This is a genomic window from Tenacibaculum sp. SDUM215027 (assembly GCF_050566205.1).
Taxonomy (GTDB): Bacteria; Bacteroidota; Bacteroidia; order Flavobacteriales; family Flavobacteriaceae; genus Polaribacter.
The window spans coordinates 1139088-1196758 of record NZ_JBNXUE010000001.1 but is presented as its reverse complement, the minus strand read 5'-3'; the positions used below and the strand labels follow the sequence as shown (position 1 = coordinate 1196758).

At 31.3% G+C, this 57671-nt stretch carries 53 protein-coding genes, 2 tRNA genes and 1 riboswitch (1 of these 56 only partly in view); of the genes, 30 read left to right on the top strand and 25 right to left on the bottom strand.

Features of this window, described 5'->3' with window-relative positions; genetic code table 11:
* Nucleotides 1–74: 74 nt before the first annotated feature.
* The 7 genes from ACQYZ7_RS05660 to ACQYZ7_RS05630 all read right to left on the bottom strand — a co-directional run bounded on the left by ACQYZ7_RS05660 (nt 75) and on the right by ACQYZ7_RS05630 (nt 6766).
* Nucleotides 75–824 carry a cyclase family protein gene (locus tag ACQYZ7_RS05660; RefSeq protein ID WP_430728791.1) on the bottom strand — a complete coding sequence of 250 codons (750 nt, stop codon included), beginning with the start codon at nt 822–824 and terminating at the stop codon, nt 75–77.
* 12 nt (nt 825–836) lie between these two features.
* Complete coding sequence (gene hemW / locus ACQYZ7_RS05655) at nt 837–1988, bottom strand: radical SAM family heme chaperone HemW (RefSeq protein ID WP_430728790.1); 1152 nt, start codon at nt 1986–1988, stop codon at nt 837–839.
* 58 nt (nt 1989–2046) lie between these two features.
* Nucleotides 2047–2307 carry a four helix bundle protein gene (locus ACQYZ7_RS05650; protein ID WP_430728789.1) on the bottom strand — a complete coding sequence of 87 codons (261 nt, stop codon included), beginning with the start codon at nt 2305–2307 and terminating at the stop codon, nt 2047–2049.
* Between the two features lie 122 nt (nt 2308–2429).
* Nucleotides 2430–2984, bottom strand: a complete 555-nt coding sequence (gene ruvC / locus ACQYZ7_RS05645; protein ID WP_430728788.1) for a crossover junction endodeoxyribonuclease RuvC — start codon at nt 2982–2984, stop codon at nt 2430–2432.
* 8 nt (nt 2985–2992) lie between these two features.
* Entirely contained in the window at nt 2993–4615 is a 1623-nt protein-coding gene (gene ade, locus ACQYZ7_RS05640) for an adenine deaminase (RefSeq protein ID WP_430728787.1), read from the bottom strand.
* Between the two features lie 91 nt (nt 4616–4706).
* Nucleotides 4707–6299 carry a phosphoenolpyruvate carboxykinase (ATP) gene (pckA, locus tag ACQYZ7_RS05635; RefSeq protein ID WP_430728786.1) on the bottom strand — a complete coding sequence of 531 codons (1593 nt, stop codon included), beginning with the start codon at nt 6297–6299 and terminating at the stop codon, nt 4707–4709.
* Nucleotides 6300–6385: 86 nt separating this feature from the next.
* A complete protein-coding gene (locus ACQYZ7_RS05630) occupies nt 6386–6766 on the bottom strand; it encodes a DUF423 domain-containing protein (RefSeq protein ID WP_430728785.1) in 381 nt (126 codons plus the stop codon).
* A gap of 80 nt (nt 6767–6846) precedes the next feature.
* Here ACQYZ7_RS05630 and ACQYZ7_RS05625 point away from each other — a divergent pair, with 80 nt between their 5' ends.
* The 6 genes from ACQYZ7_RS05625 (at nt 6847) to ACQYZ7_RS05600 (ending at nt 14333) form a co-directional block, all read left to right on the top strand.
* On the top strand, nt 6847–8217 hold the full coding sequence (locus tag ACQYZ7_RS05625) for a saccharopine dehydrogenase family protein (RefSeq protein WP_430728784.1): 1371 nt from the start codon (nt 6847–6849) through the stop codon (nt 8215–8217).
* Nucleotides 8218–8329: 112 nt separating this feature from the next.
* A complete protein-coding gene (locus ACQYZ7_RS05620) occupies nt 8330–8899 on the top strand; it encodes a Crp/Fnr family transcriptional regulator (protein WP_430728783.1) in 570 nt (189 codons plus the stop codon).
* A gap of 82 nt (nt 8900–8981) precedes the next feature.
* Nucleotides 8982–10256: an NAD(P)/FAD-dependent oxidoreductase gene (locus ACQYZ7_RS05615; RefSeq protein ID WP_430728782.1), complete on the top strand. Its 1275-nt coding sequence runs from the start codon at nt 8982–8984 to the stop codon at nt 10254–10256.
* A 6-nt stretch (nt 10257–10262) separates the two neighbouring features.
* Entirely contained in the window at nt 10263–11018 is a 756-nt protein-coding gene (locus tag ACQYZ7_RS05610; protein WP_430728781.1) for a DJ-1/PfpI family protein, read from the top strand.
* A gap of 109 nt (nt 11019–11127) precedes the next feature.
* Nucleotides 11128–11314, top strand: a riboswitch (cobalamin riboswitch).
* A gap of 189 nt (nt 11315–11503) precedes the next feature.
* Nucleotides 11504–13828: a 5-methyltetrahydropteroyltriglutamate--homocysteine S-methyltransferase gene (gene metE / locus ACQYZ7_RS05605; protein WP_430728780.1), complete on the top strand. Its 2325-nt coding sequence runs from the start codon at nt 11504–11506 to the stop codon at nt 13826–13828.
* 76 nt (nt 13829–13904) lie between these two features.
* Nucleotides 13905–14333, top strand: coding sequence for an acyl-CoA thioesterase (locus ACQYZ7_RS05600; RefSeq protein WP_430728779.1), 429 nt, complete (start codon nt 13905–13907; stop codon nt 14331–14333).
* Nucleotides 14334–14373: 40 nt separating this feature from the next.
* Here ACQYZ7_RS05600 and ACQYZ7_RS05595 read toward each other — a convergent pair whose 3' ends face one another.
* The 4 genes from ACQYZ7_RS05595 to ACQYZ7_RS05580 form a co-directional block, all read right to left on the bottom strand.
* Entirely contained in the window at nt 14374–15093 is a 720-nt protein-coding gene (locus ACQYZ7_RS05595; RefSeq protein WP_430728778.1) for a tRNA1(Val) (adenine(37)-N6)-methyltransferase, read from the bottom strand.
* A 188-nt stretch (nt 15094–15281) separates the two neighbouring features.
* Complete coding sequence (gene mnmD, locus ACQYZ7_RS05590; RefSeq protein ID WP_430728878.1) at nt 15282–15944, bottom strand: tRNA (5-methylaminomethyl-2-thiouridine)(34)-methyltransferase MnmD; 663 nt, start codon at nt 15942–15944, stop codon at nt 15282–15284.
* 7 nt (nt 15945–15951) lie between these two features.
* On the bottom strand, nt 15952–16371 hold the full coding sequence (locus ACQYZ7_RS05585) for a hypothetical protein (RefSeq protein ID WP_430728777.1): 420 nt from the start codon (nt 16369–16371) through the stop codon (nt 15952–15954).
* Nucleotides 16371–16883: a DUF4920 domain-containing protein gene (locus ACQYZ7_RS05580; protein ID WP_430728776.1), complete on the bottom strand. Its 513-nt coding sequence runs from the start codon at nt 16881–16883 to the stop codon at nt 16371–16373. Before ACQYZ7_RS05580 ends, ACQYZ7_RS05585 begins: the two co-directional genes overlap by 1 nt.
* Before the next feature lie 120 nt (nt 16884–17003).
* Between ACQYZ7_RS05580 and ACQYZ7_RS05575 the strand changes: the two genes are divergently transcribed.
* Both ACQYZ7_RS05575 and ACQYZ7_RS05570 read left to right on the top strand, forming a co-directional pair.
* Complete coding sequence (locus ACQYZ7_RS05575) at nt 17004–18053, top strand: branched-chain amino acid aminotransferase (RefSeq protein ID WP_430728775.1); 1050 nt, start codon at nt 17004–17006, stop codon at nt 18051–18053.
* 68 nt (nt 18054–18121) lie between these two features.
* Nucleotides 18122–19027 carry a TlpA family protein disulfide reductase gene (locus ACQYZ7_RS05570; protein ID WP_430728774.1) on the top strand — a complete coding sequence of 302 codons (906 nt, stop codon included), beginning with the start codon at nt 18122–18124 and terminating at the stop codon, nt 19025–19027.
* A gap of 40 nt (nt 19028–19067) precedes the next feature.
* Here the strand turns inward: ACQYZ7_RS05570 and ACQYZ7_RS05565 are convergent, their stop codons facing one another.
* The 3 genes from ACQYZ7_RS05565 to ACQYZ7_RS05555 are packed head-to-tail and all read right to left on the bottom strand — an operon-like array spanning nt 19068 to nt 20877.
* The gene (locus tag ACQYZ7_RS05565) at nt 19068–19454 is read right to left on the bottom strand and encodes a hypothetical protein (protein WP_430728773.1); all 387 of its coding nucleotides are present in this window, start codon (nt 19452–19454) and stop codon (nt 19068–19070) included.
* Between the two features lie 10 nt (nt 19455–19464).
* Entirely contained in the window at nt 19465–20145 is a 681-nt protein-coding gene (locus ACQYZ7_RS05560; protein ID WP_430728772.1) for an HAD family hydrolase, read from the bottom strand.
* Complete coding sequence (locus ACQYZ7_RS05555) at nt 20146–20877, bottom strand: SDR family NAD(P)-dependent oxidoreductase (RefSeq protein ID WP_430728771.1); 732 nt, start codon at nt 20875–20877, stop codon at nt 20146–20148.
* 39 nt (nt 20878–20916) lie between these two features.
* Between ACQYZ7_RS05555 and ACQYZ7_RS05550 the strand changes: the two genes are divergently transcribed.
* Nucleotides 20917–21129, top strand: a complete 213-nt coding sequence (locus ACQYZ7_RS05550; protein ID WP_430728770.1) for a hypothetical protein — start codon at nt 20917–20919, stop codon at nt 21127–21129.
* Nucleotides 21130–21131: 2 nt separating this feature from the next.
* Here the strand turns inward: ACQYZ7_RS05550 and ACQYZ7_RS05545 are convergent, their stop codons facing one another.
* The 3 genes from ACQYZ7_RS05545 to ACQYZ7_RS05535 all read right to left on the bottom strand — a co-directional run bounded on the left by ACQYZ7_RS05545 (nt 21132) and on the right by ACQYZ7_RS05535 (nt 24781).
* On the bottom strand, nt 21132–22052 hold the full coding sequence (locus ACQYZ7_RS05545) for an ion channel (RefSeq protein WP_430728769.1): 921 nt from the start codon (nt 22050–22052) through the stop codon (nt 21132–21134).
* 88 nt (nt 22053–22140) lie between these two features.
* Nucleotides 22141–24174, bottom strand: a complete 2034-nt coding sequence (locus tag ACQYZ7_RS05540; protein ID WP_430728768.1) for a dipeptidyl-peptidase 3 family protein — start codon at nt 24172–24174, stop codon at nt 22141–22143.
* Between the two features lie 46 nt (nt 24175–24220).
* On the bottom strand, nt 24221–24781 hold the full coding sequence (locus tag ACQYZ7_RS05535) for a DNA-3-methyladenine glycosylase I (protein WP_430728767.1): 561 nt from the start codon (nt 24779–24781) through the stop codon (nt 24221–24223).
* A 99-nt stretch (nt 24782–24880) separates the two neighbouring features.
* Here ACQYZ7_RS05535 and ACQYZ7_RS05530 point away from each other — a divergent pair, with 99 nt between their 5' ends.
* Both ACQYZ7_RS05530 and sppA read left to right on the top strand, forming a co-directional pair.
* On the top strand, nt 24881–25312 hold the full coding sequence (locus ACQYZ7_RS05530; protein ID WP_430728766.1) for a DUF6146 family protein: 432 nt from the start codon (nt 24881–24883) through the stop codon (nt 25310–25312).
* Nucleotides 25313–25380: 68 nt separating this feature from the next.
* Nucleotides 25381–27126, top strand: coding sequence for a signal peptide peptidase SppA (gene sppA, locus ACQYZ7_RS05525; RefSeq protein ID WP_430728765.1), 1746 nt, complete (start codon nt 25381–25383; stop codon nt 27124–27126).
* Between the two features lie 82 nt (nt 27127–27208).
* On the opposite strand, the gene ACQYZ7_RS05520 is transcribed toward sppA, so the two are convergent.
* The 3 genes from ACQYZ7_RS05520 to ACQYZ7_RS05510 form a co-directional block, all read right to left on the bottom strand.
* Nucleotides 27209–27787, bottom strand: coding sequence for a hypothetical protein (locus ACQYZ7_RS05520; RefSeq protein WP_430728764.1), 579 nt, complete (start codon nt 27785–27787; stop codon nt 27209–27211).
* 91 nt (nt 27788–27878) lie between these two features.
* Nucleotides 27879–28565, bottom strand: a complete 687-nt coding sequence (locus ACQYZ7_RS05515) for a response regulator transcription factor (protein ID WP_430728763.1) — start codon at nt 28563–28565, stop codon at nt 27879–27881.
* A gap of 2 nt (nt 28566–28567) precedes the next feature.
* Complete coding sequence (locus tag ACQYZ7_RS05510) at nt 28568–29947, bottom strand: sensor histidine kinase (RefSeq protein WP_430728762.1); 1380 nt, start codon at nt 29945–29947, stop codon at nt 28568–28570.
* A 223-nt stretch (nt 29948–30170) separates the two neighbouring features.
* On the opposite strand from ACQYZ7_RS05510, the gene ACQYZ7_RS05505 reads away from it, so the two are divergent.
* Nucleotides 30171–32570 (top strand): TonB-dependent receptor domain-containing protein, encoded by a 2400-nt coding sequence (locus ACQYZ7_RS05505; RefSeq protein WP_430728761.1) that lies wholly within the window; start codon nt 30171–30173, stop codon nt 32568–32570.
* An 83-nt stretch (nt 32571–32653) separates the two neighbouring features.
* Here the strand turns inward: ACQYZ7_RS05505 and metK are convergent, their stop codons facing one another.
* Nucleotides 32654–33907, bottom strand: a complete 1254-nt coding sequence (gene metK / locus ACQYZ7_RS05500) for a methionine adenosyltransferase (protein ID WP_430728760.1) — start codon at nt 33905–33907, stop codon at nt 32654–32656.
* Between the two features lie 321 nt (nt 33908–34228).
* Between metK and trxA the strand changes: the two genes are divergently transcribed.
* The 11 genes from trxA to ACQYZ7_RS05445 all read left to right on the top strand — a co-directional run bounded on the left by trxA (nt 34229) and on the right by ACQYZ7_RS05445 (nt 42209).
* On the top strand, nt 34229–34546 hold the full coding sequence (trxA, locus tag ACQYZ7_RS05495) for a thioredoxin (RefSeq protein ID WP_028892415.1): 318 nt from the start codon (nt 34229–34231) through the stop codon (nt 34544–34546).
* Nucleotides 34547–34624: 78 nt separating this feature from the next.
* Entirely contained in the window at nt 34625–35545 is a 921-nt protein-coding gene (locus ACQYZ7_RS05490) for a DUF58 domain-containing protein (protein WP_430728759.1), read from the top strand.
* Nucleotides 35546–35600: 55 nt separating this feature from the next.
* Nucleotides 35601–35674: transfer RNA gene (locus ACQYZ7_RS05485), tRNA-Asp, on the top strand.
* A gap of 42 nt (nt 35675–35716) precedes the next feature.
* Nucleotides 35717–35790 (top strand) — tRNA-Asp (locus ACQYZ7_RS05480).
* 266 nt (nt 35791–36056) lie between these two features.
* Nucleotides 36057–36881 carry a prephenate dehydratase gene (locus tag ACQYZ7_RS05475; protein WP_430728758.1) on the top strand — a complete coding sequence of 275 codons (825 nt, stop codon included), beginning with the start codon at nt 36057–36059 and terminating at the stop codon, nt 36879–36881.
* A complete protein-coding gene (locus tag ACQYZ7_RS05470; RefSeq protein ID WP_430728757.1) occupies nt 36878–38020 on the top strand; it encodes a pyridoxal phosphate-dependent aminotransferase in 1143 nt (380 codons plus the stop codon). Before ACQYZ7_RS05475 ends, ACQYZ7_RS05470 begins: the two co-directional genes overlap by 4 nt.
* The gene (locus ACQYZ7_RS05465; protein ID WP_430728756.1) at nt 38020–38883 is read left to right on the top strand and encodes a prephenate dehydrogenase; all 864 of its coding nucleotides are present in this window, start codon (nt 38020–38022) and stop codon (nt 38881–38883) included. The genes ACQYZ7_RS05470 and ACQYZ7_RS05465 overlap by 1 nt, the downstream gene beginning before the upstream one ends.
* 12 nt (nt 38884–38895) lie before the next feature.
* Nucleotides 38896–39978, top strand: coding sequence for a chorismate mutase (locus ACQYZ7_RS05460; RefSeq protein WP_430728755.1), 1083 nt, complete (start codon nt 38896–38898; stop codon nt 39976–39978).
* Nucleotides 39979–40042: 64 nt separating this feature from the next.
* Nucleotides 40043–40984 carry a ribosome small subunit-dependent GTPase A gene (gene rsgA, locus ACQYZ7_RS05455; protein ID WP_430728754.1) on the top strand — a complete coding sequence of 314 codons (942 nt, stop codon included), beginning with the start codon at nt 40043–40045 and terminating at the stop codon, nt 40982–40984.
* A 62-nt stretch (nt 40985–41046) separates the two neighbouring features.
* The gene (gene dtd, locus ACQYZ7_RS05450) at nt 41047–41499 is read left to right on the top strand and encodes a D-aminoacyl-tRNA deacylase (protein ID WP_430728753.1); all 453 of its coding nucleotides are present in this window, start codon (nt 41047–41049) and stop codon (nt 41497–41499) included.
* Nucleotides 41500–41564: 65 nt separating this feature from the next.
* Nucleotides 41565–42209, top strand: coding sequence for a YceI family protein (locus ACQYZ7_RS05445; RefSeq protein ID WP_430728752.1), 645 nt, complete (start codon nt 41565–41567; stop codon nt 42207–42209).
* Between the two features lie 49 nt (nt 42210–42258).
* Here the strand turns inward: ACQYZ7_RS05445 and lipB are convergent, their stop codons facing one another.
* Nucleotides 42259–42963: a lipoyl(octanoyl) transferase LipB gene (lipB, locus tag ACQYZ7_RS05440; protein ID WP_430728751.1), complete on the bottom strand. Its 705-nt coding sequence runs from the start codon at nt 42961–42963 to the stop codon at nt 42259–42261.
* Nucleotides 42964–43050: 87 nt separating this feature from the next.
* On the opposite strand from lipB, the gene ACQYZ7_RS05435 reads away from it, so the two are divergent.
* Nucleotides 43051–45993 (top strand): reprolysin-like metallopeptidase, encoded by a 2943-nt coding sequence (locus ACQYZ7_RS05435; RefSeq protein ID WP_430728750.1) that lies wholly within the window; start codon nt 43051–43053, stop codon nt 45991–45993.
* 56 nt (nt 45994–46049) lie between these two features.
* Here ACQYZ7_RS05435 and ACQYZ7_RS05430 read toward each other — a convergent pair whose 3' ends face one another.
* Both ACQYZ7_RS05430 and ACQYZ7_RS05425 read right to left on the bottom strand, forming a co-directional pair.
* Nucleotides 46050–48836, bottom strand: a complete 2787-nt coding sequence (locus tag ACQYZ7_RS05430; RefSeq protein WP_430728749.1) for a carboxypeptidase regulatory-like domain-containing protein — start codon at nt 48834–48836, stop codon at nt 46050–46052.
* A gap of 94 nt (nt 48837–48930) precedes the next feature.
* A complete protein-coding gene (locus ACQYZ7_RS05425) occupies nt 48931–49764 on the bottom strand; it encodes a GLPGLI family protein (RefSeq protein WP_430728748.1) in 834 nt (277 codons plus the stop codon).
* Between the two features lie 122 nt (nt 49765–49886).
* Here ACQYZ7_RS05425 and ACQYZ7_RS05420 point away from each other — a divergent pair, with 122 nt between their 5' ends.
* The 5 genes from ACQYZ7_RS05420 to ACQYZ7_RS05400 all read left to right on the top strand — a co-directional run bounded on the left by ACQYZ7_RS05420 (nt 49887) and on the right by ACQYZ7_RS05400 (nt 54786).
* The gene (locus tag ACQYZ7_RS05420; protein WP_430728747.1) at nt 49887–51473 is read left to right on the top strand and encodes a sensor histidine kinase; all 1587 of its coding nucleotides are present in this window, start codon (nt 49887–49889) and stop codon (nt 51471–51473) included.
* Nucleotides 51466–52146 carry a response regulator transcription factor gene (locus ACQYZ7_RS05415; protein WP_430728746.1) on the top strand — a complete coding sequence of 227 codons (681 nt, stop codon included), beginning with the start codon at nt 51466–51468 and terminating at the stop codon, nt 52144–52146. The genes ACQYZ7_RS05420 and ACQYZ7_RS05415 overlap by 8 nt, the downstream gene beginning before the upstream one ends.
* Nucleotides 52147–52237: 91 nt before the next feature.
* Nucleotides 52238–52852 (top strand): deoxynucleoside kinase, encoded by a 615-nt coding sequence (locus tag ACQYZ7_RS05410; protein ID WP_115900140.1) that lies wholly within the window; start codon nt 52238–52240, stop codon nt 52850–52852.
* A 394-nt stretch (nt 52853–53246) separates the two neighbouring features.
* Nucleotides 53247–53474 (top strand): hypothetical protein, encoded by a 228-nt coding sequence (locus tag ACQYZ7_RS05405; protein WP_430728745.1) that lies wholly within the window; start codon nt 53247–53249, stop codon nt 53472–53474.
* 76 nt (nt 53475–53550) lie between these two features.
* The gene (locus tag ACQYZ7_RS05400; protein WP_430728744.1) at nt 53551–54786 is read left to right on the top strand and encodes a radical SAM protein; all 1236 of its coding nucleotides are present in this window, start codon (nt 53551–53553) and stop codon (nt 54784–54786) included.
* Nucleotides 54787–54794: 8 nt separating this feature from the next.
* Here ACQYZ7_RS05400 and ACQYZ7_RS05395 read toward each other — a convergent pair whose 3' ends face one another.
* Nucleotides 54795–55529 (bottom strand): TrmH family RNA methyltransferase, encoded by a 735-nt coding sequence (locus ACQYZ7_RS05395; protein ID WP_430728743.1) that lies wholly within the window; start codon nt 55527–55529, stop codon nt 54795–54797.
* Between the two features lie 71 nt (nt 55530–55600).
* Between ACQYZ7_RS05395 and ACQYZ7_RS05390 the strand changes: the two genes are divergently transcribed.
* A protein-coding gene (locus tag ACQYZ7_RS05390; RefSeq protein ID WP_430728742.1) for a BamA/TamA family outer membrane protein crosses the window boundary here: on the top strand, nt 55601–57671 show its 5' portion. Its footprint extends 383 nt past the window's final position; only the first 2071 of its 2454 coding nucleotides appear in the window; the start codon lies at nt 55601–55603; the stop codon falls past the right edge of the window.

The following is a 57671-nucleotide window of genomic DNA, read 5'->3' as shown; positions in this document are numbered from 1 at the left end:
TAAAAATTGTCATTATTATTTCTAGATTGAGGTGTAAAACTAGTAAAAAAACAAATACACTAACATAAAAAGTTTTAAATAATTTCGTAAAGTGTAGGTTTACTAGGTGTTGCATCGTTTTCAAATGGCGCTACCATTAGATTTAAAAAGTAAGTTCCATCTTTTATTTTATTGGGCACATATATAAATTCGGTGATGGTTGCCTGCATTCTAATTCTTCCTTGCGTATTCCAAAAAGCATTATGTGCTAACAATTTTCCTTCGTCTTTTTCCTTATCTACCGATGGCAAATCTATTAACAAGTGCTCAATTCCTTTTTCTTTTAAATATATAGCTGCCTCTTCTAACAAATAGGTTGGATTCGTATTTGAATAACGCATCGATTTTTTGTCTGATAGATTTGGTAAGGTTCTGATTATAATAGCATCCCGTTTTTTGTTCCCTAAAGTACTTTGCAATTGTTTTTTTGAAATCACAAAATCCTTATTTTTCAACTGTTCTGGAGCAATAGTTACTACCTCTGCTAAAAAGAAAAATTTTGATAATTCTTTATTAACTGAGTAAATTTCTTTGGTTATATGCCCAACACATTCAGTATGAGTTATATGTGAATGTGGATTGAACTGTATATTATTAAAATTCACATCTGCTCCTTCTTGTACACTTCCCGTCCAATTACCTTCTGAGACAGGAACTATTTTTGGATCATCTAAATACCATGCATTCACATTCTCTTTAGAAGCTCTTATTGCAATGGAAATATCATGCGGTTTAGATAAATCTATTTTATATTTTTTTGAATTGTACTCTATTGTTGCTTGCATACTCAAATATAACTAAATAATAAATAATTCTGAAGCCACCCCGTCTGCCAAGAACTTTCCTTTTGATGTAGTCTTCAAAACATTTTTATTAGAATCTGATTGCTCTATTTCATTCACAATGACTAATAGACCTTGATTGATAAACTTCTCAGCGTTTTTAAGTAATTCTATTTTAAACTCTTCTCCAAAATCTTGAGAGATTGTTTCTAACGACACTCCCCAAATGGTTCTCAATCCTGTCATTAAACATTCATTAAACCGATCTTTCTTTGTTAGTTTTTCTTGCTCTAAAGGAAGCTTTCCTTCTTGAAGAATTTTGATATACTTTGCATTGTTGGCTACATTCCAACTACGATGTGTTTTATTGAACGAATGTGCTGATGGGCCAATTCCTATATATTTTTTCCCTAACCAGTAACTAGTATTATGTTTTGAAAAATAATCTGGTTTTCCAAAGTTAGAAATCTCGTAATGTACAAATCCGTTTTTAGCGGTTTCCTCTACCAAGATATCGAAGTGTTCTTTGGCTACAGCTTCATCAACATCCGGATATTTCCCTTGCTTGATAAACGAATCTAAAGCTGTTTTAGGTTCTACCGTTAAGGCATACGATGAAATATGATTGATCCCGAAATCAAAAGCGGTTTGTAGGTTCTCCCTCCAACGCTCATTACTCATATTCGGAACTCCATAAATCAAATCAATCGTAATATTATCAAAACTGCCAGTGGCAGCTGACAGGCATTCTTTTGCTTCTTGAGCATTATGAGCACGATTCATTAATTGTAAGTCTTCTTCAAAAAAAGATTGAATACCGATACTTAGTCGGTTAATCGGCGTATTCGTTAACTCAATTATTTTTTCATCCGATAAATCATCTGGATTTGCTTCTAAAGTAATTTCCGGATTTTCTGAAACGGTATAATTTTGATAAATTGTACCAATCAACAATTGTAACTCGTCAATCGACAATAAACTCGGTGTTCCTCCTCCAAAATAGATAGTTTCTATCGTTTCATTTAGAAGTTCTTCTTTTCGTAATTCCAATTCTTTTACCAAGCAAGATACCAGCTCTTCTTTCTTTTTTAAAGAGGTAGAAAAGTGAAAATCGCAATAGTAACACGCTTGCTTACAAAATGGGATATGTAGATAAATTCCTGCCAAATCAGTTATCAGTTATCAGTTATCAGTTATCAAGATTACTTATAAATCCTTGTCGTTTTTAATATTGAAAAAAAAATTTTGCTTTTTCATCGGCTTTTTCAAACAACTCCTCATACTCCTCTACTCTTATTTCTTCACTATTTTTTAACAAAGACAACCAATATTTAGTTTCTAAACATTCTTTATAAGCTATTGAAATTTTTGCTAAGAAATCTGCCTTAGAAATAGCTCCATTAGCCTCTACTATATTTGCTCCTACCGATGTACCACTTCTTACTATTTGTTTAGATAAAATAAACTCCTTGTTTTCTTTTATCAATTTTTACTTAGTTTAATAATCAAGAGAGCAAAATCGTATGATTTATTTTGAAGTGGGTTCTTTTCTAGTTTCATAGCTATAATATTTGACTATTGTTTACTGTTCATTGAGCATTGAAAAAATCAGTTTTTGATTTTTTTCGGATTTTGCTTTACAAACGCTGCCCAACCTGTATAGTTTTTACCCCCTACTTTCGTTCCTGAGTTATAAAAATGACACACAGCCGCAGCTAAGCCGTCTGTTGCATCTAAGTTTTTAGGGAGCTCTTTTAAGTTCAACAACGACTTTAACATTAAAGCTACTTGCTCTTTACTTGAAGTCCCTTTTCCTGTGATTGCCATTTTTATCTTCTTGGGTGCATATTCCGTTACAGGAATTTGACGTGATAATCCTGCTGCCATAGCTACTCCTTGTGCTCTACCTAATTTCAACATTGACTGCACATTCTTACCAAAAAAAGGAGCTTCTAATGCAATTTCATCTGGATGATAGGTATCAATCAACTCAATAGTTCGTTCAAAAATGATTTTTAGCTTTAAGTAATGGTCATCGTACTTTTTTAAAAGTAGTTCATTCATCTGGATAAACTCCATTTTCTTCCCTACTACCTTTATAATTCCAAACCCCATAATACTTGTCCCTGGGTCAATACCTAATATGATTTTTTCTGTCTTCAAACTTCTGGTTATTTAACTTCCAAAGAAGTAAATTTAAATGTATTTCCATCAAACAATCCTTTATCTGATAATTTTAAGGATGGAATCACCAATAATGCCATAAAAGACAAGGTCATGTATGGAGCTCGTAATTTGCTTCCTAGTTGTTTTGCCATAGCATCTAGTTCTGCATAAGCCTTTCCTATTTCAACTGCTGATTTATCCGACATGATTCCAGCTACCGGCAGCGGAACTACTTTTTCTTCAGAAGTAGTTACCGCACAAACACCTCCTTTATTTTCAATCAGTAAGTTTACTGCCTTACAAATGAGTTCATCTGATACTCCAACTGCAATAATATTATGAGAATCATGACCAACAGAACTCGCTATCGCTCCTTCTTTTAGTCCGAAATTTTTAATAAATGCTATAGAAGATTCAGCGTTTTGATAACGATTTACTACCGCCATTTTCAATATATCATTCTCTACATCTGAAACTAAACTTCCATCTTTTATTAAAGAATCTGCTTCTATTTCATTCGTCACCAACTCCCCATCCAAGGCTTCTATAACTCGAATCTTTTCTGATGCTGAATAAAATTCAAAATCTGAAACATCCTTTTTATCAGTATCAAAATTATTCAGTACTTCAAAATCTACATACTGCACGAATGACTCTCCTTTTTCTGCAACCAACTCACCATTGATATAGGTTTGTACTACTTCAAACTTTTTTAAGTCTTTTACCACAATAAAATCAGCATCATCTCCTTTTTGTAATACACCAACGTCTAAATTATAATGCTTCACTGGATTGATACAAGCAGCTTGCAATACTTTATACACATCTACTCCTTTGGCAACAGCTCGCTCACATAACTGATTGATATGTCCTAATAACAAATCATCTGGATGCTTATCATCCGAACAGAACATCATGTTCTCATAATATTCAGGAAGTAAATCAATTAGCGCTTCAAAGTTTTTCGCTGCGCTTCCTTCTCTAATGATGACTTTCATTCCTTTTTGAAGCTTTTCTAAACCTTCTTCATAGGTAAAGCATTCATGGTCGGTGTATATTCCAGCAGCGATATACTTATCTAAATCTTCTCCTCTCAGCCCCGGTGCATGCCCGTCTACTGGTTTATTATATTGTTTTGCCCAAGCTATTTTTTTTAGTACTTCTTCATTCTGATAAATCACTCCTGGGTAATTCATCATTTCAGCCAAATATTTGATATCCGGATTCTGCATCATTTTTTTGATATCCTCTGAATCAATTACTGCTCCTGCACTTTCAAAAGAAGTTGCAGGCACACATGACGGTGCTCCAAAATTGAATTTTAACGGAACCTTCTTTCCGTTTTCAATCATAAAACCCACTCCTTTTACACCTAATACATTGGCAATTTCATGCGGATCAGATACCGTTGCAACAGTACCATGAGTTACCGCTATTTTAGCAAATTCCGATGGTACTAACATTGAGCTTTCAATATGAATATGAGCATCAATAAATCCTGGTAAAATATAGTTTTCTTCAGTATGGTCTGCTTCTCTTAGTTGTATAATCTTTCCTTCTTTAACCTCAACTTCTCCTTTAAAGATTCTTTTATTCTGTATGTCGACTATATTTCCCTGTACAATCATGCTAAAATTTATTTACTGCTAAAATACTGAGTATTTTTCATAAAAAAAGCATCCGTAACGGATGCTTTCTTAGTATTTATGTTTTTAAAGGTTACGCTATTGGCCCTCCTTTAATAATTTCCTCGCTTGCCATTTCTTCAAACTGAGCAAAATTCTTTCTAAATGAATTCGCTAACTCCATAGCTTTTGCATCATAAGCATCTTTGTCTGCCCATGTTTGCTTTGGATTTAACACTTCATCAGGAACATTCTCACAAGTAGTTGGCATTGATAATCCAAAAATTGGATGTTGTACAAACTCAACATTTTCTAAATTACCTTGTAAAGCTTCAGTAATCATAGCACGAGTGTACTTTAATTTCATTCTGCTACCAGTACCATAAGCACCACCTGTCCATCCTGTGTTAATTAACCAAACATTCACTCCTGCTTCTTGCATTTTCTTACTCAACATTTCAGCATAACGTGTTGGGTGCAATGGCATAAATGGAGCTCCAAAACAAGCTGAAAAACTTGGTAATGGCTCGTTTATTCCTGCCTCTGTACCTGCTACTTTTGCCGTATATCCAGAGATAAAGTGATACGCTGCTTGACCTGGTGTTAATTTAGATATTGGAGGCAATACACCAAAAGCATCTGCTGTTAAGAAGAAGATATTCTTTGGGTTTGCACCTTTAGATGGTTTTTGAATATTTTCAATGTGATAAATTGGGTAACTTACACGTGTGTTTTGTGTAATTGATGTATCGTGAAAATCTACATTCTTTTTATCATCCATCACAATATTTTCAAGGATAGCTCCTTTTTTAATTGCTCCGTAAATTTCTGGTTCTTTTTCTTGAGATAAGTCGATTACTTTTGCATAACACCCTCCTTCAAAATTAAAAATTGTGTTTTCACCAGTCCAACCATGCTCATCATCACCAATTAAACTACGATTAGGATCAGTAGATAAGGTAGTTTTACCTGTACCTGATAACCCGAAGAAAATAGCAGTATCTCCATCTTTACCAACATTTGCAGAACAGTGCATTGGTAAGGTGTTCTTAAATACTGGTAAAATAAAGTTTAACGCAGAGAAAATTCCTTTTTTAATTTCTCCGGTATACCCTGTACCACCAATTAATGCTACTTTTCTAGTAAAGTTTAAGATAGCAAAGTTATGTTGACGTGTTCCATCCACTTCTGGATCAGCCATAAAACCAGGAGCATTTACTACAGTCCATTCTGGAGAAAAGCTTTTTAATTCCTCTGCTGTTGGACGTAAAAACATGTTATGTGCAAACATGTTACTCCAAGGATATTCGTTTACAACACGAATATTTAACTTGTAATCTTCATCTGCACATGCATAACTGTCACGTACAAATACCTCTTTGTTTGATAAATAGTTTGTTACTTTATCGTATAGCTTGTCAAATTTTTCTGAATCGAAAGGAATGTTGATATCTCCCCACCAAACTTGGTCTTTAGTTATATCGTCTTTAACGATAAAACGATCCATTGGAGAACGACCTGTGAACTCACCTGTTTCAACAGCCAAAGCTCCAAAACTGGTTTCTACTCCTTGTTCTTTTTCAATAGTGATGTCGTGTAACTCGTCTGAAGTTAATTGATAACGAACCGTAGCGTCTTTTATGCCTAAGTTATCTAACGATATCGTTTTCGTATCAAGATTTGTCATCTTAAAAGATTTTAGTTGTGTTTAATTTTGGACAAAAATAGTTCTTTTTGATTAAACTGATGAATCATACAAAAATTTTATCAACTTTAATTTTTAACAACTTTTTTTAAAAAGCTATATGTTAACAGGCTCCACCCTACTATTAATAATGTTCCTCCTAATGGTGTTACAAACCAGATTGCTTTTGCAGGAACGTTTACTAAATAGATAAGATATATTGATCCAGAAAACAATAAAATCCCAGCTATCAAGAAATAACTAATCCTGTTCTTTTCTTTATTTGTAAACTCAGTAAACATGTTTACAAAAAGTAATAATAACACATGAAAAAACTGATAGCGCACTGCTGTTTGAAAGCTCTCTATAGCTTCTGGTGTTAGTTTTGTTTTTAAGGCATGTGCTCCAAAAGCTCCTAAAACAACAGCAATTACTCCTAAAACCGCTGCTATTGTTAAATTTTTATACATTATGACTGTTTTTGTTTAAATTTAAACTTTTTTAGCGATATTGTCGCCTCTAAACTTATTGATAACAAAAATACATTATAATGAGAAATATATTGATAATTGGTGCTGGTAGATCAAGCTCTTCACTTATAAAATATTTATTAGATAAATCTTCACAAGAAAACCTACATATAACTATTGGTGATGTTTCATTAGATAGTGCTCAATCTAAAGTTAATAATCATTCAAATGCTACCGCTATTCAGTTAGATGTTTTTAATGCTGAAGAACGCTCAAACGCAATCCAAAAAGCAGATATCGTTATTTCTATGTTACCTGCTCGTTTTCATATTGAAGTAGCTAAGGATTGTATTACTCACGGAAAACACATGGTTACTGCCTCGTATATTTCTGATGAAATGAAAGCATTAGATGAAGAAGCTAAAGCAAAAGGTTTGGTATTTATGAATGAAATTGGTCTGGATCCAGGAATCGATCATATGAGTGCAATGCAAGTTATAGATCGTATTAAAGAACAAGGCGGAAAAATGTTATTATTTGAGTCTTTTTGCGGTGGATTAGTTGCTCCTGAAAGTGATACTAATTTATGGAACTATAAGTTTACTTGGAACCCAAGAAATGTTGTATTGGCAGGTCAAGGTGGTGCTTCAATGTTTATTCAAGAAGGAACCTATAAGTATATTCCATACCAAAAGTTATTTAGAAGAACTGAATTTTTAACAATTAACGGTAGTGGAAAATTTGAAGCGTATGCAAACCGTGATTCTTTGAAGTATAGAAGTATTTATGGTTTAGAAGATATTAAAACCATGTATCGTGGAACCATTCGTAAAGTTGGTTTTTCTCGTGCTTGGAATGTATTTGTTCAATTAGGAATGACTGATGATACGTATACTATTGAAGATTCTGAAAACATGAGTTATCGTGATTTCACAAACCTTTTCTTAGCGTATTCTCCTTCTGATTCTGTTGAGTTAAAGTTCCGTTCGTATACAAAGATTGATCAAGATGATTTAATGTGGGATAAATTTGTAGAGTTAGACATTTTCAACCCAAATAAAAAAGTAGGATTGAAAAACGCGACTCCAGCTGAAGTTTTACAAAAAATATTGATGGACTCTTGGACTCTTGAAGCCGAAGATAAAGATATGATTGTAATGCATCATATTTTTGGATACCAATACAAAGAAGATAAGTTCCAAATAGAAAGTAGTATGGCTATTAAAGGTAATGATCAAACTTACACTGCAATGGCAAAAACTGTTGGTTTACCTGTAGCCATGGCTACCGTACGTATTTTAAATGGTGATATTACGACTCCTGGTGTACAACTACCAATCAACAAAGAAGTGTACGAACCAATTTTAAAAGAGCTAGAAGATTACGGAATTAATTTTGTTGAAAAAGAAGTGCCTTATTTAGGATATAATCCCGAGAGCATAAAAGGGTAAAATCTTCCAGAACTAATAAAAAAGGCACCAATACATTGGTGTCTTTTCCTTTTAAAACTAAAGAGCGTCTTTATAAAGTTAGTATTTTTACACTTCAATACTACACTAGCATATGGCTGAAAGCATTTTAAAAAATCACATCAAAAGTTACACAGATCTTTCAGAAGAAGAATTAACTGAAGTACTTTCTTTTTTTGACTGTCAGTCCTTCAAGAAAAAAGAAACTTTATTACCTACAAGTAACCGTTGTGATAAACTGTTTTTTGTTGTTAAAGGCTGTTTACAATTATATTTTATTGATGATTTAGGCTATCAAAAAACTACACAATTTGCTTTAGAAAATTGGTGGTTAACTGATTTTTTAGCTTTTCAAAATCAAAAACGCTCTAACTTTACTATAGAGACAGTTGAAAATTCTGTAGTTTTTTCAATCTCTTCTTCAAAATATAATAAGTTATTAAATCAATTCCCTCTGCTAGAAAAGTACTTCCGAAATATTTACGAAACAGCTTATGGAGCTGCTTTAATGCGTTTAAAATACATAAACAGTTACTCTAAAGAAGAAATGTATTTTAGGTTTAAAGAAGATTTCCCTGAATTTGTACAGCGAGTTCCTCAATATTTACTAGCTAGTTTTTTAGGGTTAACTCCTGAATACTTAAGTGAAATTAAAAGAAAATAACTTTTCTTAAGCCAGTTTATTTTTTACTAAAACCTACTTAACTACCTTTGTACTTATATTAATTTAAGGGCATAATAGCATTATGAAAAATATAAAAAAACTTGTCGTTGTTGGCGGCGGGTTTGCTGGATTAGAACTTATAAAAGGATTAGGAAATTCAGAAGATTATCAGATTATTTTAGTAGATAGTAACAACTACAATTTCTTCCCCCCTTTAATCTACCAAGTATCCACAGGTTTTATGGAGCCATCTGCAATTAGCTATCCATTCAGAAAAATTTTAAGAAAATTTAAAAACGCCCGTTTTCGACTCGGTACTCTTGAAAAAGTTGTTCCAGAAGAAAACAAAATAGTGGTAAGTAATGGAGAAATAGAGTATGACATCTTAGTAATGGCTACTGGTACAGAAACTAACTTTTTTGGAAACAAAAGCATTGAAAAGTACAGTTTACCAATGAAAACTATTAGCGATGCCTTGTCTCTTAGAAATGTTATTTTAACTCGATTTGACCGTGCTACTAGAATCCACAATCCAGAAGAAAGGAAAAAGTGTTTAACTTTTGTTATTGCAGGAGCTGGACCTACTGGAGTTGAACTCTCAGGAATTTTAGCTGAAATTAAAACTTCAATTATAATAAAAGATTACCCTGAGCTAGATGAAAATGATTTTGGTGAAATACACCTAATTGATGGTCAAGATTCTGTTTTAGCACCAATGTCTAAAAGAGCACAAGAATACACTTCTAAAAAATTAAGTGAACTAGGGGTTAAGCTAACGATGAATACAATGGTTAATGACTTTGATGGCGAAACCGTGTATTTGTCAAACGGAGAAGAAATACATACTAAAAACCTTATATGGGCAGCTGGTGTATCTGCTAAAACATTTGATGGTTTTTCAAAGGAGGGTTTTGGTGCTGGTAGAAGGTTAAAAACAAATCAGTTCAACCTAGTACATTCATATGATAACATTTATGCTTTAGGGGACTGTGCTTTGATTTTAGGAGACGAAGACTATCCTAAAGGACATCCACAATTGGCGCAACCTGCCTTACAACAAGCAAAAAACTTAGCTAAAAATCTTAATAAGAAAAATAATAAATGGAAAGCTTTTCAATACACTGATAAAGGTTCTCTGGCTATTATTGGAAGAAACAAAGCTGTACTTGACTTCCCTGGACAGAAACAATCTTTAAAAGGTTTTATTGCTTGGCTAATTTGGATTTTTGTACACATTATGGGGCTTGTAAACTTTAAAAACAAAGTAAGAACTCTATACAACTGGTTGGGATACTACATATATAAAGACCAATATTTTAGAATGATTATTAAACCTACAGAAAGAAATAAAAAATAAAAAAACATGAAAAAAGTTAGCTTTATAACAATGCTGGTATTTGTAATTATTGCTATCAGCTGTAATTCTAAGAAATCGAAATCCAACGAAAAAACTGAAAAAGTTGAACAAGTTATATCTCCATCTGATACACTTACTAAACATCTAAAACCTTTTAATCCTGAATTACCAACTATAGGACTTTTAATGTTTAATGGTGTTTTACAAGGAGAAGTTATTGCAACGTCAGATGTATTTGGAAAAGTAGACAAAGATGGTAAACAACTTTTTAATGTAGTAGCTATCGCTGAAACAACAAAACCAATTACCACCGAAGAAGGAATGCATTTTGTTCCTGACTATACTTTTGATAATTGCCCTAAATTAACAGCTTTATTTGTACCAAGTGCTTATGATATGTATGCACAAGTACATAATGATAAAATTGTAGATTTTATAAAAACAAAAAACCAAGAAACTCAATACACTGTTAGTAATTGTGCTGGTGCCAATTTAATTGGTAAATCAGGTATCGCTGATGGTCATAAAATTGTAACATGGATTGGTGGTGGTGTGCAATTGCAAAAGGATTATCCTAATTTAAAAGTGCAAAATGACAGCTTGGTAACTTTTGTTAAAGATGGTAAGTTTTTATCTTCAAACGGAAATTTAGCTAGTTATATCTCAGCTTTAGAACTACTCGAAATCATGACAAATACTGAACATAGAAAATTTGTTGAAAGCTACTTATATCTAGATCAACTTAAAAACTGGGAAAAATAACAAAATTTAAAATCTTGTTAAAACTCAAGAAGCATCAGTATACTGATGCTTTTTTTATTACCTGTTCTAAAAAAATAATACATACATTTACCCCGATAAGTTCTTTACATACTTCATCAACCGGAAAGGTTTTACTTAGCTGTAGATTAATAGGGAATCGTGTGCAAATCACGAGCTGTCGCGCAACTGTAAGTAACACACCAAAGGTTTTTATCCTAGAGTATCCACTGCCAAAAGCGGGAAGGATGATAAAAACTGTTATAAGTCAGGAGACCTGCCTATTCGGATATTGACAATGCTTTCGCGATTTGAAGCTTTTGGGTCATACCGATGATATATTTTTAACGCACACTTTCTCTTATGAAATGCTGTGCTTTTTTGGTATGTCATTATTTTTTTCCTCAACCATCACATTGTTTTTTAGCATTGCGAAGCATCTAAAAGAACTTTTAAAATTAATGTTTAATTATAAAAGTTAAAAAGAAATGCAAACGCACATTCTTGGCTATCCGCGTATTGGTAGCAACAGAGAACTCAAAAAAGCCTGCGAGCAATATTGGTCGGGCAAAACTAGTTTACAGGAACTTCTTGAAACAGGAAGAAACATCTGTCAACAAAACTGGAAAACACAACAAGAAGCAGGAATAGACCTTATTCCTTGTAATGATTTTTCTTATTACGATCAGGTGTTAGATATGACACTTAGTGTTGGTGCTATTCCTAAACGTTACAACGAAGTAGCTTTAAAAACTTCAAACTCTGAGCTTGATCTTTATTTTGCCATGGCAAGAGGATATCAAAAAGATGAACTTGATATTACTGCTATGGAAATGACTAAGTGGTTTGATACTAATTACCATTACATTGTTCCTGAGTTTCATAAAAATCAGGAGTTTAAACTATTCTCTAATAAAATTGTTAATGAATTTGTTGGAGCTAAACAATTAGGAATTAATGCTAAACCTGTAATTATTGGTCTGGTTAGCTACCTTCTTTTAGGTAAAGAAAAAGAAGAAGGTTTTGATAAGTTAGATTTAGCCTCAAAGTTACTTCCTGTTTATATTGAAATACTTCAAGAACTTCAAGCCCAGGGTGCAGAATGTATTCAATTTGATGAACCATTTTTAGCATTAGATTTAAGCGAAAAAGCCAAAGAGACCTATCAATTTATCTATAATGAGATTAGAAAAAAGTTTCCAAAACTAAAGTTTATGGTAGCTACATATTTTGAAGGTCTAAAAGACAATATTTCATTAGCTAACACACTACCTATCGACACATTACACATCGACTTAGTTCGTTGTGAAGACCAACTAGACGATGTATTAGACACTCTTCCTGAGAATAAATCTCTATCATTAGGTATTGTAGATGGAAGAAACATTTGGAAGAATGACTTTGAAAAATCGTTACAACTTATTCAAAAAGCGACCAATAAATTAGGTTCTGATAGAATCTTTATTGCTTCTTCTTGTTCCTTGTTACACTCTCCTTGCGATTTAGAGTTAGAAACATCTCTAGATAATGATATAAAACAATGGCTTGCTTTCGCTAAGCAAAAACTTACAGAAGTAAGTTTATTAAAAAAACTATCTGAAAACACCACTAACAAAACTGTTTTAAATGCTTTTGAAGAAAACAAAAAAGCTATTGCTAGCAGAAAATCTTCTTCTTTAATTCACCACAATGATGTAAAACAACGTGTTGATGCCATTACTGAAGTAGATTCTCAAAGAAAAAATGCCTTTTCTATTCGTAAAAAAGCACAAGAAAAAGTATTGAGTTTACCATTATTTCCTACTACAACCATTGGTTCATTCCCTCAAACTAAAGAAGTAAGAAGCTGGAGAGCTCAATTTAAAAAAGGCACCTTAAATAGTGAGGAATATAAATATTTGCTAAAAAAAGAAACTCAAAAAACCATTCAATGGCAAGAAAAAATAGGGCTAGATGTTTTGGTTCATGGTGAATATGAGCGAAATGATATGGTAGAGTATTTTGGTGAACAACTTGCTGGAGTAACTTTTACAAAAAAAGGTTGGGTTCAAAGTTATGGTAGCCGCTGTGTAAAACCTCCTATTATTTACGGTGATGTTTATCGACCTCATCCAATGACTGTTTACTGGTCACAATATGCTCAATCTTTGACTGATAATTGGGTTAAAGGAATGCTAACAGGACCTGTTACTATTTTACAATGGTCTTTTGTACGCGATGATCAACCTCGTTCAACTACCTGTAAACAAATTGCATTAGCTATTCGCGATGAAGTTACGGATTTAGAAAAAGCGGGTATTCGAATTATTCAAATTGATGAACCTGCCATAAGAGAAGGGCTTCCTCTACGAAAATCAGACTGGAAAAATTATCTAAAATGGGCTGTTGAAGCTTTTAAAATTTCATCTTGTGGTGTAGATGATGCTACACAAATACATACACACATGTGTTATTCAGAATTTAACGACATCATTCAAAACATTGCTGATATGGATGCCGATGTTATTACTATTGAATGCTCGCGTTCTCAAATGGAATTATTAAATGCTTTTGCTGATTTTAAATACCCCAATGAAATTGGTCCTGGAGTGTATGACATTCATTCACCTAGAGTTCCTTCTATTCAAGAAATGACTGAACTCTTACACAAAGCTCAAAAAGTTATTCCAGCCTCCCAACTTTGGGTAAATCCTGATTGTGGTCTTAAAACCAGACATTGGGATGAAACAGAAAAAGCTTTACTTGCTATGGTTTCGGCTGCAAAAGAAGCTACATCAAACTACACCTCTAACAGCTTAGAAACTATTAGCTAATAATAACTAATTAAAACGTGCCCAAAAATGTTAAACTTTTTGGGCACTAATTATCATATAAATTCCCACTAAAAAAATGACCACAGAAGAAAAAATAGCACAATCGGAAACACGTATTTTTAAAGCTGTATTTCCAAACACAACGAATCATTATGATACGTTATTCGGAGGAACTGCCATGCAATTAATGGATGAAGTTGCTTTTATTACTGCAACACGATTTTGCAGACAAAAAGTTGTAACCGTAAGTAGTGATAAAATTGATTTTAAAAAACCAATTCCTGCTGGAACTATTATTGAATTAGTAGGAAAAGTAAGTTATATAGGTAACAAAAGTTTAAAGGTTACCGTTAAAATCTTCACTGAACAAATGTACTCACAACATAGAGAAAAAGCTATCGAAGGTGAATTTACTTTTGTTGCTATTGATGAGAATAAAAACCCAATCGAAGTTATAAAAACTGACACTCAAAAACTCCATTCTTCACAACAAGAACTGAGTTAACATTAAATGACGTTTTTGGAAAAGGTATCCACTTAAAAAATTACATCTTCAAATAAAAATCTTTGGTTAAAGTTACATAGGCATCAGTATACTGGTGCCTTTTTGTTTCTATAATCAATTCTTCTTCTTGAATTGAAGTTTCAGTAAATGAAAATTCTAACAAACTACGCTTTATTTCTGACGTTGGATTTCCTTTTACTCTACAAACCCTGTTTAAGTATAAGTTATGTTTTTTAGCTAACTTAATAAAATCCGCTTCTTCTTTAAACGGTATAATGGTTGAGAACCTTCCGTTTTCGGACAATATTTCACTTACCCCCTGTATTAACTCTTCAAAAGACAATGAGCTTGTAAATCGTGCTTTATTTCTCGCTACATTTTCCGTTTCATAATCATCAGTATAAAATGGCGGGTTTGAAACAATTATATCGTACTCTTCTTCTTCCTCTGCCATTTCTTCTACAAACTCTACAAAAGAAGCGTTATAGCAAAAGAGTCTATCTCCCCAATCTGATTGCTCAAAATTTTCTACAGTTTGTTCATAAGCACTTTCATCAACTTCAACTGCATCAATAGTCATCGCATCACTTCGTTGTGCTAACATCAATGAAATAACACCTGTACCAGAACCAACATCTAACATTGTATCAGGATATTCTCCTAAATCACACCATGCACCCAACAATACTGCATCGGTACCAATTTTCATTGCTGTTTTATCTTGGTGTACTGTAAACTCTTTAAATTGAAATGGCTTCATTTATAAAAATCTCCCAAGAATTTTTTCTGCATTGAAAAACAAATACAATACAATGATTAATAAGATTACTAGAAATAACCCTTTTTTAGGGTTTCCTTTTTTTCGGTTACCAAAACGTCTTTTAAACTCCATTTGTTTGTTTTCTATTTACTACACTAATTGCATTAGGCTTTTAATTACGTTAAATGTTACTCACCACTTACTTTTGTTCCTCGCAACATCTCTCTTTTTCCTGGAGGCCCAGGTAAGCGCTCTACATCAAAACCTACCGTTTGCATTGCTCGTCGTACACTTCCTTTTGCTGAATAGGTTACCAAAACTCCTCCTGGTTTTAACGCAGCAAACATGATTTTAAAAATATCTTCTGTCCACAAATCAGGTTGTACTTTTGCTCCAAAAGCATCAAAATAAATCAAGTCAAAATAATTTTCATCGGTAATTTCAGCAAAAAACTGTTTACGTTTTATCAATGAAAAATCAGGAGTAATATCGTGCTTTTCTTCCCAAGAAACTTCATGAATTTTCTCAAATAGTGTTTGCTTACCCTGAGCTTCCAACTCTACTACATAATTTAGTTTTTCAACTTCTTCTTTTGCTACAGGATATGCCTCTACTCCAACATAATCAACTTTCTTTCCTGCTTCTAACAACGTGATAAAGCAATTGAGTCCTGTACCAAAACCTATTTCTAAAATAGAGATACTTTTAGCATCTACATGCTTTAGTCCATTTCTAATAAATACATGATATGCCTCTTGTATTGCACCGTGCTTAGAATGATATTGTTCATTCCAATCTGGTAAATGAATGGTTGTAGAACCATCTGACGTTATGATAATTTCCCGTTTTATAACTAAACTATTTAATCAGTAATTTTTTAATTCTCGGTATTGGCCCAGTGCAAGTTGTTTTATGACAGGCAATACAACTATTTACAGCTTGGTTAAAATTCTGTTTTAAAGAATCTTTTGATCCCGAATACACTTGCTGCATATTTTGAATATACAGTTTTGAAAAAGCTTCAAAACTTGTATTTCTATCTGCTGGATCAGTTAAAACCGCAGAATGAATATTCAGATAAGTTTCAGGAAAGTCACCTATTGATTCTCCTTCTAAAATTTTGTTCTTAATGGTCATATTTCCTTCATACATAGCGTTCATTAAGGCTGCCATTTCTGAAGATTGATACATAATAAGTTTCTCTTTTGGTTCTTTCTTTTCTTCTTTACAAGAAAAAAACACCAAAGACATCAATAAAACAACAATTAATTGTTTCATTATTTCTTCATTAATACTCCATCAGCTTCAAAAGCATAGGTGTATTTTGGTTCCGTAATTTTTGCTATTTCTTCTTCCGACTTTCCTGCATCTTTAGCATAATGTTGTAATTCATCTACAGAAATTTCAGTAACAAAAGCTTTTCCGTTTACTACTACTTCTTTGTTATCTGCGTTTAAAGGCATAAAAAAACCATAATCTTTAAAGCGCACCATTGACTCTTGTTCTTCACCTAAATCTAGCTTCATCCAACACCCCTTTTTCTTACATACTTCATTAATTGTTGAAGTAAACTTTACACTTAGGGTGTCTCCTTTTTTTAAATTTTTAAATTTAGTTCTCATTTCTTCAGCAGAAATAGCATCCACATCTGTAATATCATCACCAAAAGATGCATACTCTATCTTTTGCTCTTTTATGTTATTTGCATTAGAAGTTTCATCTTTCTTTTCAACCTTGCAAGAGATAAATACTACACTTAAAACCATAGCAAAAACTAGTAGTCTTTTCATTTTCAAAATTTTAAAATTAACATTCAACAAATATACTTATATTTCTTCAAGCGAGGAGCTAAACTCAAAATATACCACTAGATTTCGTATCTTCGTGGCACTTCTAAAAACAATCACATAATGAATATTGATATTGAGCTTATACAAGAGTCGAAAATAGATACGGTAGATTTTAACAACTTAGCATTTGGTCGCACCTTTACTGACCATATGTTAGTATGTGACTTTGCCGACGGAGAATGGAAAACACCTACAATTATGCCTTACGGACCTTTATCTTTTGAACCTTCGGCTAGAGTTTTTCATTACGGACAAGCTGTTTTTGAAGGAATGAAAGCCTATAAAGATGAAAATGATGATGTGTTTTTATTTCGTCCAGATGAAAACTTTCATAGAATTAATAAATCCGGTGCTCGTTTAGCGATGCCCCCAGTTCCTGAAAATGTATTTTTTGAGGGATTAAAAAAACTTCTTAAATTGGACAACGCTTGGATTAAAAAAGGAATAGGAAACTCGTTATATATTCGTCCGTTTATTATTGCTTCTGAAGGAGCTATAGCTGCTTCTCCTGCCGAAGAATATAAGTTTATAATTATTTGTTCTCCTGCACAATCATATTATGCTGGTGAAGTTAGAGTTCTTTTTGCTGAAAAATATAGTCGTTCTGCTGATGGTGGTGTTGGTTTTGCAAAAGCGGCTGGTAACTATGCCGCTCAATTTTACCCTACTAGTTTAGCGCATAAAGAAGGGTATCAACAAATTGTTTGGACTGATGCTAATACACACGAATACTTAGAAGAAGCAGGTACAATGAATATCTTTTTTAGAATAGGAGATAAACTTGTAACTGCACCAACAAGTGATCGTATTTTAGATGGTGTTACTCGTAAATCAATTATTCAACTAGCAAAAGACTATAACATAGATATTGAAATTAAAAGAGTATCAGTTGCTGAAATTAAAGAAGCAGCAAAGCAAGGTGAACTAAAAGAAATTTTTGGTTCTGGTACTGCTGCTGTAATCAATCCTATAAAAGGGTTTAAACACCAAAATGATACTTTTGAATTACCAGAAGTAAGTGATTCTTATGCTTCTTTCTTTAAAGAAAAACTACTTAACATACAATACAACAAACTAGAAGATAAGCACAACTGGAGGGTTAAAATTTAATCATTTCATTAAAAAAAGCTATATTAGTAAACAGAATTAAGTTTTTTTAACAAAAAATTCTAAAAGAAATGAGAAATATTGTACTGGCTTTATTATCAATAGGAGTAGGTTTTGCAATTTCATTTTTTGGGTTAGATATTTATTCTAATTCAATTTTAAATGAAGATAAAACCATAGCTCAAAGTAATGAAGTAATTACTTCCAAAGAAGAAGAAGCTCCTATTAATAAAGATAATACTCCTGAAGAAACCTTAACTACTGAAGACTCTTCGACAGATTCATTTTCTGTTGATACTGAAGATATTCAAAAAAGCTTTGATAACTGGGAAGCTTACACTAAGGGAAATATTGATTTAATGTCAACTTTCATTCCTATGGATGACAAGGGTGCTATTATGGAAAAAGGTATCTTTTTAACCTTACTTCGTACTGGTGCATACATTCCTATTAAGTCTGAAAAAGATGGTAAAGTACAATATCAGCTTACAGGTATTGATGATTCTTCGAATGAAAAAATAAAAAAATCAATCGTTAGCAAGGCTTCAATAGCACATCAATACTTTAAAATGGAAGGTAAAAAACTTCCTAATTACAATTTTGTTGATTTAAATGGTAACGCACACAATAAAGCTGACACGAAAGGAAAATTGTTAGTGCTAAAATGCTGGTTTATTACTTGTAAAGTATGTGTTGAAGAATTTCCTGAATTAAATAAGTTGGTAGATAAGTACAAGGATGAAAAAATTGAATTTGTTAGTTTGGCTTTTGATAAAAAAGATGAACTGATTAAATTTTTAGAAACCAAAGAGTTTAAATATCCAACTATCCCTGAGCAAAAGGATTACATGACTAAGAAACTAAAAGTTAAACAATATCCTACACACTTAATTATAGATTCTAATGGTATCATTATTAAAATGGTTAATAATGTTAAAACATTAACTTCGGAACTAGAAAGAATTATGGGTAAATAAAAGAACAAAATAAAAAAGACTCCTCAATGAGGAGTCTTTTTTATTTATCTAAGATTTCTTTAATGTTTGGTTTAAAGTAATTTGGTCCTTTCAGTACTTTTCCGTCTTCACGATAAATAGGTGTACCATCTTCTCCTAATTTACTCATATTACTTCGTTGTATTTCATTGAATACTTCTTCTATTTTATGTTGCATTCCGTGTTCAATTATCGTTCCACATAAAATATACAACATATCACCTAAAGCATCAGCCACCTCAACCAAATCGTTATTTTCAGCTGCTTCTAAATACTCCTCATTCTCTTCTTTCATTAAGTTGTAACGAAGTAAATTCCTTTCTCTACCAATATTAGCTGTAGGCTTATTTTTAATTCCTAATCCAAATGCGCTATGAAATTCATGTACTGCTTCAATTCTTTTTTTCATTCTATATAACTTATATAATTTGTAATTCTGTTTTTACTTTTTGAAAATCAAACCTTGTCCAATCTTCTATATGACTCTTAATTCCTTCTGCTTCAAAATCTGATAAATTTTTATTTCTAATACCTAAAAAATTCACTCCTAAGTTTTTTGCAGTTCTTAAACCCCAAATACCATCTCCTACCGAAATAATATTTTTAAACTCTTCTACTTGAAAATAGTTTTTTGCTTTTTTAATTGCAGAATTTACAATCTCCTCTCTTGTAAACAGATTATTTGAAACTTCTACTAAACTTGGAACAAAGTTTATATTTGCTTGCTCTAATTTAATCAAAGCTGGTTTGAGCAAAGAACCTGTTGCAAAACAAATAGCATAATCTGTTTCTTTCATAAAAAAATCTATTATCACTCCAGCTCCCTGTATCTCTTGAGTTTTTGACAATGTTAATAACAGTTCAGTCATTTTCTCTTCAAACCCTGAGATAAAAGACAAACTAAACTCTTTATTAAAATTGGTTTCATAGTTCCTTTTTAAAATATAACTATCAGTCATATTCTTATAGCTTTTCCAGTCTCGGTTAATCTTAGTTATACCAAAACTTTTCATAGCTTCTACATAAGCCTTTTGATGTTGATTCTCACTTTTAGTTAATGTATCGTCAATATCAAATACTATTAAGTTTTCTTTCTTCATTTAGGTCGCCATCTTTAAAATTCTTGCTGGTACAATTTTTAGCACCCAAGCAATGAGCCTCCATCGCTTTGATATATAAGCTACTCGTTTTTTACGTTTTATTGCTGAATATATTTGATTAACCGCTTTTTCTAGAGGTACCATCCAAAAGATACCGTCACCTAATGCCATTGGTGTATCAACAAATCCTGGGCGAATATCAGTAATAAAAACTTTTTTTGTTTTAATGGACTTGGTTTTTATATATAAGCTCTCTAAATACGCTTTTTGGTAAGCTTTTGATGAAAAGTAATCTGGCGCAGCTCTGTTTCCTCTGATTGACGCTATGGAAGAAATTCCTACTAAATGCCCAAAGCCTTGCTTTTTAAAAAGTTTATATGCTAAGGCATATAATTTTGTTACTCCTAAAACATTCGTATTTATAGTCTGCTCTTGCTTATCCCAGTCTAGTTTAGGGTTTACAAATCCAACTCCTGAAGACTGTATCACTAAATGAGCTTCTCCTAATTCATCCACTATCTCATTAAACACTTTTTCTACCTCCTCTACTTGTTGAATATCATTTTGCTTAATGAGTATTTGATTAGGGTGTGTGTTTTTAAGCTCCTTTAGCTTTTCAAATCTTCTTCCTGTAACCGCTACAATATAATTTTCTTCTATTAGTCTTTCTACTAGCCCTTTTCCAATACCTGAAGTACCTCCAAAAATAATTGCTGTTTTAGTTTTTTCCATTCTAAAATCATTCTTTAACTTTGCTAAAAATACAATTTTATGTTTATACTTATTGCTGCTAAAATGTTTACTACGGGCAGAATCATTTTTGCGAGTTTATTTGTGGTAGCTTTTATTGTTTTAATGTTTTTTAGCTACAAGAAGGATGCTAAGAACAATAAGAAATACTACCAAAATGCAGCTATTTACGTAGCAATAGGAATTGCAGTGGTAATTGGACTATTATTTTTATCCAAGCTATTAACTAAGTAATTCTAGTTCATTTTTGATATTTCACTTAGTTTTGAGTGATCTAATACAGTATTCCCTTCTTCATCAAAATAAAATGAAGATGTGTATTTCGCATCTACTTCAAGAGAAGAGAAGTTGTACGAGGTTATTTGGTATACCTTTTGACCAAATGATTCTTCATGATATTGCATTAAAACATAAAGTACCCCGTCTAACTTACTTATTTCTTTATTTGAGTATGAATTTAACGGACTATTATCATCTATTTCATGAACAATCGTCCAAACTGTGGGCAAGTACATTATTTTATTTCGTTCTAATTTTAATTGATAAAATTTTCTTTTGTACTCTTCCCTTTTATCTTTTTCTGATATTGACAAGGTTACTGATACTTCAGGCTCAATCATTACCGTTTTTCGACGATTCATTAACCTGAACATTAACGCTCTATCTTCTTTAAAATCTCTAAGAATTAAATTTTCACTAAAACGGATTGATGCTTTTGCTTTTGAAAAGCGCCCGTATAATAACCCTGTAATAAATGAAAAACTTAACAAACCAATCATAGCTTCAAAAGCAGCAATACAGTTCGCTGCGATTCCTTTAGGAGCTATACCTCCGTACCCTACTGTTGTAAGGGTTTGAGCACTAAAGAAAAAGCCATTCAAAAGATCAGCTATAAAATTTCCTTTTGATGGCGTTATCTGTTCTATACCTATCAACACATACACAAATGCGAAAAGAACATTTAACAATGAATAGCCTACAATTATCAATGCGAAAAATTGCCACCATGGTATTTCTATGAAAAAAGTATACAGGTCATCTGCACCAAATCTTCTATTTGCATGTACTACATTAGAGCTACCATCTGCATTAATTATTCTTTGTGCATTACTACTTGAATTATACCCTAAGCCAGGGTCTTTTACTCTTTTCGCCATTTATCTTTCGTTAATTCCTCTAAAAATACAAAACCGATTCTAATTAGAATCGGTTTTGTATTTGTGACTATTTTAAAAACTGAACTTCTTAGTTTTTAACTGGTAAGAAGTTATAGTTTTTAGCATAAAAATTCATTTGATCTTCAAAAGTTTTAGGTTGCTTGATTTTAATATCAGTAATATTTCCATCAGCATCTGTAACTGGTTCTAATACTGGATTTACGAATCCACTATAAGGAGCAGATGTAAACTGTGCATTACGATCTAAAACTTCTTTATGAATATCTTGATCTACTTTTACTCCGTAACCTTCTACTAATGCTTTTGCTGCCTCAAAATCTCCTTCAGATTTAATTCTTTGTGCTTCTTTTAATAAACGTCCAAAGATTTCATGAAGCTTCTCATAATCGTTGATATTATAAAAAGTTTTTCCTTCTCTAGTTACTTTTTCAATTACGTTATCTTTCGCTCCTTGTTCAAAAGCCCAAGCTGATACCCATTGACGGTTTACCATGTGATCTTCTTCAATATCATCACCTAAGTTAATTCTGATTAACTGCGTCATTAATCCGTTTCTGATATATCCATCATAAGCAGCTTTTCCTACTTTTTTCCAATCATCAACTAGTCCTAATTCTTGTAATTTAGGATCCATTAAGTAATATAACCCTACTAAATCTGCCCTACCTTCTTCCATTGTAGAAGCATAGTTCTTTAAAGTTTCTTTTGGTTGTCCAATTCCATCATTAATTACTCCTGAAGCATGCCCGATTACCTCATGTAATGCTGTATGTAACTTATCTGCTAACTTACCGTATTTAATCTCTAAATCGATTTCTTCTTTATCGTTTGCAAACTCTTCTAAACGACCTGTTCCACCAGCATTATTATACGAGCCTATAATGTTCCCTAACGATACAGATTTAGAACCGTGTTGTTGACGAATCCAGTTGTTGTTTGGTAAGTTAACTCCAATTGGTGTACTTGGAGATGCATCTCCAGCTTCACCTGCTACATTTACTGTTTTATATGAAACTCCTACAACGTCTTTCTTTTTGTGGGTTGGATCTAACGGAGAATTATCTTCAAACCATTGTGCATTGTCTGATAATACTTTCATTTTTTTAGACATATCAAAGTCTTTGATTTGTACTACTGTTTCGTACGAGCCTCTATACCCTTTAGGGTCATTATACACTTCAATAAAACCGTTAATCCAATCAATGTTACCTTCAGTAGATTCAACCCAAGCAATTGCATATTCATCCCAAGTATGTAAATCTCCTGTTTTATAATATTCGATTAACAGTCCTAATGTTTTTGCTTGCTTTTCGTTTTCTGCTACTTCCTTAGCTTTTTCTAACCAATAAATAATTTTATCGATTGCTTGCCCGTACATTCCGCCAGATTTCCAAACTTTTTCAACTAGTTTTCCATCTTCACGAACTAACTTAGAGTTTAAACCAACCTCAATTGGTTGGCCTTTTGGTCCTTTATCTGCTTTAGCATAAAAATCTTCTACATCTTTGCTAGTAATATCTGCTCCGTAAAAATTTACTGCTGATGCTAATACATTATCTACTCCAGCTTTTTTGTTTACTTTTTTAGCATCTTTATCATTAAAAATAACTTCTAATGCTTCCGTAGATAATTCAGTATTAGCTTCTTTTAATAAAGTTTCTAAATACTCTTTAGAAAATGTAGGTTTTAACTTATCGTTAGAATAATGGTGATGGATTCCGTTTGAAAACCACACTCTTTTTAAATAGGTAGTGAATGCTTTAAAATCTTCACTTTCTTTATCTCCTTTAAAGTTATTATTGATGTTTTCTAAAGCTGCTCTAATTTCAAGATTATGACGGTAGTTTTGATCCCACATAATATCACGTCCAGATAAACCAGCCTGAGTTAAATAGTATACTAACTTCTTTTCTTTTAGTGTTAACTCATCAAACCCTGGAATTTGATAGCGTAATACTTTTATATCAGCAAATTGCTCAACAACATACTCAAACTCTTTTGCCTTTTTTTCTACTACTTTAGGCTCTTTTTTTGCATCTACACCACAAGAAGTTAATACTCCTGCTGCTGCAAACACACAAAGCATTTGTTTTAGTTTCATTTATATAGTTTTTAATTTATTTTTTTGAACGCTAAAATTACAAAATTTAAACTTCATGGTATCTAAAACAGTCCGTTGTGTGGTCGTTTACCATTCCTGTCGCCTGCATATGTGCATAAATTACTGTGGAACCGACAAACTTAAATCCTCGCTTTTTTAAATCTTTTGAAATTTCATCAGAAAGCTCTGTAGTTGCAGGCACTTCTTCCCTTTTTTCAAATTTATTTGTTATTGGTTTACCGTTAGTAAAACTCCAAATATATTTTGAGAACGACCCAAACTCCTCTTGCACTTTTATAAACAATTGTGCATTGGTTATTGTAGCTTTTATCTTTAGCTTATTTCTTATAATTCCAGCATTTTGAAGTAATTCTTCATATTTATCTTCAGAGTATTTTGCTATTTTTTTGTAGTCGAAATTATCAAACGCCTTTCTAAAGTTTTCTCTTTTCTTTAAAATCGTAATCCAACTTAAACCTGCTTGGAACGTTTCTAATATTAAAAACTCAAACAATTTATCATCATCATATACTGGAACTCCCCATTCAGTATCATGATATTCAATATATAATGGGTCATCACTAACCCAAAAACACCTTTTCTTCATATTCTATTATTTAATGTTGAAAATTACTGTTAAACAAGTTAAAAATCAATTAAAAATGGAATAATTTTTGCATCTTTATAATTACAAATCATACTGATTATGAAAACTTTACAACATATTATATCTCTTAGTATTGTTGGGATTATGTTATGGGCTTGTAGTTCTGCACCTCTAAAAGACGCTTCAAACTCCCAAAAAGAAGAACCTGTTGTGATTGCTAACGATAGTTTGGAGTATGAAATAATTATTATAGATCCTGGTTTTACAACCTATTTAAATAGCATTGCAAAACCTGAAGGTTTTTACTCGCAACAATATCTAGAAAATAAAAATAGTTTGTATGTAACCACTTGGAACTACAGAGCACAAAATCCTTTACAGTTCAATTCAACTATTTATGAAAATGTGATTGACTATAGTCCGCATATTGATTATGGCTATGAAGTGAATTACAAACTTTTTAATTATTTTGAGTTTGCTCAACGAAAATATCGTATGAGCCTAGGTGTAGGTATAAATCGTTGGAACTAACAACTTCTTACGAAAAAAAGCATCTTTCTAAAAACTGTATATTTGCTCAAAAAAATTAACCTTACAACATGAAGTTTTTAAGAAATTTACTTGCCTCTATTCTTGGCTTTTTTATCGCCATTTTTTTACTTTTTGTATTCATTTTTGCTATTGCTGCTATTGTGGGAGGAGATGAAACAGTTGTCGTTAAATCAAATTCTGTTTTAGAGTTAGATTTATCAACACCCATTAAAGATTATGCCCCAAAAGAAAACAACCCTATTGCTGAAGCTTTAGAATTAACCGATGAGAAGTTAGCCTTAAACAAAATTATCAATGCTATTGAAAATGCAAAAGCCGACAATAAAATTAAAGGAATTAGTATAAAAACAGCTTTTGTAAATGCTGGTATTGCACAAACACAAGCTATTCGAAATAAAATTGAAGAGTTTAAAGAGAGTGGTAAGTTTGTATATGCCTATAATGACATATACACCCAAAAAAATTACTACCTAAGTTCTGTTGCAGACAGTTTATTTTTAAATCCTGTTGGAGCAATCGACTTTAAAGGTTTATCTACTGAAATTTTATATTTTAAAGACTTTGAAGATAAGTATGGTCTTAAAATGGAAGTTATTCGTCACGGAAAATATAAAAGTGCAGTTGAGCCGTTTTTAGAAAATGAAATGAGCGAAGCTAATAGAGAGCAAACCACTTCTTTTTTAAAATCTATTTGGTCAGAAATTACAGATGATATTAGTAAAAGCAGAAACATTTCTGTTGAAAAATTAAATCTTATAGCTGATAATTCTAACGGAAGAAATGTTACTGTAGCAAAAGAAAACAATTTAATTGATGCTTCTATTTATGAGGATGAATACGAAGAAAAATTAGCTATGGGTTCTAACAAAAAAGTAAACACTATATCTATTGAAGATTATATCAACTCTGGAAAAGGGAGAATTTCTTCAACCTCAAAAGATAAAATCGCTGTAATATATGCACAAGGAGACATTATATATGGTGAAGGTAATGAACAATACATTGGACAAGGAATTATTAACAAAGCTATTAGAAAGGCTAGAAAAGATGATAATGTAAAAGCTATTGTACTCCGTGTAAACTCTCCTGGAGGTAGCGCTTTAGCTTCTGAGTTAATTTGGCGTGAATTAGAACTAACTAAAAAAGAAAAGCCTTTGGTTGTTTCTATGGGTAATTTAGCTGCTTCTGGTGGTTACTATATTGCTTGTAATGCCGATAAAATTATTGCAGAACCAACAACAATTACAGGTTCAATCGGAGTTTTTGGTGCTATTCCAAATTTCAATCAATTTACTGATAATATTGGTATTAACGCTGAGCAAGTGTCTACAAATAACAGTGCTTCATACAGTGTTTTTGAACCGATGAACCAAAAATTTTACGATGTTACTAAAGAAGGTGTTGAACAAATTTACACCACTTTTGTTAACCGTGTTTCTAATGGGCGTAACATGACCTATGAACAAGTTAATGAAATAGCACAGGGTAGAGTTTGGACTGGTAAAGAAGCTATTGAAAAAGGTTTAGTTGACCAGTTAGGAGGATTAAATGATGCTATTAAAGTTGCTGCTGAATTAGCAGAGATTGAAAACTACAAAATTCGTAATTATCCAAACTACAAAACAGACTTAAAAGATGCTTTACAGTTCTCTCCTTTTATGAAAACATCAAAAGAAGAAATTCTAAAAGAAACATTAGGTGACGAGAATTACCAATTATACTACAACATTCATAAAATGAAAAATCTGAAAGGAATTCAAGCTAGAATACCCTTTGTATTTCAAGTGAAGTAAAACTGGCTTTACACCATTTCTAAAAAAAAACGAAGGGTAATACCTTCGTTTTTTTATATCTCCCTCTCAACATACTATTTCATTACCTTTCCTTTACTGAATTTAGATTCTTTATAGCTCTGTCATGAGCTTTCTTAGCATGTTCTAACCTTTTTTGAGCTGCTAAAAGTTTTCTTTCTTTAACTTCTTTTGGTATTTCTCCTGAAATCATATGCTTTAAATCCTCACCTAATTTTTCAATTTTTTGTTGAAATTCTTCTGAAGTCATGTTTTTATCTACATACATTTTCACCTGTCCTTCATGTAACTTACACTCAAATACATTTCTATTATTTTTTTCAATTTCCCAAAAATAAGCATCGTGTGATTTTAAAAATTTCTCTTCAGAAAACTCCTTAATTAACCGTTTTTTTATGCTTTCTGTTAAAGCATCATCAAAACGGGCTTTAAACCGATATATTGAATTATGGTTTTTAACTGAAATCGTATGAGAGCATCTTTCCCCTTTTTGATTACTAGTATAACTGTGTGATGTATGAGAACTTACAGATACTGTACTCGTACCTGGTGTGGTGGGTGGAACAGGTGTACTTTGTGAAAATCCCTTTTCCGAAATAAATATTAATACTATGCATGCTGTGATAAATACTATTTTTTTCATGATTACTTTTTTTAAAAATTTAGACAATAAATCTCCTAGAATGAAAGGCTCATTCTGTTCCTTTTAATAAATTATATTACTTGTTTTTTGCTTAACGAATCGTTTTAAACTCTAAACCAACACCTCTTATACTCTCAATTTTTATAGATGGATCTTCTGTAAAGTATTTACGTAATCGGCTTATAAAAACATCCATACTTCTTCCTGAAAAAAAATCGTCATTTCCCCAAACTTCTTTTAGTATTTCCTCTCGTTTTACCAACTGATTCTTATGCTTATATAAAAATTGAAGGAGTAAAGATTCTTTTTCTGTAACTCGTTGTGTCTTTTTTTTATGTGTCAACAACAAAGTTTTGGTATCAAAATTATAACTTCCTATCTCTATTATAATTTGTTGTTGTTTTATCGTTGTTTTTTGGCTTCGCTTTAGTATATTTTGTAGTCGAAGAATTAATTCATCAGCCTCAAAAGGTTTTACGATGTAGTCGTCTGCTCCTAGTTTTAATCCTTTTATTTTGTCTTCTTTTTGATTTCTTGCTGTTAGAAAAACAAATGGTATTTCTGGCTGTAACGCTATAATTTTTTCAGCAAGAGAAAATCCATCCAATTTAGGCATCATCACATCTAAAACACAAATTTCAAAATTATTTTTTTGAAATATTTCAAATGCTTCTACTCCATTTTTTGCCCAAGTAACTTGAAAACTGTGTAATTGTAAATATTGCTGCAATATGCTTCCGAAATCTAAATCATCTTCTGCTAATAAAATCTGTTTCATTTTTATATTGGAATATTAATGATAATTGTTGTTCCTTTCCCTTTAACACTATGTAAATCTACAGTTCCACCATGAGCTTTTATAATTTGATGTACGTAAAACAATCCCAACCCCAACCCTTTCACATCATGCACATTAGTATTTTCCACTCTATAAAACTTGTCAAAAACCTTTTGTCTATGTTCTTTAGCAATACCTATTCCATCATCTTCAATAGTTATTTGAAAATAATTATCTATTGTTTTGGTACTCACTCTTAATTCATTACTTCCGTATTTTACAGCATTGTCTAACACATTTAAAATAGCTGTCGCAATATGAAATTTATCAACATTTAATTGAGTATCTACCTTACTAAAACAAGTTGTTACCAAAATAGAACTTTTAGATAGCTTATAATCATTTATTAGATTCTGAAAGAACAACTTGCTAGATATATTGGTTTTATTCAACACAATCTCATTCACTCCTAAAGAATTACTAACCACTTGATCTACGATGCTTTGTAAACGTTTTCTCTGTCGATCGATAGTATTCACAGTACTCAGTACAATAGCATTATCATTAACACTTTTTTCTTCTTGCATTGTTTTTGTTGCGATACTTAATGTAGCTAAAGGTGTTTTTAACTCATGCGTTATATTATTAATAAAATCGGTTTTTACATCGGTAATTTTCTTTTGTTTTATAAATGATGATAGAGCATAAATGAACAACCCTATTACCGTTAAAATAGATAAGATTGACAATGATAATATTCCTATCATTTCTTGTAGCACAGCAGTTCTCCATTCAGGAATATCAATATAACTCATTGACTTTATTTCTAAATGAATTTTTTCTTCTGTAACCAACAAACTGTCTTTGTCTTTTCTAGATATACTTTCACTATTCCATTTCCCACTATTAAAACCAAATTTCGTTTTAGGGTTCAATACTTCTCCAAACAATAAAAAACCATCACTATTTGGAGATACGATAGTATCGTTCATTATATTTCCTAACAATATAACGCTTGTGATTTTCTCTTGATATTTTACGGGAGATTTCAGTTTAGATTTTTGTGTTTTTTGATTAAAATAATCCATAAAATCTTTGTTGATACTATCGTTAAACTGAGAAAATTGAGTAATTAACTGTTCTTTTGAAAATATTCCTTTTTTATACTGTTTGATTAATTTTTGAGTTTTTGCCAAATACGCTTCATCCCAGTCATCTTTTCTTTCATTTATTTCAATAAACCTCAATTCCTTTTTCACTTTTTTAACATAAGCGTCTTTTTGTAATTGAAATGTATTGGATATTAAGTAATACTGTATAATAGACAGTACTACAATTGCTATTACCGAAGCTACAATTAATATCTTTATTGTTCTTTTCATTACTTCAAAAATACGTGAAAAAGAAAATAATAAAGATGTTTTTTACTTACGTTAACCTTGCATTAACCATTAAGGGTCTTCTATTTCTCAAAAACAGTGCAGGCTTTAAATTCTGTTAATAAACCAAGTACTTCTTAATTTCTCCATTAACCTAGCATTAACCTATGGTTAACCAATCTTCTTACTAAGATTATTCAATTTTGCTACTTCAAAACACATAATCATGAAAATAATACAATTACTCTTTATTATATTTTGGTCAGCTCAAATAACTGCTCAATATTCTTTTTCTGGAGAGGTAATAGACAATACTAAAAACCCTATCTCATTTGCTAATGTAATACTGTTACATACTACAACAAAAACTATTTATAAAGGAAGTATTACCGATGATAATGGAAAATTCTTTTTTAATAATATTGAAGCTAACACTTACGAGCTACGCGTGAACTTTATCGGTTATAAAGAAGTTTCTAAGATTATAAAAATAGAACACAACAAAAAACTAACACCTATTACCCTAGTAGAGGATTTAGAAACATTAGACGAAATTCAAATCAACGCCAAAAAACCTACTATAAAACGCAAGGTAGATCGTTTAGTTTTTAATGTAGAAAACACTATTTTATCAACAGGAAATGCTTGGGGTATTTTAAGAAAAACTCCAGGAGTATTAGAAAGAAACGGTAATTTAACTATACGAAACTCTAGTAATATTATTATTTTAATTAACGATAAACGAGTGTATTTATCAAGTAATGATTTAAAAGATTTACTAGAAGGCACTTCAGCTCAAGATATTACTGCCATTGAAGTCATCACGAATCCACCTGCTAAATACGAAGCTGAGGGGAATGCTGTATTAAATATTAAAATGAAAAAAAATGCTATAAGTGGTTACAAAGGGAAAATAGGTGCTTCATACAGAAAAGCTCGTTTTTCTTCAGGAAATATAAATACCTCTCATTATTTTAAAAACAACAATGTAAATCTATATGCAAGTTACTCACATAGTAAAGGTAGAGGGAATCGCTTGGAAGAAGAAGTCATTAGCTTTGACCAAAAAAATACAGGTGAAAAGTATCATTCTTTTTTAGATAGAAACTCGTGGTACAGCACACATAATCTTCGATTAAATTCAGAGTTTTACATCAATAAAAGAAGTAGTGTAACCTTAAGTAGTCAGCTATATTATAGTCCAAAATGGAAAGGACGTAATACTACAGAGTCTAATATTTTAAATAATACTAACAACAGTATTCAATCTTCATTTTCCACATTTAATCAATCAGAAAAACTCACAAAGAATCTAGGGCTAGATATTACATATGAATGGTTACTTTCTGACAAAGAGAAATTAAATATAAGTGGACATTTTACAGATTATAAAAGAACAGGAAATCAAGAAGTAAAAACTGATTTTTTTGATATTGACAAAAACTTCACTAACAATACAACTTTTGAAACACTTACCGGACAGACCACCAGAATTTACAATTCTCAATTAGATTATGAATATAAAAATAACGATAAAACCAAATTAGAAACTGGAATAAAACATGCAACAATTAACTCTGAAAGTGATTTAAAACACTACAACCTTTCAAACAATCAATTTGTAATAGACAATAGTAAATCTAACATGTTTTCATATACTGAAAACAACATATCTGGCTATGTAAGCTATGAAACTGCTTTTAATAAAATTAATTTTAAAGCTGGTTTACGTGGAGAACACACCTCTCTAACAGGAAACTCTGTTACCTTGAATCAAATAACCAATAACCATTATTTTAAACTATTTCCAACTCTTTATTTACAGTATACCCCTAATGAAACACATCAGTTAAGCACGACTTATGGAAAACGAATTACGAGACCTAACTACTCTTCTTTAAATCCTTTTAAATTCTATTATAGTGGTTATTCTTTTTATCAAGGAAATCCAAAATTACAACCTGCAATTACACATAATTTAGAATTACAATACAGCCTTCATAAGAAATATAATTTTGACATCTATTATAGTTATGTCTCTGACTATATCACTGAAATCAACTTTCAAAACAATAACACAAATACTTTACGATATTCATTTGTGAACATTCCAAAAAACATAAATTATGGAATAAACTTTAATACTAATGTTAGTATTTCTGACCGATGGAGTTTCTATACACAACATAGTTTGTATTACAATGAAGATCAATTTACAGCTATAGAAAATAACAACCAATTAGTAAAAAATAGTATTTGGGGGTATTATGGGTATGTAGCCACAAACTACCAGTTTTTAAAAGACAAAAGTTTAACTGCTGAATTAAGCTTTTATAAAGTTACTAATGGCATTCAAGGCTCTTTAACAATAGAAGGAAGTGAAGATTTATCTTTTGGACTTACTAAAGAATTATTCAATAAAAAAGCGAAACTATCTGTACAATTATCAGATATTTTAAAATCTCAAGTAGTAAAAGTTTCTACTAATTACTTAAATCAAAACAATTATTTTATAGATAATATGGAAACGCAATATGTTCGGGTAGGATTTACTTATAATTTCGGAAACCAATCTTTAAAAAAGAAAAAGAAGGGAAATAAAATCGATGAAAAAAACAGACTATAGTACTATTAAATCAAAAAAAACTCCATTTTTAGTTTAAAAATGGAGTTTTTTACTAGAAAGTTTCTTATTACATGTATATAATTTTACAAACCAAAGCTCTCTTTTACTTTAGAAACATAATCTAATTTTTCCCAAGTAAACAATTCAACTTCTACTGTTTTACTTTCACCATTCGGCTGCGTAAACGTTTTAGAAACTACTTCGTTTGTTCTTCCCATATGCCCATAAGCTGCAGTTTCACTATATATTGGGTTACGTAATTTTAACCGATCTTCAATAGCATGCGGACGCATATCAAAAATTTCAGAAACTTTTTGAGCTATCTCTCCATCATTTAAATTAACTTTTGATGTTCCATAGGTATCTACAAAAATTCCCATTGGCTCCACCACTCCAATTGCATAGGACACTTGTACCAATACCTCATCTGCAACTCCAGCAGCTACTAAATTTTTAGCAATATGACGTGTTGCATACGCTGCAGAACGATCTACTTTACTAGGGTCTTTTCCTGAAAATGCTCCACCACCGTGTGCTCCTTTTCCTCCGTAGGTATCAACAATAATTTTACGGCCTGTTAAACCTGTATCTCCGTGAGGTCCACCAATTACAAATTTTCCTGTTGGATTAATATGATATTTAATATCATCATTAAACAATGCTTGAATCTCTGGAGTTAACTGTGCTTTAACTCTTGGAATTAAAATATCAACAATATCTTTTCTAATTTTCGCTAACATTGCTTCGTCAGCAGCAAAATCATCATGTTGTGTAGAAACTACAATTGCTTCAATACGTTGTGGCACATTATCATCAGAATACTCAATTGTTACCTGACTCTTAGCATCTGGACGTAAATAAGTAATCTCATTATTTTCTCTACGTATTACTGCTAACTCTTTTAAAATTATATGAGACAAGTCTAACGCTAACGGCATATAGTGCTCCGTTTCGTTTGTAGCATAACCAAACATCATTCCTTGGTCTCCTGCGCCCTGCTCTTCTCTTGAAGCTCTATCTACTCCACGGTTAATATCATCTGATTGTTCATGAATTGCTGACAATACTCCACAAGAGTTTCCGTCAAACATGTATTCTCCTTTGGTATATCCGATTTTGTTAATTACCTCACGAGCAATTTTTTGAACATCTAAGTAGGTAGAAGACTTCACTTCTCCTGCTAACACTACTTGACCAGTTGTTACCAATGTTTCACATGCTACTTTCGATTCAGAATCAAAAGCTAAAAAATTATCTATTAAAGCATCAGAAATTTGATCTGCTACTTTGTCTGGATGTCCTTCAGAAACACTTTCCGAAGTGAAAAAATATGACATAAATACTTCTTTTTTTAAAAAATTTAACTAAAAGAAAAAACTTGGATTGCTGAGTCGCTAAAAGGAGTAGAAAATTACTGCTTTAGCATTTTTATTTTGAACTATTGTTCAATGAGGTTGCAATCAGTCAAATTTTTCCTCAAAATATATTTGGCAAAGTTATAGATTATTTTACACACTTAAAAACAAACTTGTAAGTAAATAGAAAGTATTGATATTATGATAATAAAAAGTAATTTTCATAGAATTGTATTGGTAAAATATTTGTTTACATTTGTAGTGAATAAATAAGAAAATAACTTAGATAAAAACATAAATAAAATGGCATTAGAAATTACAGATGCTTCTTTTGAAGAAGTAGTATTAAAATCTGACAAACCAGTATTAGTAGATTTTTGGGCAGCTTGGTGTGGACCTTGTAGAATGGTATCTCCTATCGTTGATGAAATTAGTAATGAATACGACGGAAAAGCTGTAGTTGGTAAAGTAGATGTAGATGCAAATCAAGAATTTGCTGCTAAATATGGTGTAAGAAACATTCCTACCGTATTAATCTTTAAGAATGGTGAAGTTGTTGACAAACAAGTAGGTGCCGCTCCTAAAAAAGCATATACTGATAAAATTGATGCTGCTTTATAATATATAAATAGTATTTTAATTTGATATTATAGAAAAGGTTTGGCAATTGCCAAACCTTTTTTTTATCTTCGGAACTATATGATTGATCTTAAAAACACAACTTCTGAACTAAAAAACCTCGAACTACTCGCTAAACAGGTTGTTGAAGGTTTTATAACAGGCATGCATAAAAGTCCGTTTCATGGCTTTTCAGTGGAGTTTTCTGAACATAAGCTTTATAACAAAGGTGAAAGCACGCGTCATATTGATTGGAAGTTATTTGCTAAGACCGAAAAGTTGTACACAAAAAAATACGAAGAAGAAACCAATCTTCGATGTCATTTAGTTATAGATAATTCTGCTTCCATGCACTATCCTGTTAGTAAAAATCAATCAATAAACAGCTTAAATAAAATTGGTTTTTCGGCATTAGCAGCAGCTTCTTTAATGGATATATTAAAACGACAAAGAGATGCTGTAGGATTAAGTATTTATTCTGATTCTTATGAATATTATGCTCCAGAAAAAGGAAGTGAACGTCATCGTAAAATGTTACTACATCAATTAGAGCGTTTGTTAGCATCTAACTCAACAACTAATACAGAAACCTATCAGTATTTACACGAAATAGCAGAGAAAATTCATAGAAGATCTTTGATTTTCTTATTTACTGATATGTTTCAAACCTCAAAAAATGAAGATGAACTTTTTGATGCATTACGACACTTAAAATTTAATAAACACGAAGTTGTATTATTTCATACCCATGATAAAAAAACAGAATTTTTGTTTGATTTCGACAATAGCCCTAAAAAATTTATAGATGTTGAAACTGGTGAAGAAATAAATTTATACGCCGAAAATATACAGCAAAAATACCAGGAATTGAGCACTGATTTTTTCAATAACCTAAAAAACAAATGCTTACAATATAAGATAGATTACATTCCTGTTGACATTAATGAAGGGTATGATAGAGTACTTACCTCGTACCTTATCAGTAGACAGAATTTTTTATGAAATAACTCTTTTTTATTTAAAAAAAGGTTATATATTTGCATCCGCTTAGAGCAACGGTCTGGTAGTTCAGCTGGTTAGAATACATGCCTGTCACGCATGGGGTCGCGGGTTCGAGTCCCGTCCAGACCGCAAAAGTTTCTCTAAAATATATAATACATTGCTTCAAGCAACGGTCTGGTAGTTCAGCTGGTTAGAATACATGCCTGTCACGCATGGGGTCGCGGGTTCGAGTCCCGTCCAGACCGCAAAAAGCTTCTCTTTTTTAGAGGAGCTTTTTTCTTTTTTTACATTTTTTTCAAAAAAAGTTTGGTTTAGTTAAATTTATTTCTAAGATTTGTCCCATACAAAGAACACAAATACAATGATGTTACAAAACGTATGGCAAGGTTTCTATTTTTACTTTTACTTTTTTAGTAAGAGACGAGACTTTGTACAATATTGTTAGCCTAACAAAAAATAATATAACCCAATCAAAGTCTCGAATTTATCGAGGCTTTTTTTTTGATGTAAAATGAAGAAAATAGCCATTCAAGGAATACAAGGAAGCAACCACCATATCGTTGCGAATAATTACTACGGAAAAAACATTAAATTAAACGAATGTTTGTCTTTTGACGTACTGGTTGACAGCCTCTTGAACTTAGAAAGTGAACAAGCTGTTATGGCGTTAGAGAACACTATTGCAGGATCTATTATCCCTAATTATGCACTAATTGATAAATACAATTTACATATTTCTGGTGAACACTACCTGCCGATACACCATCATTTAATGGCATTACCAAACCAAACAATTGAAGACATTACTGAAGTTTGTTCACACCCAATGGCTTTGTTACAATGTAAAGAGTTTTTCAAACAACACAAACACATTAAACTGATTGAAGATGTTGACACTTCTGCAGTAGCTAAGAGAATAACTGAACAGCAACTAAAAGGAGTTGCGGCAATTGCTCCTAAAATAGCTGCAGAAATTTTTGATTTATCAATTATTGAAGATGAAATCCAAACCATTAAAAATAACGCTACACGCTTTGTTTTTCTTCAAACAACTCTTCCTGAAAACGGAAAAAGCGAAATCAACAAAGCGTCATTAAAATTTGAATTAGACCATAAAAGAGGGAGTTTAGCCGCAATGTTAAACGTAATGAGCGATTGCAAGTTAAACCTTACCAAGATACAATCATTACCAAAAATTGAAACCCCTTGGAAATATGCCTTTTTTGTGGATGTAACTTTTGAAGTATACAAAGATTACGAAAAAGCAAAAGCTATAATTCAGATTATGGCAGAAGATTTTAAAATATTAGGGGAATATAAAAACGGAAGATTATGATACAGTTTGCTAACCGATTACAAACCGTACAAGAGTACTACTTCTCTAAAAAATTACAGGAAGTACGTCAATTAATTGCAGAAGGAAAACCAATTATAAATATTGGTATTGGTAGTCCTGATTTACAACCACCATCATCAGTACTAAAAGCTATTCAAGATAGTTTATTAGACACTGGTGCGCATAGTTATCAGAGTTATCAAGGACTTCCAGAGTTTAGACAAGCGGTTGCTAATTTTTATCAGAACAACTATAACGTTACTATAAATCCTACCAACGAAGTACTTCCTTTAATGGGAAGTAAAGAAGGAATTATGCATATTTCGTTGGCCTTTTTAAATGAAGGAGACCAGGTATTAATTCCTAATCCGGGATACCCAACTTACAGTTCTGTTACCAATTTATTAGGAGGAAAACCATTTTTTTACGATTTAGAAGAAGCTACTAACTGGCAACCCAATTTTGAGGCTTTAGAAAAGCTAGACACTTCAAAAATAAAGTTAATGTGGGTAAATTATCCACACATGCCAACTGGTGCTAACGCAACCAAAGAAACTTTTCAAAAGCTGATTGACTTTGGAAAGAAGCACAACATTGTTATTGTAAATGACAATCCATATAGCTTTATATTAAATGAACACCCTCAAAGTATTTTACATATTAAAGGAGCTAAAGACATTGCTATCGAATTAAATTCGGTTAGTAAATCATTCAACATGGCTGGTTGGCGTGTTGGAATGTTACTTGGAAAACCTGAGTTCTTAACTGAAATTTTAAAAGTAAAAACTCAAATGGATTCAGGAATGTTTTACGGAATCCAAAAAGGAGCAACAAAAGCTTTAGAGTTAGACAAGGAGTGGTTTACCCAACTAAACAACACCTATAAAAAGAGACAAAAACTAGTATTTGAATTAGCAGAAAAACTAGGGTGTACCTACGATAAAAACACCTCAGGAATGTTTGTTTGGTGTAAACTTCCCGAAGGGAAAACAGCTGAAGAAATGATTGATGATTTACTATGCAACAAGCACATTTTTGCCGCTCCTGGAACCATTTTTGGCAACCAAGGTGAAGGGTATATTCGTTTTTCACTATGCGTACCTGAAGAAAAAATTAACGAAGCAATTAACAGAATATAATGAACGTATTTATCATAGGACTTGGATTAATTGGCGGAAGCTTCGCCTTAGATATTCAGCTAGCATTTAAAAATGCTACTATCTACGGAATTGATTCCAATGAAGAGCATAGAAACCTTGCTTTAGAGCGAGGAATCATCCATCAAAAAGCTACGTTTTCAGAACTACATAATGCAGATATTGTCATTATTGCTATTCCTGTAGATGTTTCTAAAAATTTAATCATCAAAACATTAAATAACATCTCTGATAACTGTTTAGTTTTCGATGTTGGTTCAACTAAGGACTTAATTTGTAATGCAATTAAGGACCATCCAAAAAGAAGAAATTTTTTAGCAACACACCCAATAGCTGGAACCGAGTTTTCTGGACCAAATGCTGCATTGACAAATTTATTTAAAGGTAAGACTAATATTATTTGTGAAGTTGAAAAAACAGCATTCAAATTACAAGAAAAAGCGTTGAATATTTTTTCAAAACTAGGAATGCGTATTCGATATATGGATCCAAAATCACACGATAAACATATTGCATATGTATCACATTTATCACATATCAGTTCTTTTATGTTAGGTAAAACTGTCATCGAAAAAGAGAAAAACGAACGTGATATTTTTGATATGGCTGGTAGTGGTTTTGCTTCTACAGTACGATTAGCTAAAAGTTCACCCGCAATGTGGACCCCTATTTTTGAGCAAAACAAAGAAAATGTTATTGAGTCTTTAAGTGAATATATTCATAACTTACAACAATTCAAAACCTTATTAGAACACAATAATTTTCCAGAAATCTATACAGAAATGGAAAATACAAATTATATAAAACAGATTTTAAACGGAATTCAAGAGGTTACACCTCAGTAATAAAAACTAAAAATGGAGAATACAAAAGAATTAAAAACATGGTTAGATGCCTTCGGGTTAGGGCATCCATTAGTAATTGCAGGACCTTGCAGCGCTGAAACTGAAGAACAAGTACTACAAATTGCACACGAATTAAAAGATACTGACGCTACTGTTTTAAGAGCTGGAATCTGGAAACCTCGTACCCGACCTGGTAATTTTGAAGGTGTAGGTGCTCTAGGGTTAAAGTGGTTGCAAAAAGCCAAACAAGAAACAGGAATGTTAATTGCTACAGAGGTAGCTAACAAAGATCATGTAAAGCTTGCTATTGAACACGACGTAGATATTTTATGGATTGGTGCTCGTACTACTGTAAGTCCGTTCATTGTTCAAGAAATTGCAGATGCGTTAGAAGGAACAGATAAAATTGTTTTAGTTAAAAACCCTGTAAATCCTGACTTACCTTTATGGTTAGGTGCTATAGAACGTTTATATACTAAAAACATTAAAAAATTAGGAGTTATTCATAGAGGGTTTTCTACGTATGAAAAAACGAGATACCGTAACAATCCAGAATGGCAAATCCCTATCGAATTACAAAATCGTTTCCCTGATTTACCGTTGATTTGTGATCCATCACACATTGCTGGTCGTCGTGACATTATTTTTGATATTTGTCAAACCGCCTTAGATTTAAACTTTGATGGTTTAATGATTGAAACACATTACGATCCAGATAATGCTTGGAGTGATGCTGCACAGCAAATTACTCCTAAATCCTTGATCCAAATGATGATTGACTTAAAAGTTAGGAAAGCTACTGATACAGAAGCTGAATATAGAAATGCATTAAATACACTACGTACTCAAATTGATGTAGTTGACCATCAACTAATAGAAATGTTAGGTAAACGTATGAAAATAGCGGACTCTATTGGTGAATTGAAAAAAGATAAAAACGTAGCTATTTTACAAACTAAACGCTGGAATGAAATCTTAGGTAAAATGATTTTAGAAGGAGATGAACGTGGTTTAAGTGAAGAGTTCGTACTTAAAATGTTCAAAGCAATACACCAAGAAAGTATAAATCATCAAGAAAAAATAATTAACAACTAGTTTTAAATCCCGCAAAAGCGGGATTTTTACATTAAGTTTTCTAATTTATTCTCATCTTTGTTATATGATAGGAACGGTTTATAAATCTACAGGAAGTTGGTATTTGGTAAAATCTGAAGGCGAATTATACAAATGCCGTATCAAAGGTAAGTTTCGTATTAAAGGTATTAAAAGTACAAATCCTATTTCGGTAGGTGATATTGTTGATTTTTCGCTAGAAACTAAAAATGATGAAGAAACAGGTTTGATTACTAACATTCATGAACGAAAAAATTTTATTGTTCGTAAATCAGTAAATCTATCAAAGCAAACTCATGTAATTGCTTCAAATATTGATCAGGTATTTTTATTGATTACTATTGACAACCCTCCCACTTTTACCACATTTATCGATCGTTTTTTAGTTACAGCAGAAGCATACTCAATTAAAACCATATTAGTTTTTAATAAAATTGACTCCTATGAAATTGAGCAACGTGCCGAAATTATGTATTTAAAAGATGTTTATGAAGCTATTGGTTACGAATGCTTCGAAGTTTCCGCTACTGAGAACACCAACGTTGATAAAATTAAAACATTAATGACGGGAAAGGTAAGCATGTTTGCAGGACATTCAGGAGTTGGAAAAACTACCTTAGTAAATGCTATTGAACCTTCTCTAGACTTAAAAACAAAAGAAATTTCTGAACAACATAAACAAGGACAACATACAACTACTTTTGCAGAAATGTTCGACTTAAGTTTTGATGCTCGCATTATAGACACTCCAGGGATTAAAGGTTTTGGTGTAGTTGATATGGACAAAGATGAATTAGGCGATTATTTCCCTGAGTTTTTTGCTTTAAAACAAAACTGTAAATTCAACAATTGTATTCATATAAACGAGCCACAATGTGCAGTAAAAGACGCATTAGAAAATGATGAAATTGCTTGGTCTCGTTATAAAAGTTATCTACAAATTTTAGAAGGAGAAGAAGAACACTATAGAACTGATATTTGGGAATAGTTAGTTCTTTCTTTTTTTGACTAAAAGATTTAAATAGCTCAACAAATAACAATCCATATAAAATGAAAATTGTACTCCAACGCGTTTCAAAAGCTAGCGTTACTATTGAAAATAAAAAAGTAGCTGAAATACAAAATGGCCTCTTAGTTTTACTCGGAATTATTAATGATGATACTCAGGAAGACATTAACTGGTTATCCAACAAAATTATAAACCTTCGTATTTTTAATGATGATGAAGGTGTTATGAATAAATCGATTAAAGATATTAATGGAGATATAATTGCTGTAAGTCAATTCACCCTACATGCTTCTACTAAAAAAGGAAATCGTCCTAGTTATATTAAAGCGGCTAAACCAGATGTAGCCATTCCTTTATATGAAAAATTTATTCAACAAGTTGAAGTTGACTTAGGTAAAAAAATACAAACGGGTCAATTTGGAGCTGACATGAAAGTAGACTTACTAAATGACGGACCTGTAACTATTATTATCGACTCCAAAGATAAAAAATAATTTCCATGGGGATTATTTTTAATTATATTTGTACCTGATTAATAATCATTATTAAAAACACAAAAATGAAAAAAACAATTTTAGCTATTGCTTTTATTGCAATTGGAGCAGTTTCTTGTAAGACAGAAAAAAACAAAGCTGCTGTTAGCGACGAAGTTAAAGAAGTTGCAAAAACAGAAAACATCATCAATACTTATAAAGCTAATGTTGCAGAATCTACTGTAACTTGGAAAGGTAGCAAGCCTACTGGTTCTCACAACGGTGTAGTTAGTTTAGAAAAAGGAACTTTAGAGGTTGAGAACGGAAACGTAAAGTCTGGAGAGTTTATTATCGACATGACTACAATTTCTTGTGAAGATTTAGAAGCTGGTAAAGGAAAAGAAGATTTGGAGGATCACTTAAAAAAAGTAGACTTTTTTGATGTTGAAAAATTTCCAACTGCTAAATTTGAAGTAGCAAGTTCTGAATTAAAAGACGGAAAAGTACACGTTACTGGAAACTTAACTCTTAAAGATGTTACTAAGAGCATTACTATTCCTGCTACTGTTACAGAAGCTGACGATATGTTAACTTTTAAAAGTGATGTTTTTAGTATTGACAGAACTGACTTTGGTGTTACTTACAAGTCTAAGAAAATTGATGCTGCTTTAAAAGACAAGTTTATCAACGATTTAATGGAAATTTCTTTTGAAGTTAAAGCTAAAAAATAATTTTAGTTTTTAAGATATAAAAAAGGGTTGACAATTGTCAACCCTTTTTTTATGCTTTTACAAATTCTTCCACTTCAAACAGTTCTTTAAAGTGTTTTATAATTTTTTCTTTTACTTCTTCCTCTGAGACCTTTCTACCTAATTCGACTTCCATCGAAGTAACGGCTTTACCACGTATTCCACAGGGAATGATGTTATCAAAATAACCTAGATTAGCATTTACATTCAAGGCAAAACCATGCATAGTAACCCACCTACTTGCTCTAATTCCCATAGCGCAAATTTTTCTTGCAAATGGCGTACCTACACCTAGCCAAACACCTGTTTCACCTTCACTTCTTTCTCCTTCTAATCCGTATTCTGCAATTGTTAAAATAATAGACTCTTCTAACAAACGTAAATACTTGTGAATGTCAGTAAAAAAATTTTCTAAATCTAAGATTGGATAACCAACAATTTGCCCTGGTCCATGATAAGTTATATCTCCTCCTCTATTAATCTTATAAAAAGTCGCTTTTTTCTCTTTTAACTTTTCTTCATTTAACAAAAGGTTATTCATGTCTCCTGATTTCCCTAAGGTATACACATGCGGATGCTCTACAAACAGAAAGTAATTAGGAGTTTCAATTTCACTATCACCATTTCTTCTTTCTCTTTTTAATGATACTATTTCATCTAAAAGATTAGTTTGATAATCCCATGTTTCTTTGTAATCTTTTCTTCCTAGATCACTAATTCTTATTTTTTTATTCATAAATTGTGCCGCTAAACTACCCTACAAAGGTAGGGAAATTTAAAGTTTTACTGTTATAAACTAAACGTATATCCAATTACAAAAACCATGTTTAAAAAAAGCTCCCTTCCTTTTTTATTTGCTTTCTATCTATCAATAGCAAACTTGTTTTCTCAACAACTATGGACAAGAGTTCATAAAGACGCTATTACTCAACAAAAAAAACAAACTTTTAATACAAACTCTTCACCAAAACAATACGTTTTAATGAGTTTGAATTTAGATGGTTTTAAAAACACATTACCAAACTTACAATCTAAAAATACTCCTAATTCAAAAATCATACAACTTCCTAATGCTAATGGAGAACTAGAGAGTTTTTCAATAAAGGAGACTCCCTATTTAGCCTCAGGTTTAGCTGAGAAATTCCCTATGATTAAATCTTTTTCAGCACAGGGAGTTGACAACCCTACTTCTTCTGCTAAAATAAGCATAGGAAAAGATGGAGTTCATGCTATTGTTTTTTCTGCAAATGAAGGTACTTCGTACATAAACCCTTATACTAAAGATTATAAAGAGTATATAATTTACAAAAAGAGTAGCTTAACACCTTCTAAAGATGAGTTTTTGTGTAAAGTTGAAGATGCTATACAAGACGGAAATATATCGCCACGCCAAAGAAGAAATGCTAATGATGGTAACTTACGAACTTATAGAATGGCTATAGCTTGTACTGGTGAATATACTCAATTCCATATAAACAACCAAGGAGTATCACCAACAGCTAGTAACGCAGAAAAAAAAGCAGCTGTATTATCTGCTATGAACACTACTATGACTCGTGTAAATAGTGTTTATGAAAGAGATTTAGCGGTAAGAATGATTATCGTGGACAACAATGATTCCTTAATCTTCTTAGATGCCGATACTGATGGATTAACCAATGATGATGCTAATACTTTAATTGACGAAAGTCAGGTAAAATGTGATGATGTTATTGGAGATGCTAATTACGATATTGGACATACATTTAGTACTGGTGCTGGAGGGCTAGCTCAGTTAAATTCTGTTTGTATTACAAACTTCAAAGCTCAAGGGGTTACAGGTAGAAGTCAGCCAATTGGTGACACCTACGATATAGATTATGTTGCACACGAAGTTGGACATCAATTTGGGGCAACTCATACATTTAATAATTCTTGTGATGGAAATAGAAGTACTAGTACGGCTGTTGAACCTGGAAGTGGTTCTACAATTATGGGATATGCTGGTATTTGCTCTCCGGATGTACAAAATGTAAGTGACGATTATTTTCATGCTGTTAGTATAGCTCAAATGTGGAATCATGTACAAGGAGCAGGAAGTTGTGCTACCCCAACAAGCACAGGAAATAATGCTCCTACTGCTAACGCTGGAAGTGATGTAAGTATTCCAAAATCTACTCCTTTTGTTTTAAAAGGACAAGCTACAGATGCTGACGGAACAAGTTCTTTAACATACACTTGGGAACAAATTGATAATGAAGTTGCAACAATGTCTCCATTATCTACAAATACTGGAGGACCTATGTTCAGGTCATTATCTCCTTCAAAGTCTCCAGATAGATATTTCCCTGCTCTTTCAACAGTTTTAAGTGGAAACACTTCTACAGAATGGGAAGTTTTACCATCAGTTGCTAGAGAGTTAGACTTTGCCTTTACAGTAAGAGATAACCACTCTGGCAGTGGTAGTTCTGCTAGGGATGATATAAAAATTAACATTATAGATGCTCAACCTTTCGTTGTTAATAACCAACCAACTTGGGCTCCTAATACTACAAGAGAAATTAAGTGGTTAGTTGGAGAAACAAATATAGACCCTATTAATTGTCAAAATGTAAACATTAAATTATCAACAAATGGAGGTACTTCTTTTGACGTTATTCTTATTGAAAACACCCCAAATGATGGAGCAGAAACAATAACTATTCCGAGTTTAGCAACTACCAACAATGCTGTATTGATGATAGAAGCTGCTGATAATATTTTCTATAATATTACCTCTCAATTTAAAATAGATACTACTCCAGACTTTGCTCTATCTAATTTAAGTGGAGATGCTTCTATTTGCGGAACTGTTTCAAACAATATTAAATTTGAATTAGATTATATAACTTCTAACGGATTTAATGAAGATGTTACTTTCTCAGCTTCAGAAATTCCAGAAAACTCATCTATTTCCTTTGATAAAAAAACTGTTAGTAGTAATTCTAAGATTATAGTTACCATTGATAACATAAACAACATACCAACTGGAGATCATGTTATTGACATTACAGCATCTTCTGGTTCACTAACCAAATCAATAAACCTTAACATTAACAAAAATAATAATATTTGTAGATCATCTGGAACAACAGATTCCCAAATTAGCATTACTAATGTGACATTTAACGATATTAACAATAGTTCTTCTAAAACGACAGGGTATTCTAATTTCACTGATGAAAGTACGTTAGTGGCAAGAGGTGTATCTTATGATTTATCAACTACAATTAACTCCGATGGCAACAGTAATATTAAAGCTTTTGCCTGGGTAGATTGGAATCAAAACTGTGTATTTGACACTAATGAAACTTATGAAATAACATCTAACAAGGTTTCTATAAAAGTACCTGAAAATGCTCCTTTAGGTTCTACGACTTTGAGAGTTTCAACAAAACTTAACTCATCTCCAAATGCTTGTGAGTCTAACATAAATGGTGAAGTAGAAGATTACACTGTTACTGTTGAAGAGAGTTTTGCCACCGATAATACTTTGTTTGATGACTTAGAGACATATCCTATCCCTTCAAACGGGGAATTTACAGTAAGTTTCAAGGTAAAAGACAAAGAGTCTACAATTATTAGACTTTTTGATTTTAGAGGAAGGTTGATTGAAACTCTAAAGTTCTCAACTATTTCTAGTCAATTTAATGAAAAGGTACAATTAACTAAAGCTGCTAGCGGACTTTATCTTTTACAAATTGAAAATGCAGGAAAGCAAGTAACTAGAAAAATAGCTATTAGATAATTTTTAAGAATTAATAAAATAAAAGAGCAGTCAAATTTGACTGCTCTTTTATTTTATTACAAATTATATTTTATCGTAAACATAGCTACTCTAGGTTGAATTACATACGAAGAGTTACTTACATAAATATCATTACTACTATTTTGATTTAACCCTGTTGAATTTAATAGATTTGTTATCCCTACTTTATACTCCCATTTACTATCTTTCTTTTGATACGTTAAATCTGCTCTTAAAAAACTATAATTATCAATTGTTTCTCCATTATTAAGCACTCTGTTATATGTATATTTTGATGTAAAAATAAATTCTTTTAAGAAAAAAGCATCAAAATTTATATACGGGCTATGTGTTGTAAAAGTATTTTCTACTCCTCCAATATCTGAGTTATTGATAGACACATTATAACCTACATCAAAATTCGGAGCTTCTTTAAAGTTTGCACTAAATTTTGAGGTATATGTTTGTGAAAACGTTTTAGCTAATCGATTTCTTGTTTCATTCGTTTGACGATCAGTAATTAAACTATTCGATTTTCCATAAGATACATTTCCTCCTAATCGCAGCTTAAACTTTCTAAAGCTCTTTTGAAAGTTTGCTCTTGCTGAAATAGACTCATCAGGAAAAGCAGAGTTTACCGAAGTTCTTACTTGGTTAACATCAATAAACTCTGTATTACTCTTAATTTCTTTAATACGTTTACTATAGTTAATTGACCCAAAAACATTGGTGTAATTAAACATATTAAAACTAAAATAATTCAAATTTATATTATGGTATAATGAGTTTTCAAGAGTTCTATTTCCTGAATATAAGCTATTGTAATTATTAAAAACATAACCTTCTGCTAACTTATTCACATCAGTAAAACTAGTTTGCATGGCATAGTTTAAACGTAGTGTCTCTGATTTTTTTAAGTTAATCTTTACTGAAGCATCTGGTAATAACTTGATAAAGTTATCTTCATAAACAGAACCCAACTGCGTGTTTTTTGACACGTAGTTATGTAATGTAAAACCTTGATTAAAGGTAAAAATACCTGTTATGAATTTATAATGTAAGCCCATATACAAATCATCAAAAGAAAAATCTACATCATTAACTGTATTTGGCTCAGTAATTTTGTTTTCATTTCCTTCTAAAATTTCAAAAATAGCAGAGTTAAATTGTTGATTACTTAAGGTCGCTCCAAAAGTCATATTTATATTACTTTTAGAATTTAACACATAATAGTAATCTAACTTTGCATCCAGTTTATTTGTTTTTATTCTTTTATTCTGACCTACATTAAATAAATTATGACCTCCTGAGTTAGGATTAACATTTGTTAATGACAACAAGTTATAAAAAGATAACCTTTCTAGTTCAGCATTATAAAACGGATCTTCATTTTGCCATAAATGCTGTGCTTCAAAAGCAAAAATATTTTTATCGTTTAGCGTATAATAGTAGTTTAAATTTTGATTGATAGAAAAAGGACTTTGCTCTGAAATTTGATTAATTGGTACAATTTCATCACCTGCATTTAAATATGTTCTTGATGACATTGTTGATTGTAATTGTTCTTGTTTAGATACTTTAGCAAAAATATCGTAATCTAATTGATTATTTGCATTAGGCTTATAACTAGAACTCAACTTAAACAATCCTAAATCACTTATTTGATTTATTTGATCCTTTGTTTTTTCTGTATTAATATATTTTATTGAAGATGGATTGTTTTGATCATATTCAGATATACTATTTTTATCAATCCCTGCATTGGAATATAAACGCTGGGTGGTTTCTTCCATATCTGTTTCATTTCCTGAGTAGATGGCAAACCCATTAATATCCCAAGTTTTTTTTGGAGAATAGCTAAAGTTTAAGGCTCCAAATTTCGATTCAATTTCTTTTGCTCTATTATTTCTTAAGGTTAAAAAAGCAATATCATTAGATCCTACATTAAAACTTGTTCCATTATTACCTCCAAACTGTCTAAAGCCTCCTGTGAACTTAAAATAATCCCTCATAGTAAAAGGCACTTCACCTATATTATTCATATCTGTAATAATATTTAGGCTATGTTTCGGACTATAATAAAATAGTTTTGGGCGCGCTAAGTATCTACTATCTTTCATCCCTACTCCCGTTCCTCCAGACACTTCACCAAACCAAAAGTTTTTCTTTCCTTCTTTTAGTTTAATGTTAATAACTACGTTATCTTCATTATCTGTCACGCTACTCATTTGCCCCACTTCAGTATGATTTTTAAGCACTTCAACCTTATCAATAGCATTAGCAGGAATGTTTTTTGTAGCCAGTTTAGAGTCTCCATCAAAAAAATCTTTTCCTTCAACCATTACTTTTTTTACCGTTTTACCTTCTACTTCAATCTCTCCATCATCATTTACTTCTACTCCTGGGAGTTTTTGAAGAACATCTCCTAACTTTTTTTCCGTTCCACTTTTAAAACTATCCGCATCATATACAATTGTATCACCTTTAACCGTAACTGGCATTTTATAAGTGATATTTACTTCATCTAAACTGTTATCTTCTTCTAAAGTAAGATCTTTAAACAAATTACTATCTTTTGTCTCTACATTAACTTCTGCTGTTTTTAAACCTATATAACTTACCTTTATACTGTAGGCTGCATTTTGAGCTAAATTTAATTTATAATTTCCCTTTGCATCAGTGAATCCATAGGAATCTAACTTTTTGGTAGCTTTGTTAATAGCAATTACATTTGCCATTTCAAGCGGAGTTCCTATACTATCTTTCACAACTCCTTTTAGTGTAATTTGGGCATTAGCTGTCCAGGTAGCTATGCAAATAGCTATGAATAATATTTTTTTCATTACATGATTTAATTATTTAGTAAGTGGCTTTTTTAAACTATAGCACACTAATACTATAAATAAGAGATAGGATTTAAGTTTAATACAATAATAACTACCCTTGTATCTCTATATTAAAGGAGTTTCCGTCTTTACTTTTTCGTCTATTTTTAAAACGTTCCATCATATCCTTCGTATGTTCATCCATAATATTATCAAATTCTTTTTGAGTAACCTTCTTCCCCTTAGTAGGCTCTTTTATTTCTGTTTTTTCTGACGGATTTAAAACGATTTCAGTACAAACAATTGTTTGTTTTCCATCTTGTACTTCTAAGATCAACCCTGGCAAACCCCAAAACTGTCCTGGACCATTACTAATAGGAATTACAGGAGTATACCATACTATAGTTTCAATAGTTACTTCTTCTTTTTTCTCTTCTGTTTCTCCATCTGTCATAGACATTGAAGTCCTAGTTTCTTTTCTAGTTTTAGTAGCTTTATAGCAAGTATAATTTCCAATGTTCTTAGTTTCCCCTGTCATTTTCCAATCAAAATTCTCTAATTTATCTTTTATTAAAAAACGTTTTCCACTTATTTCAGTTTTATTTATATACTTCTTCTTTGCTATATTTTTATACAAAATATCCGTTCCACCTCCATTACCCATTATTTGAATTTGCATTCCTTCTGTTTGAACTTGAGGGGAAGACAATTTTTCATTTTGTTTGTATGTAGATGCTGACTTATCAAAGCTTAAGGTATAAGTTTGCTGAAACTGTTTCTTTAATTGCGCCTGTAGCTTTTTTTGCATATCAGAGTTTGATGCACCCTTGCCATTGTCTATTTTTAAATCTATCTTTCGATGTGTCTTATAAGTAGCTTTTCCTTGAAAGTTTTGTGAAAATATTGATGTACTTAATAACAGTATTAATAATGTGATTTTTTTCATGAGTTTAGTTTTTAGCATTCAACACTACAAAGATGGTTACCGATACTGTCTTTTTGAGTTAACGAGTGTTAACGAGTGTTAAGCGATGTTTTTTATTCGTGTTAACACTTTATCTTTGAGGTATGAACACGAAAAAACATCGATGGATATTATATTTAATTAGTATTACCATTATTACTACAATCGTTATACAGTTTTATTGGAACTTTAAAAACTACCAACAAAACAAACAAAGAGTTATTAATGAAATTCAGCTAAGTTTAGACAATGCAGTTGAAGAATATTATGCTACTTTAACTAAAGAAAACTTTTTTACCATCGTAAAAGACTCAACTTCTAAAAAAGATTCTGGTTACGAAAATATATGGAAAGAAATTATCTCTTACCAAACTAAAGAAGAAAAAGACAGCATAGATATTACAGTTTCTTCATTTGATATTAAAACAGATAACTATGAAGATATCAAAAGGATAAATTCAAGTTTTATAGATTCTGTTATTATAGATACCCAACATAAAACTGAAAACCATCATCCTAAAAAGCTATCTAAAATTACTCAGTTTACTCAATTCTCTAAAAATCATAAATCAGGAATTCCTCTTGATTCTTCTGGAGTAAAAAAAGTGAAAGTTTTTAAAGGTAAGAAAGCCTCAGATAGCCTAAAATTAATAAAGGGACTACAAACTATTTTTATTTCTGTTCAAAATGATTCTTTGGATCATAACAAGTTAGATTCAATCATAAAAAAACAACTCACTACTAAAGGAATTTTAACTCCTTTTTATTTAAATCATTTTAAAAATGATACGTTATACCATTCTTCAAAAAAAGAAGATATCCCTATTCTAAACCTACAAAGTAATGCTAAGTCTACCTATGTTAAAAGTAATGAAAAACTAACCTTACTATATGAAAATCCTTCAGTAGAGATTCTTAAAAGAAGTTCAACAGGAATTATACTCTCACTTTTACTATCGCTTGCAGTTATAACTAGCCTATTTTATTTATTAAAAATTATCAATCAACAAAAAAAATTAGCTGAGATTAAAAACGACCTTATTAGCAATATTACACATGAATTTAAAACACCTATTACCACCATTTCAACCGCATTAGAAGCTATTAATAACTTTAATGCTATTGATGATAAAGAGAGAACTAAAAAATATATTTCGATTTCGTCTATACAAATAGAAAAACTGCATTTGATGGTTGAAAAATTACTAGAAACAGCTACACTTGACAGCGAGAAACTTCTTTTAAAGAAAGAACCTATTAATTTGGTTGAGTTAGTAGAAAATAACACAAAAAAGCATCAGTTTACCAATTCTGGAAAAACAATCCAATTCTCCGCAAACAAACTTCAAATAATTACTAATGTTGACCCTTTTCACCTAGAAAATGCTATTTCTAACCTATTAGACAACGCTATAAAATATGGAGGAGACAAAATAGAAGTGCACATCAATCAAGTATTAAACACTATTGAAATAACTATTGCTGATAATGGAAAAGGAATTGATAAAAACCAACAAGAAAAAGTCTTTGATCAGTTTTATCGTATTCCAAAAGGGAACACGCATGATGTAAAAGGTTTCGGTATTGGTTTATATTACACTAAAAAAATTATTGAAAAACACGGAGGTACCGTTTCGTTAATATCAAAACCAAACAACACCCTTTTTAAAATTGTTTTAAATTATGAGTAAAATTATTAAAGTTTTATTAGCAGAAGATGAACCTAGTTTAGGACAAATAGTAAAAGAAAGTTTAGAAACTAGAAACTTTAAAGTATTTCACGCTCTTAATGGAGAAGAAGCATACGAGGTTTACAAAAAAAACTTACCTGATGTTTTAGTTTTAGATGTAATGATGCCCAAAAAAGATGGATTTACATTAGCTAAAGAAATAAGGTTAGAAAACAAGCGTCTTCCTATTATATTTTTAACAGCAAAATCTCAACCTAAAGATGTTGTAGAAGGTTTTCAACATGGTGGTAACGATTATCTAAAAAAACCTTTTTCTATGGAAGAGCTAATTGTTCGCATAAATGCTCTACTTGATAGGGTTAAATTGAAAAACAATTATGATTCTATTAGCATTGGTAGCTATGTTTTTCATTACACTAAACAAGCACTATCTTTTAATAACGAACTTAAAAAGTTAACACATCGAGAATCGGAGTTATTATTTCATTTATCGCAAAATAAAAATGAAATACTAGACAGGTCTTTTATTTTAAAAAAGCTTTGGGGAGATGACGATTTTTTTAATGCTCGTAGTATGGATGTCTTTATTTCTAAATTAAGAAAGAAATTAAAATACGATGAAAATATTCAAATTGTAAACGTCAGAGGTTATGGATATAAATTGATTTGTTAAACTTGTTTCTGAGTACCTTTTTTTATGTAATTTTACCATCCCCTAATCTGGCAGTGCCAGCAATATTTAAAAACATTTTACACAGACAATTATGCACGTAGCAATTGCCGGAAACATTGGCGCGGGTAAAACCACTTTAACAAAACTATTAGCAAAACACTACAATTGGGAAGCTCATTTTGAATCGGTTGACGAAAATCCGTATTTAGACGATTTTTACGCCGAAATGGAGCGTTGGTCTTTTAATTTACAGGTATACTTTTTAAATAGTCGTTTTCGCCAAGTATTAGAGCTGCGTAAGTCTGGTAAAAAAATTATTCAAGATAGAACCATTTACGAAGATGCTCATATTTTTGCTCCCAACTTACACGCTATGGGGTTAATGACAAATAGAGACTATAGCAACTATTCTTCACTATTTGAATTGATGGAAAACTTGGTAACTCCACCCGATTTATTAATTTATTTACGTGCTGATATTTCTACACTAGTAGGTCAAATACATAAACGAGGTAGAGAATATGAAAACTCTATTAGCATTGATTACTTAAGTCGATTAAATGAACGTTATGAAGCTTGGATTAGCCAGTATACCAAAGGGAAATTATTAATTATTGATGTAGATAATTTAGATTTTGTTGATAATCAAGAAGACTTAGGTTATGTTATTGATAGAATAGATGCTCAAATAAACGGATTATTTTAAGTTTTAAAGAGCTTAAAACGACAATAACAAACCCTTTGTTTTTTATAAAAAAAACAAAGGGTTTTCTTTTATCAGTTCATGCTTTTATAAAATACCGAAATAAAAATTCGTCTTCAAATAGAAGTTTTATTCTCATATTTTACTTCTTCAAAAACAAGCTAATTACTACTACTTCAAAGAGTGTTATAATTTTTAAATTATACCTCCCTTTTTTATAAATAGTCACATACTCCACTTACTTTTTCACCTCAAATGGTTAATATTTGTGACAACTCATTTAAAAACATTCTTTAAATTTTAAATGTAAGTTTAATGATTTACAGGAAGCTGAAAATGTATTTTATTGAACTTTAAAAAAAGAAATAGAGTAAGCAATTAACTTAAATTAATAATTATGAAAAAAACATTTTTTTTATCTAAAGGGTTAGAAAAGTTTTCAAGCTTACAAGCTGATAATTTAGATCTTATTAAAGGAGGAGCCATTTATGTTGAAGAAGAAATTTATTACCCTACTAGTGGAGGAGGTAGAGTATGTCCTGACGGATTAGTTTGGAGTGACAAGCTACATAAATGTGTAAAACTCATAGAATTTGAAGCTGAAAAAGAGCACTTCAGATTATAACACAGCATTTTAAAATCTTCTCAAGGAAATTGTGCACTGTATAATTTCCTTGTTTTAATCAACATCTTTTCAAATTATGAACTTTAATTCTTTAGCCATAAAAATTGCTAGCAGGTGTAACCTTAATTGCTCATACTGCTTCATGTACAACCTTGGAGACACTACCTATAAAAATCAACCTAAATTCATGTCTTCAGATGTTGTTGATAATATTATTGAAAAGACTAAAAACTATATAAAAAAGTATAACAAAAAAGAATTTTCTTTTATTTTCCATGGAGGCGAACCTCTACTCGCTTCCAAAGACTTTTACATTGATTTTATAAGTAAGGTTCAAAAAATGCAACAAGAGCTAACTAATGTATCTTTCTCTTTTGACTTACAAACAAACGGTGTTCTTTTAGATAAAAGCTGGATACAATTATTTAAAAACTTAAACATTTACCCTAGTATAAGTGTTGATGGAACTAAAAAAGCACACGATATGTATCGAGTGGATCATAAAGGGAATGGCAGCTACGATACAGTTTTTGAAAGTGTCAAACTATTAAAAAATGAAATGAATTTTGCTGACATAGCCTGTGTTATTAATATTGAAGAAAGCCCAAAAGAAATTTACGATAGCTTTAAAAAAATGAATGTCAGTTATGTAAACTTTTTAATCCCTGACTATACACATGATAATTTTCCTTTCGATAAAAACAAAACCTTAATGGCTGATTGGTTAATTAATTTATTTGACATTTGGATTGGCGATCCCAAACGATTTAAGATTCCATTATTTTTAGGATTATTAAACTCTTTAATGAGAGTTAATGAAATTGCAAAAAATGAATCAACTGTTTTAGTTATCGAAACCAATGGAGAAATTGAAGCTATAGATTCTCTAAAAGCTTGCGGTCATGGTTTTACAAAAACTGGACTAAATATTAAAGAAAATAGTTTTCAAGATATACAGCACACCCCTTTAGGTAAATTATATTTTAATGATTTTAACACAAAGCTTTGTAAACAATGTTTAGAGTGCCCATTAAATGAAATTTGCAAAGGTGGCAGATTGGTTCATCGTTATAACAAAAAAAACGGTTTCAACAATCCTTCTGTTTACTGTAATGACCTAATTAAACTAATAGCTCATATACAAAAATTCTTTATATCATGTTACCCTGAATTACACGAAAAAGAAAATATAGAACTTATAAAACCAATTGAAATCACAAATTATCTTTCTACTATTGCCGAAAGTACTGACGCACTTTATAAAGAAGAATTAGAAGCTTTTTCTGAAAAAAACCAAGTAATTTCGATTTAATTTTATCATTAAGTTAAATCTCTTTTAAACTCACTTAGTAATATAGCCGTTGCTGTTGCTACATTTAAACTTTCAGTTTGTTGTAACTCACCAAACCTTGGGATGGTTACAGTATTTTTTACAATATCAGCAATTTCAGGAGAAATTCCATTTGCCTCATTTCCCATTACTAAAACTGCTTCTTTAGGTAATGATGTAGTATATACATTTTCACCATCCATATCTGCTGTATAAATAGGTAATGAAGTACTCCTTAAAAATTCAGGTAGGTCTACATATGAAACCTGAACTCTTGTTAACGATCCCATAGTAGATTGTACCACCTTTTGATTATAACAATCAACCGTATTTTTAGAACATACCAACCCAGAAATCCCAAACCAATCACACAGACGGATAATTGTTCCTAAATTCCCTGGATCGTTGACTCCGTCTAAAGCAACAATAAAACTGTCATTATTAATTTCTGCTTCCTTCGGAATCTTAAACAGACCTAATACCTTATTTGGTGTTTTTAGAGTACTTACTTTTTTCAACTCATTTTCAGAAATCAAAATAATCTTTACTTCTTTTGAAACCATAAATGACTCATCAGTAGTATATAATTCTTCTACCTCCAAAGAAGATGCAAGCAATTCATTAACCACCTTCACGCCTTCTGCCACAAATAATCGGTGCTTCTGTCTATACTTTTTTTGTTGTAAACTAGTTATTAACTTTATATTGTTTTTAGATAAACTCATTAAATTGTTTTTAACACTCTAAAACCACTAAAAAATAGTATTTTTGATTCTTAATACGAGGTGTAAAGTTAATGAAAAAACTTTCTTTCTTCTTTTTATTAGTAGTCTTATTCAGCTCATGTAGCACGATTAAATATGTTAAAGAAAACGAGTTATTGCTAGCCAAAAACACGGTATATATTGACAGTGTAAAAAACTCTAGTGATAACATTACTGAACTACTAATGCAACGTCCTAATGCTAAGGCTCTAGGTATGCCTTTATCATTGCATTTTTATAATTTAGGAAATCCTGAAGCTCCTAAAACACCAAGTGAATGGGCTAAAAAACACCCAAAAACCTATAATTTTTACAAAGATATTTTCTCTGAAAAACAAAGTATTGCTGTAGCAAAAACATTTATAGGATTTAATAATTGGTTTTTAACTAGTGGACAAGCTCCAATTATAATTGATGACAAAAAAACTAATAGGACTGTAGATAATTTAAAAGCTTACTTCCAAACTGAAGGATATTTTAGAGCAAGAGTTTCTTCAAAAAAAGATACTATTGGTAAAAAGAAAGGAGAAATTAGTTACCATATTACAAAAGGAAATCCTTCTTACCTTGACACCATAAAAACCTTTATTACATCGCCAGTTTTAGACTCTCTATATCAGCTTTCAAAAAACAAAAGCTATTTAAAACCTGGAGACCATTATAAAGATGACAACTTTATAAAAGAGGCTAACCGACTCGTTAAACTATTCAGGAACAAAGGAATATACCAATTCAATGAAAATTATATTTCTTTTGATATTGATACTTTAAAAAACTATGAAAGATCGGATGTAGATATTAATATTTCTGATAAAACTGTTCCTTTTCAAATTCAGAGAGTAAAAAAAGTAAATGTTTTTACCGATTATACCTACAACACAAGAAACTCTGAATACAAGGATACTACTACCTATAAAGGGATTAATTTTTATGCTCTTAAGAAATTAAAATATAATCCTAAGTACTTATCGCAATCTTTATTTATAAAACCAAATACTGTTTATAACGATTCTCTTAGAAGCTTAACACGAATACATTTAAGAGGACTAAAAAACTTTAAAGCAACCTCTATTCGATATAATGAGATCAGTGAAAACAAATTGGAAGCTAATGTGTATTTAACTCCTATTGAAAAATATACTTTAGGTTTTGAAACAGAACTGTCTCGTTCTAATATTCGTAACTTTGATGTTTCTTTAAAATTTTCATTAACTAATAGAAATACATTTAAAGGTGCTGAGCTTTTTAAACTCTCCGCTTTTGGTTCCTACTTTAATTCCAATAATGGACCTGGTTGGGAAATTGGTTCTGATATTTCATTAGAAGTACCTCGCTTTATGGTTCCTTTCGGATTGCATAAGTTAGTACCGAAAAGAATGTTTCCTAGAACTAAATTTTATTCAGGAATTGGAATTCAAAAGAATATTGGCTTAGACAAACAAAACATATCAGTTGGAATAGATTATAAATGGGACTACGATAAAAGAAAATCAATTCAATTAGAACTATTAAATACACAATATATTAGAAACCTAAATGTTGATAATTATTTTTCTATTTATAATTCAGAATATCGAAAATTAGCTGAAGTCGCTGAAATTTATGACCCTTCATACACTTTTCCAGATAATACACCAAGTAACTCTAATGAAATAATTCGTTTTGCTACAGATGTTATTACCGATCCTAGTTTTGCAGCTTCAAACCCTATTGAGTTTCAAAATGTTTTAAACCTTGCTAACAGATACAACATTGTAACTTCTGATTTTTTAATTCCTGAAATTGCTTACAGTTATACTTATAACAATCAAAAAAATATTAAAGATGCTAATTTTTCTTTTTTTAAAGTTAGAATAGCAAACTCAGGAAACATCATGGGAGTTTTATCGAAAAAGACTAATAATTCTGGGCAAAAGACCGTATTTAAAATTCCTGTTGCACAATATTTTAAAACCGACTTAGAGTATAAAAAATATTGGGATTTAGGTGATAACAATGTATTAGCCCATAGAACTTTTCTTGGTGCCGTTTTTACTTACGATAATTCCAGTGTTCCGTTTTCTCGTAGCTATTTTGCTGGAGGATCTAACGATATCCGCGCAT

What these genes read in the sequence shown, in the direction of transcription:
- ACQYZ7_RS05540 (WP_430728768.1), bottom strand. Translation starts at nt 24,174, where the DNA reads ATGAAACTAAAACAAATGCTTTGTGTGTTTGCAGCAGCAGGAGTATTA.
- ACQYZ7_RS05410 (WP_115900140.1), top strand. Translation starts at nt 52,238, where the DNA reads ATGCACGTAGCAATTGCCGGAAACATTGGCGCGGGTAAAACCACTTTA.
- ACQYZ7_RS05505 (WP_430728761.1), top strand. Translation starts at nt 30,171, where the DNA reads ATGAAAATAATACAATTACTCTTTATTATATTTTGGTCAGCTCAAATA.
- ACQYZ7_RS05515 (WP_430728763.1), bottom strand. Translation starts at nt 28,565, where the DNA reads ATGAAACAGATTTTATTAGCAGAAGATGATTTAGATTTCGGAAGCATA.
- ACQYZ7_RS05445 (WP_430728752.1), top strand. Translation starts at nt 41,565, where the DNA reads ATGAAAAAAACAATTTTAGCTATTGCTTTTATTGCAATTGGAGCAGTT.
- ACQYZ7_RS05570 (WP_430728774.1), top strand. Translation starts at nt 18,122, where the DNA reads ATGAGAAATATTGTACTGGCTTTATTATCAATAGGAGTAGGTTTTGCA.
- ACQYZ7_RS05585 (WP_430728777.1), bottom strand. Translation starts at nt 16,371, where the DNA reads ATGAAACAATTAATTGTTGTTTTATTGATGTCTTTGGTGTTTTTTTCT.
- ACQYZ7_RS05620 (WP_430728783.1), top strand. Translation starts at nt 8,330, where the DNA reads ATGGCTGAAAGCATTTTAAAAAATCACATCAAAAGTTACACAGATCTT.
- ACQYZ7_RS05470 (WP_430728757.1), top strand. Translation starts at nt 36,878, where the DNA reads ATGATACAGTTTGCTAACCGATTACAAACCGTACAAGAGTACTACTTC.
- ACQYZ7_RS05550 (WP_430728770.1), top strand. Translation starts at nt 20,917, where the DNA reads ATGTTTATACTTATTGCTGCTAAAATGTTTACTACGGGCAGAATCATT.
- ACQYZ7_RS05465 (WP_430728756.1), top strand. Translation starts at nt 38,020, where the DNA reads ATGAACGTATTTATCATAGGACTTGGATTAATTGGCGGAAGCTTCGCC.
- ACQYZ7_RS05545 (WP_430728769.1), bottom strand. Translation starts at nt 22,052, where the DNA reads ATGGCGAAAAGAGTAAAAGACCCTGGCTTAGGGTATAATTCAAGTAGT.
- ade (WP_430728787.1), bottom strand. Translation starts at nt 4,615, where the DNA reads ATGATTGTACAGGGAAATATAGTCGACATACAGAATAAAAGAATCTTT.
- ACQYZ7_RS05575 (WP_430728775.1), top strand. Translation starts at nt 17,004, where the DNA reads ATGAATATTGATATTGAGCTTATACAAGAGTCGAAAATAGATACGGTA.
- ACQYZ7_RS05520 (WP_430728764.1), bottom strand. Translation starts at nt 27,787, where the DNA reads ATGAAAAAAATAGTATTTATCACAGCATGCATAGTATTAATATTTATT.
- ACQYZ7_RS05555 (WP_430728771.1), bottom strand. Translation starts at nt 20,877, where the DNA reads ATGGAAAAAACTAAAACAGCAATTATTTTTGGAGGTACTTCAGGTATT.
- ACQYZ7_RS05615 (WP_430728782.1), top strand. Translation starts at nt 8,982, where the DNA reads ATGAAAAATATAAAAAAACTTGTCGTTGTTGGCGGCGGGTTTGCTGGA.
- rsgA (WP_430728754.1), top strand. Translation starts at nt 40,043, where the DNA reads ATGATAGGAACGGTTTATAAATCTACAGGAAGTTGGTATTTGGTAAAA.
- ACQYZ7_RS05625 (WP_430728784.1), top strand. Translation starts at nt 6,847, where the DNA reads ATGAGAAATATATTGATAATTGGTGCTGGTAGATCAAGCTCTTCACTT.
- ACQYZ7_RS05580 (WP_430728776.1), bottom strand. Translation starts at nt 16,883, where the DNA reads ATGAAAAGACTACTAGTTTTTGCTATGGTTTTAAGTGTAGTATTTATC.
- ACQYZ7_RS05460 (WP_430728755.1), top strand. Translation starts at nt 38,896, where the DNA reads ATGGAGAATACAAAAGAATTAAAAACATGGTTAGATGCCTTCGGGTTA.
- ACQYZ7_RS05400 (WP_430728744.1), top strand. Translation starts at nt 53,551, where the DNA reads ATGAACTTTAATTCTTTAGCCATAAAAATTGCTAGCAGGTGTAACCTT.
- ACQYZ7_RS05600 (WP_430728779.1), top strand. Translation starts at nt 13,905, where the DNA reads ATGACCACAGAAGAAAAAATAGCACAATCGGAAACACGTATTTTTAAA.
- ACQYZ7_RS05530 (WP_430728766.1), top strand. Translation starts at nt 24,881, where the DNA reads ATGAAAACTTTACAACATATTATATCTCTTAGTATTGTTGGGATTATG.
- ACQYZ7_RS05430 (WP_430728749.1), bottom strand. Translation starts at nt 48,836, where the DNA reads ATGAAAAAAATATTATTCATAGCTATTTGCATAGCTACCTGGACAGCT.
- ACQYZ7_RS05490 (WP_430728759.1), top strand. Translation starts at nt 34,625, where the DNA reads ATGATTGATCTTAAAAACACAACTTCTGAACTAAAAAACCTCGAACTA.
- trxA (WP_028892415.1), top strand. Translation starts at nt 34,229, where the DNA reads ATGGCATTAGAAATTACAGATGCTTCTTTTGAAGAAGTAGTATTAAAA.
- pckA (WP_430728786.1), bottom strand. Translation starts at nt 6,299, where the DNA reads ATGACAAATCTTGATACGAAAACGATATCGTTAGATAACTTAGGCATA.
- ACQYZ7_RS05395 (WP_430728743.1), bottom strand. Translation starts at nt 55,529, where the DNA reads ATGAGTTTATCTAAAAACAATATAAAGTTAATAACTAGTTTACAACAA.
- ACQYZ7_RS05420 (WP_430728747.1), top strand. Translation starts at nt 49,887, where the DNA reads ATGAACACGAAAAAACATCGATGGATATTATATTTAATTAGTATTACC.
- dtd (WP_430728753.1), top strand. Translation starts at nt 41,047, where the DNA reads ATGAAAATTGTACTCCAACGCGTTTCAAAAGCTAGCGTTACTATTGAA.
- ACQYZ7_RS05560 (WP_430728772.1), bottom strand. Translation starts at nt 20,145, where the DNA reads ATGAAGAAAGAAAACTTAATAGTATTTGATATTGACGATACATTAACT.
- ACQYZ7_RS05610 (WP_430728781.1), top strand. Translation starts at nt 10,263, where the DNA reads ATGAAAAAAGTTAGCTTTATAACAATGCTGGTATTTGTAATTATTGCT.
- metE (WP_430728780.1), top strand. Translation starts at nt 11,504, where the DNA reads ATGCAAACGCACATTCTTGGCTATCCGCGTATTGGTAGCAACAGAGAA.
- lipB (WP_430728751.1), bottom strand. Translation starts at nt 42,963, where the DNA reads ATGAATAAAAAAATAAGAATTAGTGATCTAGGAAGAAAAGATTACAAA.
- ACQYZ7_RS05415 (WP_430728746.1), top strand. Translation starts at nt 51,466, where the DNA reads ATGAGTAAAATTATTAAAGTTTTATTAGCAGAAGATGAACCTAGTTTA.
- sppA (WP_430728765.1), top strand. Translation starts at nt 25,381, where the DNA reads ATGAAGTTTTTAAGAAATTTACTTGCCTCTATTCTTGGCTTTTTTATC.
- ACQYZ7_RS05595 (WP_430728778.1), bottom strand. Translation starts at nt 15,093, where the DNA reads ATGAAGCCATTTCAATTTAAAGAGTTTACAGTACACCAAGATAAAACA.
- ACQYZ7_RS05535 (WP_430728767.1), bottom strand. Translation starts at nt 24,781, where the DNA reads ATGAAGAAAAGGTGTTTTTGGGTTAGTGATGACCCATTATATATTGAA.
- ACQYZ7_RS05510 (WP_430728762.1), bottom strand. Translation starts at nt 29,947, where the DNA reads ATGAAAAGAACAATAAAGATATTAATTGTAGCTTCGGTAATAGCAATT.
- ACQYZ7_RS05435 (WP_430728750.1), top strand. Translation starts at nt 43,051, where the DNA reads ATGTTTAAAAAAAGCTCCCTTCCTTTTTTATTTGCTTTCTATCTATCA.
- ACQYZ7_RS05660 (WP_430728791.1), bottom strand. Translation starts at nt 824, where the DNA reads ATGCAAGCAACAATAGAGTACAATTCAAAAAAATATAAAATAGATTTA.
- ACQYZ7_RS05475 (WP_430728758.1), top strand. Translation starts at nt 36,057, where the DNA reads ATGAAGAAAATAGCCATTCAAGGAATACAAGGAAGCAACCACCATATC.
- ACQYZ7_RS05630 (WP_430728785.1), bottom strand. Translation starts at nt 6,766, where the DNA reads ATGTATAAAAATTTAACAATAGCAGCGGTTTTAGGAGTAATTGCTGTT.
- ACQYZ7_RS05565 (WP_430728773.1), bottom strand. Translation starts at nt 19,454, where the DNA reads ATGAAAAAAAGAATTGAAGCAGTACATGAATTTCATAGCGCATTTGGA.
- ACQYZ7_RS05405 (WP_430728745.1), top strand. Translation starts at nt 53,247, where the DNA reads ATGAAAAAAACATTTTTTTTATCTAAAGGGTTAGAAAAGTTTTCAAGC.
- metK (WP_430728760.1), bottom strand. Translation starts at nt 33,907, where the DNA reads ATGTCATATTTTTTCACTTCGGAAAGTGTTTCTGAAGGACATCCAGAC.
- ACQYZ7_RS05425 (WP_430728748.1), bottom strand. Translation starts at nt 49,764, where the DNA reads ATGAAAAAAATCACATTATTAATACTGTTATTAAGTACATCAATATTT.